The sequence below is a fragment of the Mycobacterium sp. RTGN4 genome (genome assembly GCF_033804635.1).
GTDB lineage: Bacteria > Actinomycetota > Actinomycetes > Mycobacteriales > Mycobacteriaceae > Mycobacterium.
Genome location: NZ_JAPZLB010000016.1, coordinates 55,620 through 110,942, shown reverse-complemented (window position 1 = coordinate 110,942; position 55,323 = coordinate 55,620). Strand labels below are relative to the sequence as shown.

General features: G+C 66.3%; 59 protein-coding genes, 1 tRNA gene and 1 other RNA gene (2 of these 61 running past the window's edge). 27 read left to right on the top strand and 34 right to left on the bottom strand.

Annotated features, from left to right (window positions below; genetic code table 11):
• The 14 genes from egtB to SLQ30_RS27350 form a co-directional block, all read right to left on the bottom strand.
• Positions 1-65: the 5' portion of an ergothioneine biosynthesis protein EgtB gene (gene egtB / locus SLQ30_RS27415; protein WP_319449944.1), read on the bottom strand. The gene continues 1,222 nt to the left of window position 1, outside the view; the window shows 65 of its 1,287 coding nt (coding positions 1-65); it begins with the start codon at positions 63-65; the stop codon falls past the left edge of the window.
• Positions 62-1,336 (bottom strand): ergothioneine biosynthesis glutamate--cysteine ligase EgtA, encoded by a 1,275-nt coding sequence (gene egtA / locus SLQ30_RS27410; protein WP_319449943.1) that lies wholly within the window; start codon positions 1,334-1,336, stop codon positions 62-64. The genes egtB and egtA overlap by 4 nt, the downstream gene beginning before the upstream one ends.
• A gap of 134 nt (positions 1,337-1,470) precedes the next feature.
• Complete coding sequence (locus SLQ30_RS27405; RefSeq protein ID WP_413468198.1) at positions 1,471-2,100, bottom strand: sensor domain-containing protein; 630 nt, start codon at positions 2,098-2,100, stop codon at positions 1,471-1,473.
• A gap of 146 nt (positions 2,101-2,246) precedes the next feature.
• A complete protein-coding gene (locus SLQ30_RS27400) occupies positions 2,247-2,759 on the bottom strand; it encodes a hypothetical protein (RefSeq protein WP_319449941.1) in 513 nt (170 codons plus the stop codon).
• A 192-nt stretch (positions 2,760-2,951) separates the two neighbouring features.
• On the bottom strand, positions 2,952-4,406 hold the full coding sequence (locus SLQ30_RS27395; RefSeq protein WP_319449940.1) for a catalase: 1,455 nt from the start codon (positions 4,404-4,406) through the stop codon (positions 2,952-2,954).
• 174 nt (positions 4,407-4,580) lie between these two features.
• A complete protein-coding gene (locus SLQ30_RS27390; protein WP_319449939.1) occupies positions 4,581-5,072 on the bottom strand; it encodes a hypothetical protein in 492 nt (163 codons plus the stop codon).
• A 143-nt stretch (positions 5,073-5,215) separates the two neighbouring features.
• Complete coding sequence (locus SLQ30_RS27385) at positions 5,216-5,656, bottom strand: hypothetical protein (RefSeq protein WP_319449938.1); 441 nt, start codon at positions 5,654-5,656, stop codon at positions 5,216-5,218.
• A 169-nt stretch (positions 5,657-5,825) separates the two neighbouring features.
• Positions 5,826-8,024 carry a catalase/peroxidase HPI gene (gene katG / locus SLQ30_RS27380; RefSeq protein ID WP_319449937.1) on the bottom strand — a complete coding sequence of 733 codons (2,199 nt, stop codon included), beginning with the start codon at positions 8,022-8,024 and terminating at the stop codon, positions 5,826-5,828.
• Between the two features lie 36 nt (positions 8,025-8,060).
• Complete coding sequence (locus SLQ30_RS27375; protein WP_319450002.1) at positions 8,061-8,477, bottom strand: Fur family transcriptional regulator; 417 nt, start codon at positions 8,475-8,477, stop codon at positions 8,061-8,063.
• A gap of 503 nt (positions 8,478-8,980) precedes the next feature.
• The gene (locus tag SLQ30_RS27370; RefSeq protein WP_319449936.1) at positions 8,981-9,112 is read right to left on the bottom strand and encodes a hypothetical protein; all 132 of its coding nucleotides are present in this window, start codon (positions 9,110-9,112) and stop codon (positions 8,981-8,983) included.
• 255 nt (positions 9,113-9,367) lie between these two features.
• Positions 9,368-9,568: a hypothetical protein gene (locus SLQ30_RS27365; protein WP_319449935.1), complete on the bottom strand. Its 201-nt coding sequence runs from the start codon at positions 9,566-9,568 to the stop codon at positions 9,368-9,370.
• A gap of 134 nt (positions 9,569-9,702) precedes the next feature.
• The gene (locus SLQ30_RS27360) at positions 9,703-10,812 is read right to left on the bottom strand and encodes a DUF4185 domain-containing protein (RefSeq protein ID WP_319450001.1); all 1,110 of its coding nucleotides are present in this window, start codon (positions 10,810-10,812) and stop codon (positions 9,703-9,705) included.
• A 74-nt stretch (positions 10,813-10,886) separates the two neighbouring features.
• Complete coding sequence (locus tag SLQ30_RS27355) at positions 10,887-11,921, bottom strand: aspartate-semialdehyde dehydrogenase (protein WP_319449934.1); 1,035 nt, start codon at positions 11,919-11,921, stop codon at positions 10,887-10,889.
• Positions 11,922-13,187: an aspartate kinase gene (locus SLQ30_RS27350; RefSeq protein ID WP_319449933.1), complete on the bottom strand. Its 1,266-nt coding sequence runs from the start codon at positions 13,185-13,187 to the stop codon at positions 11,922-11,924.
• Positions 13,188-13,288: 101 nt separating this feature from the next.
• Here SLQ30_RS27350 and SLQ30_RS27345 point away from each other — a divergent pair, with 101 nt between their 5' ends.
• Complete coding sequence (locus SLQ30_RS27345; RefSeq protein WP_319449932.1) at positions 13,289-13,882, top strand: nitroreductase family protein; 594 nt, start codon at positions 13,289-13,291, stop codon at positions 13,880-13,882.
• Here the strand turns inward: SLQ30_RS27345 and SLQ30_RS27340 are convergent.
• Positions 13,879-14,865, bottom strand: coding sequence for a linear amide C-N hydrolase (locus tag SLQ30_RS27340; RefSeq protein ID WP_319449931.1), 987 nt, complete (start codon positions 14,863-14,865; stop codon positions 13,879-13,881). The genes SLQ30_RS27345 and SLQ30_RS27340 overlap by 4 nt on opposite strands.
• A 39-nt stretch (positions 14,866-14,904) precedes the next feature.
• Positions 14,905-15,372: a hypothetical protein gene (locus SLQ30_RS27335; protein WP_319449930.1), complete on the bottom strand. Its 468-nt coding sequence runs from the start codon at positions 15,370-15,372 to the stop codon at positions 14,905-14,907.
• Between the two features lie 147 nt (positions 15,373-15,519).
• Between SLQ30_RS27335 and SLQ30_RS27330 the strand changes: the two genes are divergently transcribed.
• From SLQ30_RS27330 to SLQ30_RS27285, 10 genes are all read left to right on the top strand, one after another.
• A complete protein-coding gene (locus tag SLQ30_RS27330) occupies positions 15,520-16,773 on the top strand; it encodes an ammonium transporter (RefSeq protein ID WP_319449929.1) in 1,254 nt (417 codons plus the stop codon).
• Between the two features lie 104 nt (positions 16,774-16,877).
• Complete coding sequence (glnT, locus tag SLQ30_RS27325; RefSeq protein ID WP_319449928.1) at positions 16,878-18,188, top strand: type III glutamate--ammonia ligase; 1,311 nt, start codon at positions 16,878-16,880, stop codon at positions 18,186-18,188.
• 71 nt (positions 18,189-18,259) lie between these two features.
• Positions 18,260-19,150, top strand: coding sequence for a glutamine amidotransferase (locus tag SLQ30_RS27320; RefSeq protein WP_319449927.1), 891 nt, complete (start codon positions 18,260-18,262; stop codon positions 19,148-19,150).
• Positions 19,138-19,824, top strand: coding sequence for a protein glxC (locus tag SLQ30_RS27315; RefSeq protein ID WP_319449926.1), 687 nt, complete (start codon positions 19,138-19,140; stop codon positions 19,822-19,824). The genes SLQ30_RS27320 and SLQ30_RS27315 overlap by 13 nt, the downstream gene beginning before the upstream one ends.
• Complete coding sequence (locus tag SLQ30_RS27310) at positions 19,821-21,170, top strand: FMN-binding glutamate synthase family protein (protein WP_319450000.1); 1,350 nt, start codon at positions 19,821-19,823, stop codon at positions 21,168-21,170. The genes SLQ30_RS27315 and SLQ30_RS27310 overlap by 4 nt, the downstream gene beginning before the upstream one ends.
• Positions 21,167-22,363, top strand: a complete 1,197-nt coding sequence (locus tag SLQ30_RS27305) for an FAD-binding oxidoreductase (protein WP_319449925.1) — start codon at positions 21,167-21,169, stop codon at positions 22,361-22,363. Before SLQ30_RS27310 ends, SLQ30_RS27305 begins: the two co-directional genes overlap by 4 nt.
• Before the next feature lie 11 nt (positions 22,364-22,374).
• Positions 22,375-23,022, top strand: coding sequence for an XRE family transcriptional regulator (locus SLQ30_RS27300; protein WP_319449924.1), 648 nt, complete (start codon positions 22,375-22,377; stop codon positions 23,020-23,022).
• Positions 23,023-23,025: 3 nt separating this feature from the next.
• A complete protein-coding gene (locus SLQ30_RS27295) occupies positions 23,026-23,532 on the top strand; it encodes a hypothetical protein (protein WP_319449923.1) in 507 nt (168 codons plus the stop codon).
• 176 nt (positions 23,533-23,708) lie between these two features.
• The gene (gene leuA, locus SLQ30_RS27290) at positions 23,709-25,529 is read left to right on the top strand and encodes a 2-isopropylmalate synthase (protein ID WP_319449922.1); all 1,821 of its coding nucleotides are present in this window, start codon (positions 23,709-23,711) and stop codon (positions 25,527-25,529) included.
• 49 nt (positions 25,530-25,578) lie between these two features.
• Positions 25,579-25,965: an SHOCT domain-containing protein gene (locus tag SLQ30_RS27285; protein ID WP_319449921.1), complete on the top strand. Its 387-nt coding sequence runs from the start codon at positions 25,579-25,581 to the stop codon at positions 25,963-25,965.
• Positions 25,966-26,034: 69 nt separating this feature from the next.
• Here the strand turns inward: SLQ30_RS27285 and SLQ30_RS27280 are convergent, their stop codons facing one another.
• Positions 26,035-27,054: a DEDDh family exonuclease gene (locus SLQ30_RS27280; protein ID WP_319449920.1), complete on the bottom strand. Its 1,020-nt coding sequence runs from the start codon at positions 27,052-27,054 to the stop codon at positions 26,035-26,037.
• Between the two features lie 88 nt (positions 27,055-27,142).
• Between SLQ30_RS27280 and SLQ30_RS27275 the strand changes: the two genes are divergently transcribed.
• Both SLQ30_RS27275 and SLQ30_RS27270 read left to right on the top strand, forming a co-directional pair.
• Complete coding sequence (locus SLQ30_RS27275) at positions 27,143-28,435, top strand: Mur ligase family protein (protein WP_319449919.1); 1,293 nt, start codon at positions 27,143-27,145, stop codon at positions 28,433-28,435.
• Positions 28,428-29,144, top strand: a complete 717-nt coding sequence (locus SLQ30_RS27270; RefSeq protein WP_319449918.1) for a type 1 glutamine amidotransferase — start codon at positions 28,428-28,430, stop codon at positions 29,142-29,144. The genes SLQ30_RS27275 and SLQ30_RS27270 overlap by 8 nt, the downstream gene beginning before the upstream one ends.
• 38 nt (positions 29,145-29,182) lie before the next feature.
• On the opposite strand, the gene SLQ30_RS27265 is transcribed toward SLQ30_RS27270, so the two are convergent.
• From SLQ30_RS27265 to SLQ30_RS27250, 4 genes are all read right to left on the bottom strand, one after another.
• Positions 29,183-30,070, bottom strand: a complete 888-nt coding sequence (locus SLQ30_RS27265) for a hypothetical protein (protein ID WP_319449917.1) — start codon at positions 30,068-30,070, stop codon at positions 29,183-29,185.
• Between the two features lie 109 nt (positions 30,071-30,179).
• On the bottom strand, positions 30,180-30,578 hold the full coding sequence (locus tag SLQ30_RS27260) for a VCBS domain-containing protein (RefSeq protein WP_319449916.1): 399 nt from the start codon (positions 30,576-30,578) through the stop codon (positions 30,180-30,182).
• A 9-nt stretch (positions 30,579-30,587) separates the two neighbouring features.
• Entirely contained in the window at positions 30,588-31,199 is a 612-nt protein-coding gene (recR, locus tag SLQ30_RS27255; RefSeq protein WP_319449915.1) for a recombination mediator RecR, read from the bottom strand.
• Positions 31,200-31,210: 11 nt separating this feature from the next.
• The gene (locus tag SLQ30_RS27250; protein ID WP_319449914.1) at positions 31,211-31,546 is read right to left on the bottom strand and encodes a YbaB/EbfC family nucleoid-associated protein; all 336 of its coding nucleotides are present in this window, start codon (positions 31,544-31,546) and stop codon (positions 31,211-31,213) included.
• A gap of 134 nt (positions 31,547-31,680) precedes the next feature.
• Between SLQ30_RS27250 and SLQ30_RS27245 the strand changes: the two genes are divergently transcribed.
• Positions 31,681-32,406, top strand: coding sequence for an Rv3717 family N-acetylmuramoyl-L-alanine amidase (locus SLQ30_RS27245; protein ID WP_319449999.1), 726 nt, complete (start codon positions 31,681-31,683; stop codon positions 32,404-32,406).
• Here SLQ30_RS27245 and SLQ30_RS27240 read toward each other — a convergent pair.
• Positions 32,403-32,843: an SRPBCC family protein gene (locus tag SLQ30_RS27240; protein WP_319449913.1), complete on the bottom strand. Its 441-nt coding sequence runs from the start codon at positions 32,841-32,843 to the stop codon at positions 32,403-32,405. The genes SLQ30_RS27245 and SLQ30_RS27240 overlap by 4 nt on opposite strands.
• An 89-nt stretch (positions 32,844-32,932) precedes the next feature.
• Between SLQ30_RS27240 and SLQ30_RS27235 the strand changes: the two genes are divergently transcribed.
• Together SLQ30_RS27235 and SLQ30_RS27230 are read left to right on the top strand one after the other, a co-directional pair.
• A complete protein-coding gene (locus tag SLQ30_RS27235) occupies positions 32,933-34,348 on the top strand; it encodes an FAD-binding oxidoreductase (protein WP_319449912.1) in 1,416 nt (471 codons plus the stop codon).
• Positions 34,345-35,676, top strand: a complete 1,332-nt coding sequence (locus tag SLQ30_RS27230; protein WP_319449911.1) for a class I SAM-dependent methyltransferase — start codon at positions 34,345-34,347, stop codon at positions 35,674-35,676. Before SLQ30_RS27235 ends, SLQ30_RS27230 begins: the two co-directional genes overlap by 4 nt.
• On the opposite strand, the gene SLQ30_RS27225 is transcribed toward SLQ30_RS27230, so the two are convergent.
• The 3 genes from SLQ30_RS27225 to ffs form a co-directional block, all read right to left on the bottom strand.
• Positions 35,673-37,613 (bottom strand): DNA polymerase III subunits gamma/tau, encoded by a 1,941-nt coding sequence (locus SLQ30_RS27225; protein ID WP_319449910.1) that lies wholly within the window; start codon positions 37,611-37,613, stop codon positions 35,673-35,675. The genes SLQ30_RS27230 and SLQ30_RS27225 overlap by 4 nt on opposite strands.
• Positions 37,614-37,650: 37 nt before the next feature.
• The gene (locus tag SLQ30_RS27220) at positions 37,651-38,928 is read right to left on the bottom strand and encodes an aminotransferase class I/II-fold pyridoxal phosphate-dependent enzyme (RefSeq protein ID WP_319449909.1); all 1,278 of its coding nucleotides are present in this window, start codon (positions 38,926-38,928) and stop codon (positions 37,651-37,653) included.
• 26 nt (positions 38,929-38,954) lie between these two features.
• An RNA gene (gene ffs / locus SLQ30_RS27215) (signal recognition particle sRNA small type) lies at positions 38,955-39,049 on the bottom strand.
• 104 nt (positions 39,050-39,153) lie between these two features.
• Here ffs and SLQ30_RS27210 point away from each other — a divergent pair.
• From SLQ30_RS27210 to SLQ30_RS27195, 4 genes are all read left to right on the top strand, one after another.
• Positions 39,154-39,239, top strand: a tRNA-Ser gene (locus SLQ30_RS27210).
• A gap of 96 nt (positions 39,240-39,335) precedes the next feature.
• On the top strand, positions 39,336-40,091 hold the full coding sequence (locus SLQ30_RS27205; protein WP_319449908.1) for a hypothetical protein: 756 nt from the start codon (positions 39,336-39,338) through the stop codon (positions 40,089-40,091).
• 85 nt (positions 40,092-40,176) lie between these two features.
• A complete protein-coding gene (locus SLQ30_RS27200; RefSeq protein ID WP_319449907.1) occupies positions 40,177-41,193 on the top strand; it encodes a S1C family serine protease in 1,017 nt (338 codons plus the stop codon).
• 79 nt (positions 41,194-41,272) lie between these two features.
• The gene (locus tag SLQ30_RS27195; RefSeq protein WP_319449906.1) at positions 41,273-42,352 is read left to right on the top strand and encodes a dihydrodipicolinate reductase; all 1,080 of its coding nucleotides are present in this window, start codon (positions 41,273-41,275) and stop codon (positions 42,350-42,352) included.
• On the opposite strand, the gene SLQ30_RS27190 is transcribed toward SLQ30_RS27195, so the two are convergent.
• Positions 42,349-42,882, bottom strand: a complete 534-nt coding sequence (locus SLQ30_RS27190) for a hypothetical protein (protein ID WP_319449905.1) — start codon at positions 42,880-42,882, stop codon at positions 42,349-42,351. The genes SLQ30_RS27195 and SLQ30_RS27190 overlap by 4 nt on opposite strands.
• A 146-nt stretch (positions 42,883-43,028) precedes the next feature.
• Between SLQ30_RS27190 and SLQ30_RS27185 the strand changes: the two genes are divergently transcribed.
• Complete coding sequence (locus SLQ30_RS27185; RefSeq protein WP_319449904.1) at positions 43,029-43,358, top strand: hypothetical protein; 330 nt, start codon at positions 43,029-43,031, stop codon at positions 43,356-43,358.
• Positions 43,339-43,677 carry a hypothetical protein gene (locus SLQ30_RS27180; protein WP_319449903.1) on the top strand — a complete coding sequence of 113 codons (339 nt, stop codon included), beginning with the start codon at positions 43,339-43,341 and terminating at the stop codon, positions 43,675-43,677. The genes SLQ30_RS27185 and SLQ30_RS27180 overlap by 20 nt, the downstream gene beginning before the upstream one ends.
• A 73-nt stretch (positions 43,678-43,750) precedes the next feature.
• Here the strand turns inward: SLQ30_RS27180 and SLQ30_RS27175 are convergent, their stop codons facing one another.
• Positions 43,751-44,728, bottom strand: a complete 978-nt coding sequence (locus tag SLQ30_RS27175; protein ID WP_319449902.1) for a hypothetical protein — start codon at positions 44,726-44,728, stop codon at positions 43,751-43,753.
• Positions 44,729-44,808: 80 nt separating this feature from the next.
• Between SLQ30_RS27175 and SLQ30_RS27170 the strand changes: the two genes are divergently transcribed.
• Complete coding sequence (locus tag SLQ30_RS27170) at positions 44,809-45,327, top strand: O-acetyl-ADP-ribose deacetylase (RefSeq protein WP_319449901.1); 519 nt, start codon at positions 44,809-44,811, stop codon at positions 45,325-45,327.
• Between the two features lie 10 nt (positions 45,328-45,337).
• Here the strand turns inward: SLQ30_RS27170 and ligD are convergent, their stop codons facing one another.
• Positions 45,338-46,375: a non-homologous end-joining DNA ligase gene (ligD, locus tag SLQ30_RS27165; protein WP_319449900.1), complete on the bottom strand. Its 1,038-nt coding sequence runs from the start codon at positions 46,373-46,375 to the stop codon at positions 45,338-45,340.
• 1 nt (position 46,376) lies between these two features.
• Positions 46,377-47,429: an ATP-dependent DNA ligase gene (locus tag SLQ30_RS27160; RefSeq protein ID WP_319449998.1), complete on the bottom strand. Its 1,053-nt coding sequence runs from the start codon at positions 47,427-47,429 to the stop codon at positions 46,377-46,379.
• Between the two features lie 146 nt (positions 47,430-47,575).
• Between SLQ30_RS27160 and SLQ30_RS27155 the strand changes: the two genes are divergently transcribed.
• Positions 47,576-49,003 carry a histidine phosphatase family protein gene (locus SLQ30_RS27155; protein WP_319449899.1) on the top strand — a complete coding sequence of 476 codons (1,428 nt, stop codon included), beginning with the start codon at positions 47,576-47,578 and terminating at the stop codon, positions 49,001-49,003.
• Positions 49,004-49,137: 134 nt separating this feature from the next.
• Entirely contained in the window at positions 49,138-49,986 is an 849-nt protein-coding gene (locus SLQ30_RS27150; RefSeq protein ID WP_319449898.1) for an IclR family transcriptional regulator, read from the top strand.
• A 7-nt stretch (positions 49,987-49,993) separates the two neighbouring features.
• Here SLQ30_RS27150 and SLQ30_RS27145 read toward each other — a convergent pair whose 3' ends face one another.
• Positions 49,994-51,100, bottom strand: coding sequence for an acyl-CoA dehydrogenase family protein (locus SLQ30_RS27145; protein ID WP_319449897.1), 1,107 nt, complete (start codon positions 51,098-51,100; stop codon positions 49,994-49,996).
• A 57-nt stretch (positions 51,101-51,157) separates the two neighbouring features.
• Here SLQ30_RS27145 and SLQ30_RS27140 point away from each other — a divergent pair, with 57 nt between their 5' ends.
• The gene (locus tag SLQ30_RS27140; RefSeq protein ID WP_319449896.1) at positions 51,158-52,111 is read left to right on the top strand and encodes a hypothetical protein; all 954 of its coding nucleotides are present in this window, start codon (positions 51,158-51,160) and stop codon (positions 52,109-52,111) included.
• A gap of 1 nt (position 52,112) precedes the next feature.
• Here the strand turns inward: SLQ30_RS27140 and SLQ30_RS27135 are convergent, their stop codons facing one another.
• From SLQ30_RS27135 to SLQ30_RS27125, 3 genes are read right to left on the bottom strand one after another with little or no spacing between them, the layout of a single operon-like run.
• On the bottom strand, positions 52,113-52,451 hold the full coding sequence (locus SLQ30_RS27135) for a helix-turn-helix domain-containing protein (protein ID WP_319449895.1): 339 nt from the start codon (positions 52,449-52,451) through the stop codon (positions 52,113-52,115).
• 4 nt (positions 52,452-52,455) lie between these two features.
• A complete protein-coding gene (locus SLQ30_RS27130) occupies positions 52,456-53,349 on the bottom strand; it encodes an NmrA family NAD(P)-binding protein (RefSeq protein ID WP_319449894.1) in 894 nt (297 codons plus the stop codon).
• Between the two features lies 1 nt (position 53,350).
• Entirely contained in the window at positions 53,351-54,106 is a 756-nt protein-coding gene (locus SLQ30_RS27125; RefSeq protein ID WP_319449893.1) for an SDR family oxidoreductase, read from the bottom strand.
• Positions 54,107-54,212: 106 nt separating this feature from the next.
• Between SLQ30_RS27125 and SLQ30_RS27120 the strand changes: the two genes are divergently transcribed.
• Positions 54,213-55,286: an ATP-dependent DNA ligase gene (locus SLQ30_RS27120; protein ID WP_319449892.1), complete on the top strand. Its 1,074-nt coding sequence runs from the start codon at positions 54,213-54,215 to the stop codon at positions 55,284-55,286.
• On the opposite strand, the gene SLQ30_RS27115 is transcribed toward SLQ30_RS27120, so the two are convergent.
• Positions 55,241-55,323 carry the 3' portion of a diol dehydratase reactivase ATPase-like domain-containing protein gene (locus tag SLQ30_RS27115; protein WP_413468193.1) on the bottom strand. 1,645 nt of this gene lie beyond the right edge of the window, so 83 of the gene's 1,728 nt are visible here — the last part of the coding sequence; its start codon lies beyond the right edge, outside the window; its stop codon occupies positions 55,241-55,243. The genes SLQ30_RS27120 and SLQ30_RS27115 overlap by 46 nt on opposite strands.

Sequence of the window (55,323 nt, the reverse complement as noted above, 5' to 3'; positions counted from 1 at the left end):
ACAAGCCTCAGGGTGCGCTCGCGGGCACGCGTGAGTTCGCGCGCGAGCAGTTCACGAGTGCTCAAGAGCCGCCACCCGCCGCTTCGTTTACCGCAGAGGCCAATCCGTGCTCAACGACGAGATCGGAGAAGTCGTCGGCCGGGCTGCGACCTTGCTCGACCTGATCGACCAGGCGGGTCATGGCATCGCTCAGTTCGGCAGGCGCGAGATCCGCAGCGGCCCGAACGCACGTTATGGCCGCCGCGTGCAGCCTGCGGTCCGCAAGCCCGCTGCGGGCGGCACGATCCCATTCGGTTGCGACGGATTCGGTTGCCTCCGTGGCAATTTCGGCCGCGCGCGGGTTGTCGAGCAGCGTGACGAGCGTGAACACGATGGCCGGCCACACGGCGTCGGGCACGCTGTCGAGGTACCGGATCTCGAGGAAGCCGCGCGGCCGCACCGGCGGAAACAGCGTGGTGAGGTGATAGTCCAGATCAGCCTGTGTCGGGCGGCGTCCTCCGAGCAGGGTCCGGCCGTCGGCCCAGTCGACGAAGGGCACCCAGTCACTCACCGGAACGGCCTCCGGCTCGTGGACCAGCATCACGGGTGCCCGCAAGGCGTAGCGCGACCAGTCATTGGCCGGGTCGTCCCCGTCGGCACCGAGGATGGGGCCGCAGCGGGCCGAGTCGAGTTGGCTCCACACGCGCTGCCGCGTGCTGCGCCAACCGGCGAACTTTCCGTGGAGCAGCGGCGAATTGGCCGAGATCGCGATCATCGTCGGCCCCAGCGCGTGGGCCAATCTGACGCGAGCCGCCCATCCGTCCCGCGGGCCGGCGTCGACGTTGACCTGAACCGAGGCGGTGGACGTCATCATGGCCGCGCCCGCATCCGCGGTACCGCTGGCTTCGAAGAACTGCTCCATGGCCCGGTACCGCGCGCCGGGGTTGATGCGCTTGGCGGGTCGCAAGGGGTCGGCCCCAAGCAGCACCAGGCCGAGCCCATGCTGGGTGAAGGCGCTGCTCAGCATCGCGCGGTCGAGGCGCATGGCCGCGATGGCGGAGCCGGGCCCGTCGCATGGTGGTCCGGACAGTTCCACGGCGCCGCCAGGTTCCACGGTGATGGCGCTTCCGCCCGGCAACGGGCCGACGGTGGCGATGACGTCGGTGAGGCGCTCCCAGGTGGGCCGAGCCATCGGATCGGCGAGGTCGAAGCAATGCGCCTCGATCTCGAGGCCGACCTGGCCGACGGGACCGTCGGTGAGGCATTCGTCTGCCATGCGAAGCGCAGCATCGGAGGCGCTCGAGAGTTCGGTGGTGTCCGGATCGAGTCCGTGCAGCCCTGATGCGGCGGTGGTCATGTCAACCATCCCCTCTCGGGTTCGGACGTGGCTTCACCCGCAATGTCGCCATCCCTCCTATCCTCCAGAGGGCACCGACAAATTCCACGATTCCCCCGTCACACCTTCTGCTGTGTGCCAAGGGTCCGCGTCCGTTACTGACCCAGAGTGTTCTGCATCGCCCCAGCCAGCACGTTCACCGCAGGTCCGCCGTTTCCAGGCTGACAGACTTTCGCTTGTAGCAGAACGTTCTCGCGCAGCCTGGTTTGTACGAAGCACCGCCGGTCTGTACCCGCTTCTTGCTTCACCCACACCGCGTCGGTCGCCGTCGCAGGCGCCCCCGAGAACGACCACACCTCGGTCGCGAAGTCGTCCAAGTGCATGGTGGTGGTCTGGCCTGCGCAGCCCACGGTGCGGTCGACGACGCGGTGAAACGCCCGAGTGGCCGCGTCGTTGGTGGCGAAGACCCCGACGGCCTGTTTGACCAGGTTGGTGTCGTCGTTCGGTGCCCGCTGCGCGGAAGCACCGTTGAACGACGCAAGGTCGGGATCGGCGTAGACGTCGGGCAACCCGATGTCGGCCCAGTTGTTGCATTCCGGAGCGTCGACCCAGAACGCCTGGAACGGCGCGGTGAACGTCGACTCCGAGGTCATCGGGGCGCCGACAATGTTGCCGACCGACCCCTTTCCGAGCACGGCGTAGGACACCACGCCGGGATCAGACGGGCGCGCCATCGCCGGGGCGGCAAGCGCTACTGCGGCCCACACCACGGCAACACCCGCCATCGGAAGCCGCACGAACTAAACCTTGGCCGAGAGCTTGACGTCGATGTTGCCGCGGGTGGCCTTGCGGCCACCGCCCGTCGCCGTGGATTCCGCGGTGTAGACGACGTCGATGCTCATGCCATCGATCATGCCAGTTGGACTGCGACTCAGAACACCGTCAGCGTGCAGTAGGTGCGCGGAGGCGACGGGTACGGCCACGCGTACTGCCCGACACCGGAATTGCAGGCCTGTTGGTCGCGTACGTCGAGCCGTTGCGTGACTTGCACCAGCAGACCCTTTTGGCTGCGGTCGGTGCATTCCGCCCGCTGCACCACGCCGATGGGTAGGTCGAGCACGTAGCAGTGCTCGGCCACCAGGTTGGGCACCAGGCACAGGCGGGCGGTCGAAGGATCTGCGAATTGCGCTGGGAGATGCTGATATTCATTGCTCGGGCAAGCGTCTGATCCGTTGGCGATGGCACCGACGGTGTAGCTCGGGTCGGCGGTGCACGGGCCTCTGTTTGCCCGCAGGGTATCGGGGGCGGTCGAGGGGATCACGACGCACTCGCCAACTGAGAACACGTTGGCCCCGGCGCGTTCGGCAGGCTCGGTGCGCGTTCCGCACGCGCTGACCACGGCGATCGTCATCGCCATCACGGCAATGAGCACCCGACGTGTCATGGGTAGGGACACTGTCACGAATCGGGCGGCAACGCCACATGTTTCCCAAAGTTCTCAATAGTCCCACAGACCACACGTGAATCACCGCAATGTGATTCGCGTGGCGTGTCGCGACCGCCGTCGTGCTCGCGAGTTCTACACCAGCGTCGTCATTCCCCCGCCGCCACGACTCTGGTGTAGAACTCGCGAAAGTCAAGAACCCTGCCCGGCCCGCACGCCCTCCTCGACCTTCTTGCCCAGCTCGGCGTCCACGTTGGTCCAGTACTCGAACACCCGCGACAGCACCGGTTCCTTCACCCCATCGGATACATGCCCAATGATGTTGGACGCCAACCGCTCTCGGGCCGCGTCGTCGAACACCTCCCGAACCAGCGTGCCGGCCTGACCCCAATCGTCGTCCGAGGGCCGCAACGTGTACGCGGAACGGACCATGTCACCGTCGGAGGCCCAGTGCGCCTCGGCGACGCGCTTGGGGTCGTCGGCCACCGGGCCGCCCATCGAGTTCGGCGCGTACACAGGGTCAGGGGCAAGCCGGATTCGCATCGGCCCGTCCTTCGCGTAGGCGTTGACCTCGACCTTCGGCTCGTTGACCGGGATCTGCTTGTAGTTGACGCCGAGCCTCGCGCGGTGCGCATCGGAGTAGGCGAAGCCGCGGGCCAACAGCATCTTGTCCGGGGACAACCCGGTGCCGGGCACGATGTTGTTCGGCTCGAAGGCTGCCTGCTCGATCTGCGCGTGGTAGTCGACGACGTTGCGGTTCAGCGTCATCGTGCCGACGTCGATCAGCGGGTAGTCGGCGTGCGGCCACACCTTGGTCAGGTCGAACGGATTGAAGCGGTACGTCTTGGCGTCCTCGAACGGCATGATCTGCATCTTCAGCGTCCAGATCGGGTGATTGCCCGCCTCGATCGCGTCGAACAGATCCCGTTGGTGGTAGTCGCCGTCCTCGCCTGCGAGCCGGTCCGCGTCCTCCTGCGTCAGGTTTTCGACGCCCTGATCGGACTTGAAGTGGTACTTCACCCAGACCAACTCGTCGGCCGCGTTGATCCAGCTGTAGGTGTGGCTGGAGTACCCGTTCATGTGTCGCCACGACTTCGGGATGCCGCGGTCGCCCATCAGATAGGTGACCTGGTGTGCTGACTCGGGCACCAGCGTCCAGAAGTCCCACTGCATGTTGTGGTCGCGAAGGTTGTTGGCCGCCATCCGTTTCTGGCTGCGAATGAAGTTCTGGAACTTCATCGCATCCCGCACGAAGAACACCGGCGTGTTGTTGCCGACCATGTCGAAGTTGCCCTCCGACGTATAGAACTTCAGCGCGAAGCCGCGCGGATCGCGCCAGGTGTCTGGGCTGCCGCGCTCGCCTGCCACGGTGGAGAAGCGGGCGACCATGTCCGTCTTGGTACCCGGCTGGAACACCGCGGCCTTCGTGTACTTGCTGACGTCGTTGGTCACCTCGAAAGTGCCAAACGCGCCACCGCCCTTGGCATGCGGCTGCCGCTCCGGAATCCGCTCGCGGTTGAAGTTGGCCATCTGCTCGATCAGGTAGTGGTCGTGCAGCAGAATCGGGCCGTCGGGTCCGACGGTCAGCGAGTGCTCGACGGTGGGCACCGGCGCACCGGCGTCCGTCGTCGCAATCTTCTCGGTCATTGACATCTCCTTGTCGTGGTGGGCTGTCCACGTCCTCAAGGCACGGCGCTCGGCGCATGGCGCGGCGACGGACTGTGCCCCCAAGCGGGTACCCGGCCACGGGCCCGACAAACAGCGCGCCCCTCGGCTCTGGGAGCCAAGGGGCGCGCGTGTGGTGTCTAGATCAAGTGACGGTCAGCGACCTGGTTGTGTCGGAGCACTGTTGGGCCCTTGATCGGAGCCACCGGGTCCGCCCGGGCCGAACCCGCCATGTCCGCCTGGGCCGCCAAACCCGCCGGGTCCACCGAATCCACCGGGTCCACCGAATCCACCGGGTCCGCCGGGGAATCCGCCAGGCCAACCGGGCCCAGGCCTGCCCTGGAATCCGCCAGGACCCCCTTGGTCCCCTCCGTGGTGGTGCCACTCGCTCTGGCCTCCGCCGCCGTGATGGCCGTGATGGCCACCGCCGTGACCCGCAGCGAGCCCGATGAAGAAACCGCTGAAGAAGATGGCACCGACGATGAAGACGCTGCCCGCGACGATGCCGATCCATGCGGCTACTTTGTTGAGTCGGCCGGGCCGACGTTCGACTACGGTCGGCACTGCCGCCGTTGCGACGGGCGCAGCGTGTGGTGCGACGGGATCGATGGGCCCGGTTTCGGGTTCAGACTGCGGTGTTTCACTCATGTCATCCATAGTGCGCGGCCCGCTGAGGCATTGGTGATGAACCGGCTATGAATCGCCTATGAAACGACTGCCACGGCAAAACTGCAGGGAGCTCGCGTAATTCGCGTGCTCCCCGCAGCTTCGACGGGCCCGGCGTGCGGACCCTAGTTGACCGAGCGCTCCGGCACGTTCTTTGTCGGGAGCGCGACCGGCGGCTTCTTGGGCAGCTTGCTCGAGATGATGTGCTCGTTGCCGTCCGGGTCCTGCCAGTGGCACTGTTCGATACCCGCGGCCGGGATGACCGCGTTCCAGCCTTGCGTGACGACGCAGGCCTGCGCGAACGCCGTGGCGCCGTTGGCGTTGACGGCGGGCGCGCCGATCGGGCTCTTCTTGATCCACTCGTTGCCCGTGTTGGGGTCCTGCCAATGGCACTCTTCGATGCCTGCGGTGACGACTGTTGCGACCCAGCCGTGCGTGGTGGTGCAGGCCTGCGCGAAAGTCATCGGCGCGGCTTGTGCGGCGGGGGCTGCGAGGATGCCGAGCGCGGCGGCGCCCGCTCCGAGCGCCAGAGTGGCGGCGGTGATACGACGGGTGGTGGTGCTCATGGTGTGCTCCTTGGGTAGGTCGCGACGTCGTGTCGCGTTCACCAGCTAGGAGCGACGGGCCACCCGGGTTCCCTCACTTTTTCGGCCATGAATCTTTTTGGGCACGGACTTCCGCCGAACGCACGACACCCCGCGAGCCAAAGCTCGCGGGGTGTCGCAGCGGTCCTACTTAGACGTCAAATCGATCAGCGTCGGACACCTTGACCCACGCCGCGACGAAGTCCTTGACGAACTTCTCCTTGGAGTCGTCCTCGGCGTACACCTCGGCCAGCGCCCGCAACTGCGAGTTCGAGCCGAACAGCAGGTCGACCCGGCTGGCGGTGTACTTCTCCGCCCCGCTGGCCCGGTCGGTGCCGACATAGGTGCCGTCATCGGCCGACGACGGTGCCCACTTGGTACCCGCGTCAGTCAGGTTGACGAAGAAGTCGTTCGTCAGCTGACCCGGCTTGTCGGTGAGCACACCCAGCTTGGTGCCGCCGTGGTTGACGTCCAGCACGCGAAGGCCGCCGATCAGCACGGCCAGCTCCGGCCCGGACAGACCCAGCAGGTTCGCCCGGTCGATCAACCGGTACTCCGGGGGCAGCGAGTCGCCCTTGCCTGCGTAGTTGCGGAAGCCGTCGACCTTGGGCTCCAGGTACGCGAACGAGTCGACGTCGGTCTGCTCCTGGGTGGCGTCGCCACGACCTGAGGTGAACGGCACCTCGACGTCGAATCCGGCTGCCTTGGCTGCCTTCTCGATGCCCACGTTGCCTGCCAGCACGACCAGGTCGGCGAAGGACACCTTGGTGCCGGAGGACGCCTGGATCCGTTCTAGCTTGGCGATCACCTGTGCCAGCTCGTCGGGTTCGTTGACCTCCCAGCCGAGCTGAGGCTGCAGCCGGATGCGGCCGCCATTGGCACCGCCGCGCAGGTCGCTGGAGCGGAACGACGAGGCCGCCTTCCATGCGGTCGAAACCAGTTGCTGCACAGTCAGACCGGACTCGGCGATGGCCGCCTTGAGGGTCGTGACTTCAGCATCCGACAGCGGTGTGCCCGCCGGGATGATGTCCTGCCACAGCCAGGTCTGCTTGGGCACCAGCGGCCCGAGGTAACGCACGACGGGCCCCAGGTCACGGTGCAGCAGCTTGAACCAGGCCTTGGCGTACTCCTCGGCCAGCTCCTCCGGGTGATCCAGCCAGCGGCGGGTGATCGGCCCGTAGATCGGGTCCACCCGCAGCGCCAGGTCGCTGGTCAGCATCGACGGGTGGGTCTTGCCCGTGCCTTGGGCCTGCGGCACCGAGTTGGCCCAGCCCCCGTCCTTGGGCTTCCACTGGTTGGCGCCCTGAGGGCTCTTGGTCAGCTCCCACTCGTTGCCGTAGAGGATCTCCAGGAACGAGTTGTCCCACTTGGTGGGCGTGTGGGTCCAGGTCACCTCGAGACCGCTGCTGACGGTCTCGTTGCCGACGCCAGGATTACTCCAGCCCAGGCCCAGCTGCTCCAGCGGGGCTGCTTCAGGCTCCACCCCGTTCTCGATGTCAGTGGCACCGTGCGTCTTGCCGAAGGTGTGGCCACCCACGATCAGCGCGGCGGTCTCGATGTCGTTCATCGCCATCCGGCCGAACGTCTCGCGGATGTCGATGGCGGAGCCCGCCGGATCCGGCTGACCTTCGGGGCCTTCGGGATTGACGTAGATCAGACCCATATGGCTTGCGCCGAGCGGGTTCTCCAGCTTGGTGCGGTCACCGCCGGAACCGGCGTACCGATCCTGGGAGCCCAGCCACTCGTGCTCGGCGCCCCAGTAGATGTCCTCCTCGGGCTCCCAGAAGTCGGGGCGGCCGAAGGCGAAACCGGCGGTCTTGAACCCCATCTGCTCCTGGGCCCGGTTGCCTGCGTAGACGATCAGGTCGGACCACGAGATCTTCTTGCCGTACTTCTTCTTGAGCGGCCACAGCAGGCGGCGCGCCTTGTCCAGGCTGACGTTGTCGGGCCAGCTGTTCAGCGGGGCGAAGCGCTGCATACCGCGCCCGCCGCCACCGCGGCCATCCTCCACCCGGTAGGTGCCTGCGGCGTGCCACGACATCCGGACGAACAGCGGACCGTAATGGCCGAAGTCGGCGGGCCACCAGTCCTGCGAATCGGTCAGCAGCGCATCGAAATCGCGCTCGAAGGCCTCGAAATCGAGCGACTTGACGGCCTCGCGGTAGTCGTAGCCCTCGTCGGTCGGGTCGATGGCCGGAGGGTTCTTCTGCAAGATCTTGAGGTTGACCGCATTGGGCCACCAGTCACGGTTACTGCCACCCTCGACGGGCGGCTTGATGGCGATCGGGCAACCGCCTTCGAGCGGCTCCGTCTGAGCCGCTCCGATTGGGGGGCTCGTTTCCTCAGACACTGTATTTCCTTTCGGGAGTGGTGAATCGGGCTGTGATCACGGGCGTGATCCCGAAATGTGTGACGTCGAGCAGTCGGGGCACAAGCCCCAGTAGATGACTTCGGCCTCGTCGATCGTGAAACCGTTGTCGTCGGACGCGACCAGGCAAGGGGCATCACCGACGGCGCAGTCGACGTCGGCGATGACACCACACGCCCGGCACACGACGTGGTGGTGGTTGTCTGCGACCCGGGACTCATAGCGAGCCACGGAACCGGAAGGCTGGATTCGTCGCACCAGGCCGGCCGCGGTCAACGCATTGAGCGAGTCGTAGACCGTCTGGTGTGACACTTCGGGGTGGTCGCGCCGCACGGCGCGGATGAGCGAATCCGTGTCGGCATGGGGATGCGAATAGACCGCGCTCAGCACGGCCATCCGCGGACGGGTGACGCGGAGTGCGGCATCGGCCAACATCTGCCGAAAGTCCCCGTCCTGACCCACGTCCCTGAGGTTAGCCCCTTTCTGGAATGAGTCAAGAAAAAACTTCGCGACGATTTGAGCGCTGGCCCCATGCAGTCGTTCGGCCCGCCACCGAACACGATGGCGGGCCGAACTCGAGTGAAGTGTGGTCAGTGGGCGGGCGCCCGCTTCAGGAGCACCATGCCTGCTCGGTGGACGGAGCGAAGGGAAACCGACGAAGTCTCATCAGAACCCAATGCGGGCGAGCAGTCGTTCGAAACCGTCCACGAATCTCATCCCGGGCGGGGCTGGAACTTGGCTGCGTGGCGATTCGGCATCTGGCCCGACGCGGCGTCCCCCTGGAGGGCCTCACGCGCCGTTGCAGTGCACGGCACAACAATCGCGCTACGTTCAAATCTCTTGGCCGCAGCGAGAATAGCGCCGGCGGCGGCAACAGCGCGAGCGACGAGGCCAACAGCCTCAAGAGTCAGATGCTGACTCTTGAGCAGCGTCAGCATTCAACCGCGCGCGAGTTTCTCCACCCTCGGATCGACCGGGCGACCCGTCTTTTCACTGGCCGCTACGGCCGCCTTGGCGGCCTCCTTGCGTACGGCCTCGCTGCGCTGCTCTTGCCGGCTGCTCGTTGCCATCGCAGTCCTCCTACTCGAGCTCGCCCAGTGCTACATGCTCTGCCATTACCTGCACGATGTCGGAATCGTCCTTAGTCGCCAGTCTAGAGCCAACCAACGTGCCGAGCACTTTCCAGCCGAGCCCGGCTTCGGCGTCATTGACGCTGAAGGTGCGCTCGAAAGCCCACGTTGTACGCCGCCGACGATCAACGTCACCCAAGCTTGCGCAGGCATCAAGCTAAAGAGCCCAAGCAGCACGACGCCTGCCCCACCGCACTAAAGGTTGCGGACATTGCGCACCAATTGCTTGACCTCGGCGTCATTGGGGATCGCACCCATACCGACGATCTGGTCCTTAATGCTTTGGATCGCGTCTTCCTCGGAACCGCCCAACGACACCTGTACGCCCGCGGAGAACTGCTCCTCCAGCTGGCGTTGCAGTTCGCTCATGCCATCCTTGTTGACCTTGAAGTCCATGCGACGTCTCCTAGGGCTATTGGAGTTCTAGGACTGCGAATGCTAGGCATTGGGTCCGACATACCGGCCGCGCTGCGTCTGGACTTGAACCGAAGCTCGCTGACCGGACCCGGACGCCGCAAAAACCCTGCTGGCTATGGCTTGAACGGGTTCACCGCATATTGAATGACGCGATACGGAGCATTGTCGGCCCGCGGCAACGTATTCCACTGACTTATGAAGACGCGCAACTCGTCAAGCGTCGATCCCGGCGAAAGGTAACCCCCGTACGGTTGGGCCAACCGGTTGTCTTCGGGCGGCGGCAACTCGTCGGGTTGCGCGGGCCAGTCCGTCGCGAACACCACCGTCGTCACCGGCGCCGTGCCGAGCTTCGTCGGGTCGTCGGCGACGCGCACTTCCATGTTCCCGGTGGTTCCGTTGAAATAACTCAGCACCGTCTTGCCGTCGATCTGGCGCACACTCATTTCCCCGACCTGATCCGGCCACAGGGGTGTCGGTGCCTTGTTCCAGCCGCCTCCCGGCACCCCGGACCAGCCCTGCCAGCTGGATCGGTCGGTGAACTTCTGCGGCGTGACCCGATACAGGTCCACGGGCGCGCTGCGGTCGAAGTTGTTGGCCACGATGTAGACCCAACCGCTGGGTGAGTCGACGGTGGGGATGGGGTCGTAGTACCCGCTGATCTGAGACTGCCGCCCGCCCGCGTAGGCCGCGGGACGTTCGGACTTGGGCACCGTCGGCCAATTACCTTGGTAGGACACAGCCTTCACCAGCCGCGACGACGCAGGCACCAGGTCCTTGGTAGTGGTCACCAACATGTAGTTCTCGCGGTTGATCGCGATGATGCCCGCGGGCAACTGCGACGAGGCGGGTGGCGTCGGGTCGGCCAGCAGCGGCTTGTCGGTGCCCATGACGCCGTCGTACCGCACGCCGGTTGGCTCGTCCACGGAGTCCGTGTCGACGTGCAACGCGATCGGCGAGAAGTGCGGGCCGAATGCCACGCCCTGCCCCGCGAAGCTGTCGCCACAGACTTGCAGCAGGCCGCTGGGGAACTCCATGAATTCACAGAGATCCGTGGCACCAACCCCGTAATCCCTTGTCGGCGTGCCAGTTCCGGCGATCGGACCGATCCGCATCGCCGCACCCAGCGGCAACGGCGGCAACACCGGTTGCGGTATGGGGGCGGGCGGATCGGCGCGGGCGACGGCCACGGGCAGCAGCACGACACCGAGCAGCACCGCCACCACCCGCCGAACGTGGGTTACCGCCACGCCGAACCACCGATCCGCATGACACAAGTCGACACTCGGCGGCCTGAGGCTCAGAGTTGGGCGGCGAGTAGCTCGGCGATCTGAATCGTGTTGAGCGCCGCGCCCTTTCGCAGGTTGTCACCAGAGACGAACAAGGCCAGCCCACGCCCGTCGGGCACGCCCGGGTCCTGCCGGATCCGGCCGACCAGCGAATCGTCGATGCCCGCGGCGGCCAGCGGCGTCGGCACGTCGACGAGCACCACGCCGGGGGCGCCATCGAGAAGTTCTCGGGCCCGGTCAGGCGAGATGGGCCTGGCGAATTCGGCGTTGATGGACAGCGAGTGTCCGGTGTACACCGGCACCCGCACACACGTTCCGCTGACGAGCAGCTCGGGGATGCCGAGGATCTTGCGGCTCTCGTTGCGCAGCTTCTGGTCTTCGTCGGTCTCGCCGGAGCCGTCGTCAACCAGCGAACCGGCCAGCGGCACCACGTTGAACGCGATGGGTGCGACGTACTTGTTGGGCGCCGGGAACGTCAGTGCGGACCCGTCGTGCACCAGCTGCTCGCTGTCCTCGACGACCGCGCGGGCCTGCCCGAACAGCTCCTCGACACCGGCGAGCCCGCTGCCCGAAACCGCTTGGTACGTCGAGGCGATCATCCGGGTCAGCTGCGCCTCGTCGTGCAGCACCTTGAGGACCGGCATCGCGGCCATGGTGGTGCAGTTGGGGTTGGCGATGATGCCCTTGGGACGAACACCTGCGTCTCGCTCGAAGTTGACCTCCGACACGACCAGTGGCACGTCGGGATCCTTGCGCCACGCGGACGAGTTGTCGATGACGACGGCTCCTGCCGCGGCAAACCTCGGCGCTTGAACGCGCGACATGGTGGCACCCGCGGAGAACAACGCGATGTCCAGACCAGCCGGGTCGGCGGTCTCGGCGTCCTCGACCTCGATTTCCTGACCGCGGAACGGCAACTTCTTGCCCTGCGAACGCGCCGAGGCGAAGAACCGCACCGACGTCGCGGGAAAGTCGCGTTCCTCCAGCAGCTTCCGCATCACCTGGCCGACCTGTCCGGTCGCGCCGACTACACCTACATTGACCATTTAAATGCCCGTTCCCGCGTAAACCATCGCTTCCTCGTCGCCGCCCAACCCGAAGGCCTCGTGCAGGGCCATGACGGCCTTGTCCAACTCAGTGTCCTTGACGAGCACCGAGATTCGGATCTCCGAGGTCGAGATGAGGTCGATGTTCACCCCGACGCGGGCGAGCGCCTCACAGAAGGTGGCGGTGACGCCGGGGTGGCTGCGCATGCCTGCGCCGATCAATGACACCTTGCCGATGTGATCGTCGTAAAGCACTGCACTGAAGCCGATCTCGGCTTGCAGGGAAGCCAGCTTCTCCACTGCGCCTGGTCCGCTCTCCCGCGAGCAGGTGAACGTGATGTCGGTCTTGCCGTCCTCGATCTTGGAGATGTTCTGCAGCACCATGTCGATGTTGACGTCCGCATCGGCGACGGCGCGAAACACCCTGGCGGCGTAGCCCGGAACGTCGGGCAACCCGACGACGGTGACCTTCGCCTCGCCGCGGTCGTGAGCGACTCCGGTGAGGATGGCGTCTTCCATGGGAATGTCCTCCATCGATCCTTTGACGAGCGTGCCAGGCTTGTCGGAATACGACGACCGGACGTGTATCGGAACGTCGTAGCGGCGAGCGTATTCCACGCACCGCAGCATCAGCACCTTGGCGCCGGCCGCCGCCATCTCGAGCATCTCCTCGAAGCTGACGGTGTCCAGGTGGCGCGCGTTGGGCACGATGCGGGGGTCCGCAGTGAAGACGCCGTCGACGTCGGTGTAGATCTCGCAGACGTCGGCGTTCAGTGCGGCGGCCAGCGCTACTGCAGTGGTGTCCGAACCTCCGCGGCCCAGCGTGGTGACGTCCTTGCTGTCCTGGCTGACGCCCTGGAAGCCGGCGACCAACACGATCAGCCCTTCGTCCAGCGCGGCTCGCAGCCGTCCCGGCGTGACGTCGATGATCTTGGCGTTGCCATGCGTGCCGGTGGTGATGACGCCCGCCTGCGATCCGGTGAACGACCGCGCCTGCGCACCCAGGGTGTGGATGGCCATCGCGACCAGGGCGTTGGAGATGCGCTCACCGGAGGTCAGCAGCATGTCCATCTCGCGGGCAGGCGGCGCCGGACTTACCTGACGGGCGAGGTCGAGCAGATCGTCGGTGGTGTCACCCATCGCAGAAACCACGACGACGACGTCGTTGCCCGCCTTCTTGGTGTCGACGATGCGCTCGGCGACGCGGCGGATCCGGTCGGCGTCAGACACCGAAGATCCGCCGTACTTCTGCACGACGAGCGCCACTGTTCGCCTTTCTGAGCCCAATTTTGGACGGCCTGGAGTTCCCACCAAGGATAAGGGGTCTGCGCACGCGGTTTTTCCTCACGTCCGTAGCGTGGATCACCATGCATGACGACCGGTCGGCCGACACGTCCGTGCCGATCCACCCCCACCTTGCGGCGCGTTGGAGCCCACGCGTGTTCGACCCCGACGCGGTGGTGACCGGCGCGCAGCTCATGGCGCTGTTGGAGGCGGCGCGTTGGGCTGCGACCTGGGGAAACCGCCAGCCCGTCCGTTTCGTGGTCGGATTCCGGGGCGACGACACCTTCAATGCGCTGGCCGAGACGCTGAAGCGAGGCAACGCCTACGCCCAGGCCGCGGGCGCCCTGATCCTGGTGTGCGCCGACGAGGGGCCCGACGAGAGGACGGCGCTCTATTCGGCCGTCGACGCGGGAGCCGCCATCGCACAGCTGACCGTCGAGGCGGTGTCGCGTGAACTGGTCGTGCACCCGATGGCAGGCTTCCAACCCGACGCGGCGCGGGAGGCGTTCGACATCCCCGAGGGCGTGCGCCCGTTGGCCGTGGTCGCGGTCGGCACGCTTGGCGACTACGCGTCCGCCGACCAGAAGCTCATCGAGCGCGATGCGACGGCGCGTGAGCGGCTGCCGTTGAAGGACGTCGCATACACCGGCCGGTGGGGACGGTCTGCCACCTTCTAAGCCGGAATGCCCAGGAACGAGAACGGCTCGGCCTTCTCGAACTTCGAACTGGCGTCGCCGGCGTAGATGGTCTCCTCCCCCTTGCCGAGGCTGAGCTTCAAGACCGGGGCGCCCTCGGCGAAGTCGATGTTCTTCAATTCCACCCAGAACGTGTTGGGCGACAACGCCGACTCGAAGAAGTAACGGCGATCCTTGTGGTCTATGACCGTGCGCCAGCGCGTGGTCGAGATGTTCGGCTCGTCGGCCGTCGTGATCCCGTAGGGCACGGACGCGTTGCGCACGACGCTGAACACCGACGCGGTCGCCAGCAGCGGGTCGTCGGTCTTGGGAACCGCGTTCACGTAGAACGACGCGCGCACGAACCGGTCGGCAGCGCGGTTGGTGCCGGGGAGCATCACGGTTCCGCCGATCTCCTCCCAGTACTCCGTGATCGCGAGCTGCTTCGAGAAGACCGGCGAGTTCGTCATCACCTGGTACTGCCTGCCGTGGTGGATCACCTGCTGCCCGCCGATGTACTCGACGATGGCGCTGTCGCCGGACGGATCCGACATCGCCAGGTGCAGCGTCGCGAGCCGTTCTTCGCCAGGGACCTCGAGGCTGGCCACCCGCAGCGGCGTCGCGGTCAAGGCGGATACCGCCTCGGCGACCGACGCGAAGTTGTCCAGCACGTACTGGCCCCAAATCGCGATCGAGACGGCAGGCCCGCCGGCGGTGTCGGACGGATACTCCGATTCCGCCAGCCACAGCAGGTTGACGGCCAGCCCGGCCTCGTTGAGTCCGTCGGTGGTGCAGATGTCGTAGCCCGTCGCGACGACGCTCCCGTACTTGGCGGTCCACTCGACGGACTCCGGGCCGGCCTGCCCGTTGCGCTTCACACCCTTGGGCAGGGCATAGAGATTGGTCCCGAGCTCCAGTTTCCAGTCCATCGAACGACCGGTGACGACGCGATCATCGGTTCCGAGGTAGACCACCCGTGTGCACACGCGGTCAGGGTACCGAGCGCGTCGCCCCGGGAGCCGGAGTCACGACGAGCACGTCGTCGCCAGCTGTTTGACCCGCGCTTCGAACTCGTCGTTGAACGCGGCGACCGCCATCGCCGCCGGGGGCGGCGCGGCCCCGGGAGCGGTGTGCGCGCTCTGAGCGTCGAAGTCGATCCGGGCTCGGACGAGTCGATCCGCGGTGTGCGCCACCTCGGTCGCCTGGCCTGCAAGCTCGGGCGAGGTGACCTTGGCCGCCCGATCGGCGAGCCCGTCCGCCCAGGCTTGGTAGTCGAGTGCGCTGGGCTCGGTCGCCGCCTCATGGGACCTGGGTGCGGGGACGTGAGTTTTGGCGTTCATGGCGTCGATCTGAGTCTTGTTGAACGACAGCAGTTCTTGCACGGGAGCGCATTGCGCTGAGGACGGCCCGCGGAAGAACAGCCACCAGACCCCGGCTGCTACGACGATGGCCACCAACACCACCACGGTCGTCAGTGGCCGCACTCGTTTCACGCCTAGATGCTGACACAGTCGATTCGATCGTCGGGCGTCGGCGCTGTTTACATCACAGCAACCTCGCAATCCTGTCTACGTAACAGAAACATTGGTTACTGCCAGTGATCGGTCCCAAGGGGGACCGCACCACTCCAGGAGTTGTTGATGGATACAGGAACCACGGCATTCATGCTGTGTTGCATCATTGGCCTCACGCTGATGATTCCCGGGCTTGCGCTGTTCTACGGCGGCATGGTCTCGGTCAAGAGCTCGACCAACATGATGATGATGACGTTCGGCGCGGCGGCGCTCGTCGGCGTGTTGTGGGTGCTGTTCGGCTTCTCGATGACATTCGGCACCTCGCACGGCGGCTTCGTCGGCAGCATCACCGAGTTCGCGGGGATGAAGGACCTGCTGGAGACGCAGACCACCATCGCAGGCCTGCAAGTCAGTCTGTTCGCTCTGTTCCAGGCCTTGTTCGCGGCCATCACCGTCGCCCTGGTCTCGGGTGCGGCGGCCGACCGGATGAAGTTCAGCGCGTGGATGGTCTTCGCGGGCCTCTGGGCGGTGCTGGTGTACTTCCCCGTCGCGCACTGGGTGTTCGCCTTCAACGGCGTCGTGACGCCCGACGCGGTCGGCGGCTGGATCGCCAACAACCTGAAGGCGGTCGACTTCGCAGGTGGCACCGCGGTTCACATCAACGCAGGCGCCGCCGCCCTCGCCGTCGCGATCGTGCTCGGCAAGTCCGCGAGTTGGGGCACGCTGCGCAAGCCGCACAACGTGCCGCTGACGCTGCTGGGCGCGGGCCTGCTGTGGGCCGGTTGGTATGCATTCAACGGCGGCTCGGCGCTGGCCGCGGGTAACTCCGCGGCCATCGTCATGGTCACGACGTTCGTGGCGACCTGTGCCGCCACCCTGGCCTGGCTGGCGGTCGAGAAGCTCAAGGACGGACACGTCACCGGTGTCGGCGCCGCGGCCGGGGCCATCACCGGCCTGGTCGCCATCACCCCGGCGTGTGGTGCGGTCACCCCCGTCGGCGCCATCATCCTTGGCCTGATCGCCGGTGCGATCTGCCCGTTCGCAGTGGGGCTCAAGTCGAAGTTCGGCTACGACGACTCGCTCGACGTCGTCGGCGTGCACCTCGTCGGCGGTGTCATCGGCACCTTGCTGATCGGCTTCCTCGCCAGCGAGGGCATGCCGAGCAAGGTCAACGGGCTCTTCTACGGCGGCGGCTTCGACCAGCTGTGGCGCCAGGCCGTGGCCGCAGGCGCAGTGATGGTCTATTCGTTCACGATCGCGCTCATCATCGCCTTCGCCATCAAGAAGACGATGGGCATCCGAGTGGCCGCCGAGGACGAGGAGACGGGTATCGACGCCAAGCTGCACCGCGACGCGGCGTACGAACTCCAGCCTGCCTAAGACCAACCCCGATCGGCGCGCTTCGCCCCGCGCCGGTCGGGGTTGCTCGCGCTGCGACGAGTTTCCCCCTGTGATACTTTGATTCCCAATAGGAGACAGGACACATGGCCCCCACCAAACTCGCGGACCTCGCACACGATGCCGAAACACGGTTCATCCTTGCGCTTTTCGTCGATCTGCGGGGCAAGCCCTGCGCCAAACTGGTGCCGGTCGAAGCCATCGACTTGCTTGCGACAGACGGCGTCGGCTTCGCCGGATACGCCGTCGGCGCCATCGGGCAGGAGCCCAAGGACCCGGACATCATGGCGCTCCCCGACCCTGCCTCCTTCACCCCGATCCCCTTCATCAAGGAGGGGTTGGCGATCGTGCATTGCGATCCGCACGTCGAGGGAAAGCCGTGGCCGTACGCGCCGCGGGTCATCCTCAAGTCGCTGATCCAGCGCGCCGCAGACGCCGGCTTCGAACCCTGGGTCGGCGCGGAGGTCGAGTACTTCCTGCTGACCCGAAACCCCGACGGCAGCCTCGCCACGGCCGACACCGACGACACCGCCGCGCAGCCCTGTTACGACGCCCGCGGGGTTACCCGGATGTACGACCACCTGACCACCGTCTCGTCGGCGATGAACTCACTCGGCTGGTCCAACTACGCCAACGACCACGAGGACGGCAACGGGCAGTTCGAGCAGAACTTCCAGTTCGCCGACGCGCTCACCACCGCCGACCGCGTGATCACGCTGCGCTACCTGTTGTCGATGATCGCCGCCGAGCGCGGCATGATCGCGACGTTCATGCCCAAGCCGTTCGCCGACCGCACCGGAAGCGGTCTGCACCTGCACCTCTCGTTGACCAGCGGCGGCCAACCCGTCTTCCCCGACGGTTCCGACGAACGTGGCCTTGGTCTTTCGCCAACCGCGTATTCGTTCATCGGCGGCATCCTCGATCACGCCTCCGCATTGCAGGCGGTCGTCGGCCCAACGGTCAACTCGTACAAGCGAACCGGCGCGCTGACCACCACGTCCGGCGCGTCCTGGGCGCCTAGGCAACCCACCTATGGTGGCAACGACCGGACGCACTACATCCGCGTGCCCGACGACCAACGCGTCGAGCTGCGCGGCGGGGACGGATCGGCCAACCCCTACCTCGCGATCGCCGCGGCGTTGGGCGCGGGCATCGACGGCATCAAACGCAGCGTCGATCCAGGCGCACTGGGCGCCGCCGCCGACCGTGCTGCGCTGCCACCGACGCTGCTCCATGCGGTCGACGAGCTCGAGGGCGACCAGGTGATCACCGGGGTGCTCGACGCCGAAGGCGACGGAGTGGCGGGCTACTACGCCAACCTCAAGCGCGACGAATTCTTCACCTACCACAGCACGGTCAGCCCGTGGGAAGTCGAGCAGTACCTGACCGCCTTTTAGCGATTTGTGGAGTTTCAGTCGCGCTCAGCGCTCCTCAAACACCGCAAATCAACGAGGAAAGGAGCCAAGCGATGTGCGGCATCGTGGGATTGCACTTGCGCACACCCGAGCTGTATCCACGGCTCGGCGAACTGCTCACCGGCATGCTCTGCGAGATGTCCAACCGCGGGAGCGATTCGGCAGGTGTCGCGGTGTACGGCGACCCGGTGTGGACGCCGCCGGGGCGCGGATGCGTATCGCTGCTGTCCATCGACGACGATCCCGAAACCATCAGCAGGTCAATCGGTTCCACGTTCGAAGTCGACGTCGCCACGATCGGTGACATCAAGCTGGTGACCGCAGACATCGCCTCGGAAGACCTGTTGGCCGCGGCCAGGACCGCCTACCCAGGCGCGCTGGTAGCCGGATTCGGATCCGAGCTGGCCGTACTCAAGGGGGTCGGAGACCCCGCGACGCTGACCGAGTCGTGGGGGCTGGCCAAGGCTCAGGGCTGGCAAGGCGTCGGGCACACCAGGATGGCCACCGAATCGGCGGTGACGCCGTCTGGCGCCCACCCGTATGCCGTCGGGCCCGAACAGTGTCTGGTGCACAACGGCTCCTTCGCCAACCACGCCACCATCCGACGTGAATTACAAGCCGGCGGTGTGCGATTCGACAGTGAGAACGACACCGAGGTCGGCGCTCGCTTCGTAGCGAGCCGACTGGCCGAGGGCCGCGACGTGGAGACCGCATTGAAGGAGCTATGCGCCACCTTTGATGGCTTCTACACCCTGCTGGTGTCCAACCGGGATTCGTTCGCCGTGGTGCGCGACGCGATCGCCTGCAAGCCCGCCGTCATCGCCGAGACCGCCGACTGGGTCGCGATGGGCAGCGAGTACCGCGCGCTGGCGGGGCTGCCCGGCGTCGAGCGGGCTGCTATCTGGGAACCGGAGCCGGAGGTGGTCTACGCATGGCGGCGTTGACGAGCTACGACCTCGACGTCACGCCGCTGCGCGAGGTCAGTGCGGCCCTGCACGCGCCGAACCTCAACGGCGAGTTCGTGATCGACCATCCCGCGGGTGGGCACAATGTCGCCGTCGGACTGGACGCTCCGGTGAAGGTCACGATCGCCGGGCACGTCGGCTACTACGCCGCGGGCATGAACCAGCAGGCCGAGATCGTCATCGACGGCAACGCGGGCACCGGCGTCGCAGAGAACATGATGAGCGGCGTCGTGTGGGTCAAGGGCAACGCGTCCCAGTCCGCAGGCGCTACCGCCCACGGCGGACTGCTGGTCATCGAAGGGAGTGCCGCGGCCCGGTGTGGCATCTCGATGAAGGGTGTCGACATCGTCGTCGGCGGCGACATCGGGCACATGAGCGCCTTCATGGCTCAGGCCGGGTGCCTCGTCGTGCGCGGCAATGCGGGTGACGCACTTGGCGACTCGCTCTACGAGGCCAAGATCTACGTGCGCGGGGACGTGGCGTCGCTTGGCGCGGACTGCGTCGCCAAGGAAATGCGTGCCGAACATCATGAGGAACTCGGACGGCTGCTCAAGGCCGCAGGTTTCGGGGAGGACGACACCGCCTCGTACACACGGTACGGGTCGGCTCGGCAGCTCTATCACTTCCACGTCGACAATGCAGGAAGCTACTGATGATTACGGCAGATGACCGCGCCCGCTTGGGCCTTCGCGAGTCCGCGACGTTCGACCGAGCCACCATCGCCGCGATCCAACGGGCGGCCGAAACCGGTATCTACGACATCCGTGGCTGGGGCGCCAAGCGGCCGCTCCCCCACTTCGACGATCTCCTGTTCCTTGGCGCGTCGATGTCCCGGTACCCGTTGGAGGGCTACCGCGAACGTTGCGACACCGATGTGGTGCTCGGTGCCAGAAACGCCAAACATCCGCTGCACCTTGATATTCCGGTAACCATCGCGGGCATGTCGTTCGGTGCGCTGTCGGGACCCGCGAAGGAGGCGCTGGGCCGCGGCGCGAGTGCGGTGGGCACATCGACCACCACCGGCGACGGCGGCATGACCCCCGAAGAGCGCGGCCAGAGCAAGTACCTGGTGTACCAGTATCTTCCGTCGCGGTACGGGATGAACCCCGACGACCTTCGCAAGGCCGACGCCATCGAGGTGGTGCTTGGCCAGGGCGCCAAACCCGGCGGTGGCGGAATGCTGTTGGGCCAGAAGATCTCCGAACGCGTCGCCGGAATGCGCACCTTGCCGCAAGGCATCGACCAGCGCTCGGCGTGTCGGCATCCGGATTGGACAGGGCCCGACGATCTCACCATCAAGATCAACGAGCTGCGCGAGTTGACGGACTGGGCGAAGCCGATCTACGTCAAGGTCGGCGCGACCAGAACGTACTACGACGTCAAGCTGGCCGTGCATGCCGGCGCCGACGTGGTGGTGGTCGACGGCATGCAGGGCGGCACCGCCGCCACCCAGGAAGTGTTCATCGAACACGTCGGAATCCCGACGCTGGCCGCCGTTCCCCAGGCAGTCCAGGCGCTCGCCGAACTGGGCGTGCACCGCAGCGGGGCGGCCGGGAAGAGCGAAGTCCAGCTGATCGTGTCGGGCGGCATCCGCAACGGAGCCGACGTGGCGAAGGCGCTCGCGTTGGGCGCAGACGCCGTCGCGATCGGCACGGCCGCACTCATCGCGTTGGGTGATAACCACCCGCGCCATGCCGCCGAGTACGAAAAGCTTGGCAGCGCAGCAGGTTTCTTCGACGACTTCCAGGACGGCACCGACCCCGCGGGCATCAGCACGCAGGATCCCGAGCTGGCCGCCCGGTTCGATCCTGTCGAGGGCGGCAGGCGGCTGGCCAACTATCTGCGGGTGTTGACTATGGAGGCCCAGACCATCGCGCGGGCCTGCGGCAAGTCGCACGTGCGCCACCTCGAGCCCGAGGACCTGGTCGCCGTCACCATCGAGGCGGCCGCGATGGCGCGGGTGCCGTTGGCGGGGACCGACTGGATCCCTGGGTCGTGAGCGCGACGGCGGACGTCGTCATCGTCGGCGGCGGTATCGAAGGTGCGGCGACGGCGTGGGCGCTGGCCGAGCGCGGTGTCACCGACGTGCTCGTCGTCGAACGCAATACCGTCGGCTCGGGGATGACGGGCAAGTCCTCCGGAATCGTGCGGTGCCACTACGGGGTGAGCTCGCTGGCCGCGATGGCCACCGTCGGACTCGAGGTGTTCGAGCATGCCGAGACACTGTTCGGCCACGACATCGGCTTCCGGCAGCAGGGTTACGTCGTGGGCGTCGGCGAACCGAACGTCGAATCGCTGCGCAAGAGCCTGGCCGCCCAGCGCGCGGTCGGGGTGCAGACCGAGGAGCTCGACGCCGTCGAGGCGGCCAGAATGTGGCCGTTCGCGGACCTTTCGCCGTTCGCCGCCTTCGCATTCGAGCCACGCGGCGGGTTCGGCGACGCGTACCAGACCGCGCAGGCACTCGCGGTCGCGGCGCGAGCTGCCGGGGTGCGCGTCCGGCAGGGCACCGCAATGACGGAGCTGCTGCTCGACGGCGACCGGGCGACGGGTGTGCGGCTGTCTGACGGCACCGAGGTAGCCGCAGGCACGGTCGTCGTCGCCACGGGCGTGTGGACAAGACCTCTACTGGCGCCCTACGGCATCGATGTGCCGATTCGCGTGGTGCGCGAGCAGCTGGTGATGGTCGCTCCCGGAGTGCCGAAGGAGGCCATCAGCGGGCTGCCCGTCTTTTCCGATCTCGTTTCCCTGCAATACATTCGACCGGAGCCGAACGGTGAAGTGCTGTTCGGCAACAGCGACCTCTCCCACGTTCAGGACGCCGATCCCGACGACTACCTCAACCGGGCCACCGACGAATTCGTCGACGTCACCGTCGACCGGGTGAGCACGCGCTTCCCCGGCTTCGCCGACGCCGCGATCACGGGCAGCTACGCGGGCTGTTACGACGTGACGCCGGACTGGAATCCGGTGATATCGCTCACCCAGCTCGACGGGCTCGTCGTGGCCGCGGGCTTCAGCGGGCACGGCTTCAAGATCGCCCCCGCGGTAGGCAAGTTGGTCGCCGACCTGGTGGTCGACGGGCGCAGCTCCGATCCACGGATCCCGGAGACCGACTTCCGGCTCTCGCGGTTCGCCGAGGGCGAGCTGCTCAAGACGCCGTATCCGTACGTCGGTGCGGGCGAAATGCGCTAGACAGGATTCCGATGAGCGACATCCCGCTGCTTCGCAACGAATCCGGCACCGCCCGCGACCGCGACCCGCGTGAACCCGTGGACGACGCAGAGCTCGAGGCCGCCATCGGGCGCAACGTCCGCCAACTCCGCCAACAGCAAGGCCTCACCGTCGCAGACATGGCGGAGCGCGTCGGCATCTCCAAGGCCATGATGAGCAAGATCGAGAACGCTCAGACGTCCTGCAGCCTGGCGACGCTCGCGCTGCTCGCGAAGGGTTTCGACGTTCCGGTGACCAGCCTCTTCCGCGGCGCCGACGTCGAGCGACCCGCAGCCTTCGTCAAGGAGGGCACGGGCGCGCAGATCGTCCGCAACGGCACCAAGGAAGGTCACGAGTACCAACTCCTCGGCTCCCTCCGCGGCGAGCACAAGAGGCTCGAATGTCTGCACGTCACCTTGTCGGCCACGAGCGCCACCTACCCGCTCTTTCAGCATCCGGGCACGGAGTTCATCTACATGCTCGAGGGTGTGATGGACTACGGCCACAGCCGGTCGGTGTACCGCATGCATCCCGGCGATTCGCTACAGCTCGACGGCGAGGGCGCCCATGGCCCAGTCGATCTCGTCCAGGTACCGATCCGCTTCCTTTCGGTGATCGCCTTCCCCGATTCGCAGGTGTAGCCGATGACCGATTCGCAGCTCACGATCGGCCAGTGGTCCTTCAGCGTGAAGGAAGGCGACCACTACACCGATGTCGGCCTGGTCATCGTCGGACTCCCCGATCACGGCGCATTCGACATCGCTGCCGACGTCGGTGAAGGGTGGAGTCGCATCGGGGGGTTCGCCTCTCATCAGGCGGCTGTCGCTGCGGCCGAGCTGATCGCCCGCCTCGCGTCCTCGCGTGAACACGCACGCCTCGGCGGAGACACCGCGGGCTCGGGTCTCGGCGGCGACCACCCCGGCGTCGAATGGGTCACGTCGCTCGGCGAGCACGACGAGCGACCGTTCACCGAGCGGCTCAGCGCACACGGCGTGGCGCGGCTGTGGGTGGCCCCGAGCATCGACGGCTCGGCTTTCGCCGTGATCGACCCAAGCATCCCGGACGGCGTGCTCGGCCAATTGGAGTCCGAGCAGGCGGCCGACGTCCTGGTTTGGATGATCGACATGGTCATCACCGCAGGCCGGGCCTAGTCTGATCGGGGTTTTGGACCCGGGCCATCGCGGAGTACAGTGACCAACGTGCAGCGGTTGCTCCTCCTCGGATGCCGCGGCGGGGTCTGATCTAGACCGGCCTCCCGTCGCGGGGGTTCGTGTTGCGCCGGTCGACCTTTCCAAAGGTCCCACTTAGACAGTCCGGAGCAGGAACCATGAACAACCCCACCACCCCAGTCGCACCTTCGATCGACGCCTATACGTCGGCGCGCACCATCAACACACCATCCGGTGATCCCAACGTCGGCCAGCCCGCATGGAACACGCAGCGCGCGACGTCCATGCCGGTGAGCAGGTACCGACCCTTCGCCGCAGAAGTAGAACCCGTCACGGTGCCCGACCGCACTTGGCCGGACAAGGTCGTCGAAACCGCACCAATGTGGTGCGCTGTCGACCTGCGCGATGGCAACCAGGCCCTGATCGACCCGATGAGCCCGGAACGCAAGCGGCGCATGTTCGATCTGCTGGTCCGCATGGGCTACAAGGAGATCGAGGTCGGCTTCCCGTCGGCGAGCCAGACCGACTTCGACTTCGTCCGCGAGATCATCACCGAGGGCGCGATCCCCGACGACGTGACCATTCAGGTGCTGACGCAGTGCAGGCCCGAATTGATCGAGCGGACGTTCGAGGCGTGTGCCGGCGCACCGAAGGCGATCGTCCACTTCTACAACTCGACGTCAATCCTGCAGCGCCGCGTGGTGTTCCGCGCCGATCGCGAGGCCGTCAAGGCCATCGCCACCGACGGCGCCAAGATGTGCGTGGCCGAAGCCGCGAAACACCCTGGCACGCAATGGCGTTTCGAGTACTCGCCGGAGTCCTACACGGGCACCGAACTGGAGTACGCGAAGGAGGTGTGCGACGCCGTCGCGGACATCATTGAGCCGACGCCGGAGCGGCCGCTGATCGTCAACCTGCCCGCCACCGTGGAGATGGCCACCCCGAACGTCTACGCCGACTCCATCGAATGGATGAGCCGCAACCTGGCCCGCCGGGACTCGATCATCCTCAGCCTGCATCCGCACAACGACCGCGGAACAGCGGTCGCCGCAGCAGAATTGGGCTATCAGGCCGGCGCCGACCGCATCGAAGGCTGCCTGTTCGGCAACGGCGAGCGGACGGGCAACGTCTGCATCGTGACGCTGGGCTTGAACCTGTTCAGCCGCGGCGTCGACCCGCAGATCGACTTTTCCAACATCGACGAGATCCGCCGCACCGTCGAGTACTGCAATCAGCTGCCCGTGCACGAAAGGCATCCGTACGGCGGCGATCTGGTGTACACCGCGTTCTCCGGCAGCCATCAGGACGCCATCAACAAGGGGCTGGATGCGATGAAGGTGAGCGCCGACGACGCGGATGCGGACGTCGACGACATCCTCTGGCAGGTGCCGTACCTGCCGATCGACCCGAAGGACGTCGGCCGCACGTATGAGGCCGTGATCCGGGTGAACTCGCAGTCCGGCAAGGGCGGGGTGGCCTACATCATGAAGGCCGACCACGGCCTGGCCCTGCCCCGACGGCTGCAGATCGAGTTCAGCCAGGCGATCCAGAAGATCACCGACGGCGAGGGCGGCGAGGTGTCGCCCAAGGAGATGTGGGATGTCTTCGCCGACGAATACCTGGGCCCCATCCGGCCGTTGGAGCGCATCCGGCAGAAGGTCGACGCGGCCGAGGTGGACGGCGGCACCGACACCATCACCGCGGTGGTGAAGGTCGACGGCGTCGAGCGGGAGATCGTCGGTACGGGCAATGGTCCGCTCGCCGCATTCGTCGATGCAATTGCCTCGGTCGGCTTCGCCGTCTCGGTGCTCGACTATTCGGAGCACGCGATGTCGTCTGGCGAAGAGGCGCAGGCCGCGGCCTACGTGGAGGCGTCGGTCGACGGAAAGACGGTGTGGGGCGTCGGCATTGCTACATCCATCACCACGGCGTCGCTTCGCGCCGTAGTCTCAGCCGTGAATCGCGCAGCCCGCCGCTAAACTGACGGCGGCGTCAAATGACGCGTATTCATACGTTTAAGGAGTAGACGTGAACTGGGGCTCGACGTGGGATTTCCTCTGGCACTTCCTGATCATCTTTGCGTGGATCGCGTACTTGCTGGTGCTATTCCAGATCCTGACGGACCTGTTCTGGCGTGACCACAAGACCTCGGGCTTCGTGAAGGCGATCTGGGTCATCTTCCTGTTCCTGATTCCGTGGTTCACGGCGCTGGTCTACCTGATCTTCCGCGGGCAGGGCATGTCCGTGCGGGCGCACGAAGCCGCCGTTGCGGCCAAGCAGCAGACCGACGACTACATCAAGCAGGCGGCCGGACGGTCACCTGCCGAGGAGATCGCACACGCCAAGGAACTGCTCGACGCGGGCACCATCTCGCAGGGCGAATACGACTCGCTGAAGGCCAAGGCACTCAGCTAGTTTCGGCTTCACATGAGTTGATCAGCCCGGCCGGGTCTCCCGCGCCGGGCTGATCTGCTGTGGAGCGGCCTAGAAGAGCGTGAACTGGTCGCCGGAGAGCGTGGGATCCGTGAACTGCTCGAGGTCCTTGCCCCCGAGCACGTGATCGAGCAGTCGCATGAACTCAGCGTCCTCGACCAACGGAATGCCCATCTCCGTGGCCTGATAGCCCTTGCCCTGTTCTGGCGTCGGCTCGTTGCAGAGCACCAGCGAGGTCTGCTGGTCGACGGCCTCGGAGTAGGACATGCCTGCGTGCAGGATCCGCTCGATGAGTTCCTCGTAGGTGTGGGCCACCTCCGCGGACAGCGCCACCCGCATGCCCTGTACCAGCGGCCGACCGGCGACGAACCCGCCGGGATTCTCGTATTCGCAGGGCATCCGCGCCGCCACCGTCTTCAACGGCCGGAGCTCTTCGTGGGTGATCTGACCGTTGGGCCAGCTACGCCTGGTCACGGGCCGCACCGGCAGCCACGCCCTGCGCTCGTGCGCGCCTGCCAGCGAAGGCTTCAGGATCTGCGCCAGCACCAGAGCATCGTCGAGCGCGTCGTGAGGCCGCATCTGAGTGACACCCCAGTGCGAGGCGAGCGTCTCGAGCCGCAGGTTGTCGACACCGAGATTCAGCCTGCGCGACAGTTCCACCGTGCACATGGCGCTGTCGATCGGGAGCTCGGCACCGACCAGTTCGGCCTCGGCGGTCAGGAACGAGTAGTCGAAGGCGACGTTGTGGGCCACCAGCGTGCGCCCACGCAATACCTCGACGAGTTGGTGGACGATGTCGGCGAACGTCGGCTGCCCCTCCAGCATCTCCGTCGTCAGCCCGTGAACGTGAGTGGGCCCTGGATCGACCCCCGGATCGAGCAGGCTGGAGAAGCTGCCTTCGACGTTGCCGTCGTCGCCGACCGCTAATGCGGCCACGCTGACGATGCGGGCCTGCCCTGGACGGAAGCCCGTCGTCTCGACGTCCACGACCGCCCAGCCGGCACCGGGCTCAGTGGCTGGCCGGCCCCAGGAGCCGCCCGGCCGGCGAGATTCCGCTCCAGATTGGCTCACATTTCGAGGATGGCACGCTCCCCCGACAAGCCCGTACCAGTGACGCCGCGTGTCGCCCACCTTCTTTTTCCCTCTTAGACTGCCGGGAATGGTCACCCACGGACGGCAGGAGCGCAGCGACCGGGGAATCTCGGTACGAGGGCGGATCGCGCTCGGCGCCGGAGCCGCAGCGCGCTGGGCGTCGCGGGTCACCGGCCGGGGCGCGGGCGCCATGATCGGCGGGCTGGTCGCCATGACGCTCGACAAATCGATCCTCGGGCAGCTGGGCACGGGCAGGCGATCCGTCGTCGTCACCGGCACGAACGGCAAGTCAACCACCACCAGGATGACCGCGGCCGCGCTCGCGACCCTGGGCCCCGTCGCCACCAACGCCGAGGGCGCGAACATGGATGCCGGGTTGGTGGCCGCGCTGGCTGGGGCGCGCGATGCCTCACTGGCCGCACTCGAGGTCGACGAAATGCACGTGCCGCACGTCTTGGATGCCGTGGAAGCCGCCGTCGTCGTATTGCTCAACCTGTCGCGCGACCAGTTGGACCGCGTCGGTGAGATCAACCACATCGAACGCACGCTGCGCCGCGGGCTGGCGCGGCACCCGGACGCCGTCGTAGTGGCCAACTGTGACGACGTGCTGATGACGTCGGCCGCCTACGACTGCCCGCACGTGGTGTGGGTGGCAGCAGGTGGCGGCTGGACGAGCGACTCGATCAGCTGCCCCCGCAGCGGCGAGCTCATCGTCCGTGATGGAACCCATTGGTACTCAACGGGAACCCCGTCCGATGCCGGGCCCGGGGGCCCTCCGGCCTTCAAACGGCCCAGCCCGCAATGGTGGTTCGACGATTCACACGTCTACGGACCCGACGGGCTCGCGCTGCCGATGACGTTGGCCCTGCCCGGCGCCGTCAACCGCGGCAACGCCACCCAGGCCATCGCCGCGGCCGTCGCGCTCGGGGTCGATCCGGCCGCCGCGGTCGCCGCCGTGGGCACCGTCGACGAGGTGGCGGGCCGCTACCGGACCGTGCGCATCGGCGCCCACACCGCCCGCATCCTGCTCGCGAAGAATCCGGCAGGCTGGCAGGAAGCGCTCTCGATGGTCGACAAGCACGGCGCGGGCGTCGTGATCGCGGTCAACGGACAGGTACCCGACGGCGAGGACCTGTCGTGGCTGTGGGACGTGCGCTTCGAGCACTTCGACGACACGGCGGTGGTGGCCGCCGGTGAGCGCGGTACCGACCTGGCCGTGCGCCTGGGCTACGCGGGCGTCGGCCACACCCTTGTCCACGACACCGTCAAGGCCATCGCGTCCTGCCCGCCTGGACACGTCGAGGTGATCGCCAACTACACCGCGTTCCTGCAACTCAATCGGCGGCTTCCCAATGTCTGAGTCCACTGTTCGTATCGGGCTGGTGCTGCCCGACGTCATGGGCACCTACGGCGATGGCGGCAATTCGGTGGTGCTGGCACAGCGCTTGCGGTTGCGCGGCATCGACTCAGAGCTCGTCGAGATCACGCTTGCCGATCCGGTGCCCGACTCACTCGACCTGTACACCCTTGGCGGCGCCGAGGACTACGCGCAGCGCCTGGCCACCAAGCACCTGATCCAGTACCCCGGCCTACAACGTGCGGCCGAACGTGGCGCGCCGGTGCTGGCGATCTGCGCGGCGATCCAGGTGCTCGGGCACTGGTACGAGACGTCGTCGGGTGAGCGCGTCGACGGCGTCGGGATGCTCGACGTGACGACGTCGCCGCAGCCGAAGCGGACCATCGGCGAGGTGGTGTCGCAACCGCTGATCCCCGGCCTCGACCAGCGTCTCACCGGATTCGAAAACCACCGCGGCGGAACGCTTCTCGGCTCGTCAGCCGAACCGCTGGCGCGCGTCGTCACCGGCGCGGGCAACCGTGACGGCGACGGCTTCGACGGCGCCGTGCAGGGCAGCGTCGTCGCGACCTATCTGCATGGCCCCTGCCTGGCCCGCAACCCACAGCTGGCCGACCTGCTGCTGTCACGCGTCGTCGGCGACCTTGCTCCGCTGGAGCTGCCTGAGGTCGAGCTCTTGCGGCGCGAACGGCTCGCCGCCCCGCGTCGGGCCTAGCTTCCTGCCCGTCGAGATTCCCCTCGTCGAGATCAACGTTATGCAGCCAAAGTGCGAGTGAAGCGCTGCAGTTCGTTGATTTCAATGCGGCACCCGCGGCTGATCAACGCAGCCTCAACCCTTGCGAGCACCTCGGAGGGTCGGTCCTCGGCGATCACCCGGATGATGATCCATCCCAATTCCTCAAGCATCCGAATTCGCGCGATGTCCTTCACGTACTGGCGGCGATCCTTCCGGTGATGGTCTCCGTCGTATTCCACTGCGACCTTGAACTCGTCCCATCCCATGTCGAGGAACGCCACTGGCCACGTCCCGTCCACGACCGGTATTTGAGTTTGCGGTTTCGGCATTCCCGCATCGATGAGCCAGAGCCGAACCCGACTCTCGCGTGGCGACTCGGCTCCTCCGTCAACCAGGGGCAGCAGCTCCCGTAGCTGTCGAATGCCTCTGATTCTCGGGTACCGGTCAGCCAATTCGCCGACCGCGTCAATCGAGAACCGCTGAGTCCACATCATGGCGTCAAGCCGAGCCAGCGCTTCGTGGCGGGTCGAACGGCGACCCAAATCGAAGGCGGTACGCACGCGAGTGGTCACGGGTAACCCGGCTGCGCGTGTGATTTCGTCGTCGGCGATGCGATCGAGGCGCGGGATGAGCCCTGGCTGTGGCCGGCACTTCACGCCCATGAGTTCGATCGGTGCTCCTGGATCCAGCCAGGGCGTGTGATGCAGTGCCGACGCCGCCACACCGGCGATCACGCCGCGCCGACCGGACGCCAACCAAGCCGCGATAGCTCGATCGCGCAACGAAAGCTCGGCTCCCTTCGGCGCGTACACACCGCGGTACACCGCCGTATACCAGCGGTGCAATTGATGGCGGGTCACACGGCCTGCCGCGAGTTCCTCGCTGCCGATGAATATCTCAGTCATGCCCGAGATGCTGCATCCGCCCACCGACAACCTCACGAAATCCACGTTTTGCAGAGAAAGTGCGACCACGCGTCTGCAAAAAGCGGATCTCGGCGCAAACCCGAAAGGGCTACAGCCCCAGGTCGCGCAAGAACTCCGGCTTGTACGCCTCGAGGATCACGTAACTGGGGTCCGGCGCGGGCGTCTCCTTCGCGTCGTCGGTGACCTCTTCGCCATCGGTCGGATCGACCCACTCCTGCTTGCCCGCGTCCCAGCGGCTCACGGTGAACTCGGCGTCTAGGTGGTCACCGGCGACGAGCTCCCGGACGGTCCGCTCGGCCTCCTGCGCATCGTCAAGGGTGTGCGTGTACAGCTGAATCCAGTTGCCATCGCGCGTCACCGTCACCCGGCCACCCAGCCGCTTGCGCGCCTCGTCGTCCACGTCGAGTGAGCGCAAGCGCTTCCAGAACGACAGATGATGCTCGTCGCTTCCGAGCTCGACTTCGACTTTGAACTCTTCGTCGGACATGGCGCCAACCTAAACCATGGCCCGGCGGCCGGACAGCGCGCGGCCCAGCGTGAGCTCGTCGGCGAACTCCAGGTCCCCACCCATCGGCAGGCCAGAGGCGATCCTCGAGACGGTCAGCCCGGGGATGTCGCGCAGCATGCGCACCAGGTAGGTGGCGGTGGCCTCGCCCTCGGTGTTGGGGTCGGTGGCGATGATGACCTCTGCGACGTCGACACCGTCGACGCGCTCGCCAATCCGGTTGAGCAGCTCACGGATTCGCAACTGATCCGGGCCAATGCCCGACAGCGGATCCAGTGCGCCACCCAGCACGTGGTAGCGGCCGCGGAACTCCCGCGTGCGCTCGACGGCCTGCACATCCTTGGGCTCTTCGACCACGCACACCAGCGAGGCGTCCCGCCGCGAGTCCATGCAGATGCGGCACCGCTCGTCGTCGGAGACGTTGCCGCACACCGCGCAGAAGGTCACGCCGTCGCGCACCTTGCCCAACACCGCGGTCAACCGGTCGATGTCGGGCGGCTCGACCGACAGCAGATGAAACGCAATGCGCTGCGCGCTCTTCGGGCCGATTCCAGGCAGCTTGCCGAGTTCGTCGATGAGGTCCTGGACGGGTCCTTCAAACATTGCCGTCCACGTCAGGAGATTCCGGGTATGCCCAGGTTGCCCAGGCCGCTGGCCAGCGGTCCGAGTCGCGACTGCGCGAGGATCGCCACCTGTCGCGAAGCATCCGAAAGCGCGCCGACGATGAGGTCCTGCAGCGTCTCCACGTCGTCGGGGTCGACCACCTTGGGATCGATGGCGACGGCAACGATGTCGCCACTGCCCTTCACGGTCACCTGGACCAGTCCGCCACCGGCCTGACCGTGCACCTCGGAGTTGGCGAGCGACTCTTGGGCTTCCATCAACTGCTGCTGCACCTGTTGTGCCTGCGCGAGGATCGCGGACATGTCGGGTGTTTGACCGGGTTGCATGTCAGTCCCCTTGCATTCTGGTCTCGACTTGATCAAGCTCGTCCGCACACGGCGGTTTGGAGCCCAAGCCTAGTCGTCGGCGGAGCTAGCGTGGCGCCGTGCACGTACCAACTTGCCTGCGTGTCGGCGCTGGGATGGCCGTCAGCCTGCTCATTGCCGCATCCGTCGCATCAGCCCCGGCCACCGCCGCCCCCGTGAGCATCGCGGGGATGATCGTCTTCCTCGACCCCGGTCACAACGGCGCCAACGACGCGTCGCTGACCAAGCAGGTCCCGACGGGTCGCGGCGGGACGAAGGACTGCCAGACCAGCGGTACGACGTCCAATGACGGCTATCCCGAGCACTCGTTCAACTGGGAGACGGTGTTGCGCATCCGCCAGGAGTTGACCGCGCTTGGGGTCCGCACGGCGATGTCCCGCGGGGACGACACCAGCGTCGCTGCGTGCGTCGATCAACGCGCCGAGGTGGCCAACTCGCTCAAACCCGACGCGATCGTGTCGATTCACGCCGACGGCGGCCCTGCGTCGGGCCGTGGCTTCCACGTCAACTACTCGTCACCGGCGCTGAACCAGGTGCAGGCCGGGCCGTCAGTGCAGTTCGCCCAGATCATGCGTGACCAGATGCAGGCCTCCGGGCTGGTCCCCGCCACCTACATCGGCCAGAACGGGCTGTACCCGCGCGCCGATCTGACCGGGCTGAACCTGGCTCAGTACCCGGCGGTGCTGGTCGAATGCGGCAACATGAAGAACGCGGCCGACGCGGCGCTGCTCGAGTCACCCGAGGGGCGCCAGAAGTACGCCGACGCCGTCGTGAAGGGCATCGCGGGCTTCCTCGGCACCAGGCCTGCGCGGACCGCCTAGCTTGCCTCGAGCTGCGTCTTGAGGTTTTCCAGCACCTCGCCCTGAATCTTGCGCAACCCCAGCGGGGCGAACGTCTTCTCGAAGAAGCCGCCGACTCCGCCCGCGCCCTGCCACGACGTCTTCACCGTGACGGTCGATCCGGTGCCTGCGGGCGCGACGGTCCAGTTGGTGACCATCGTCGAGTTGGCGTCCTTCTCGATGACGGTCTTGCCTGCCACGTCGACGGAGGCCTTGACCTCACGCACGCGGGACTTGGTGGCCTGCAACTTCCAGGTGGCGACGGTTCCGGCGCCCTGGCCGCCCTCGAGTACCTGGTAGCCGCTGTACTGGGAGGAGAGAATCTTCGGTCGCACGGTCTGGTAGTCCGCGACGGCCGCGAGCACCGCGTCGGGTTCGGCGTTTATCAAGACGGTGCTGGACGCGCTGACCTGTCCCATCGGGAAGAACTCCTAGCTTGAGGAAATTTCGGGTGTGATCCCGGCTCGGTGCGGTCGCATCGACTGCGACCGGGGACTAGCGTATATGTGTGTCTGTTCTTGCGACCGACGCACAGGCTGCGCATGCTGTGGCCGTCGACCGACTCCTTGCGAGCTACCGCGCCATCCCACAGGGCGCGACGGTTCGGCTCGCCAAACCCACGTCCAATCTGTTCCGTGCGCGCGCCAAGGCCAGCGGCAAGGGGCTGGACACCACGGGTTTGACGGGCGTCATCTCCGTGGACCAGGAAGCGCGCACCGCTGACGTCGCGGGGATGTGTACCTACGAGGACCTCGTCGCCGCCACGCTGCCGTACGGCTTGTCGCCGCTTGTGGTGCCCCAGCTGAAGACCATCACGTTGGGCGGCGCGGTCACTGGCCTCGGCATCGAGTCGGCGTCGTTCCGCAACGGACTGCCACACGAGTCGGTGCTGGAGTTGGACATCCTCACCGGCGCAGGCGAAGTCGTCACCGCGTCGCGTGATCAGCACGCCGACCTGTTCCGGGCCTTCCCCAATTCCTATGGCACACTTGGTTATTCAGTGCGTCTGAAGATCGAGCTCGAACCGGTCAAGCCGTTCGTGGCGCTCACGCACCTGCGGTTCCACGACGTAGCCGAGCTGGTGGCGGCCATGGACCGGATCATCGAGACCGGGGGCCACGACGGCGTTCCGGTCGATTACCTCGACGGCGTCGTGTTCAGCGCCGACGAGAGCTACCTGTGCCTCGGCGTGCAGACCGCGACACCTGGACCGGTCAGCGACTACACCGGTCAGCACATCTACTACCGGTCGATCCAGCACGCGCACGGTGCGAAGGACGACCGGCTCACCATCCACGACTACCTGTGGCGCTGGGACACCGACTGGTTCTGGTGCTCGCGGGCCTTCGGCGCGCAAAACCCGACCGTGCGGCGGTTCTGGCCACGGCGGTACCGCCGCAGCAGCTTCTACTGGAAACTCGTCGGCTACGACCAACGGTTCGACATCGCGAATCGGATCGAGAAGCGCAACGGGCGCCCACCGCTGGAACGGGTGGTACAGGACATCGAGGTGCCGATCGGGCGCACCACCGAATTCGTGGAGTGGTTCCTGGAGAACGTCCCGATCGAGCCGATCTGGTTGTGTCCGCTGCGGCTGCGCGACGACGCGGGCTGGCCGCTGTATCCCATTGCGGGGCACCAGACGTACGTCAACGTAGGCTTCTGGTCCGCCGTCCCGGTCGGACCTTCCGGCGGGCAGGAGCGCAGCGACCCGGGGATGATCGAGGAAGGGCACACGAACCGGCTGATCGAGCACACGGTCAGCGAGCTCGACGGACACAAGTCGCTGTACTCGGACGCGTACTACTCGCGCGACGAGTTCGAAGAGCTCTATGGAGGGGAAACCTACAAGACGGTCAAGAAGAGTTACGACCCTGATTCACGGTTACTTGATCTGTATGCGAAGGCGGTACAAAGGCGATGACTACATATAAAGAAAATTCTGCCAGCGCCAGGGACAATGCCTCGACAGAGCATCGTCTGACCTTGGCCGAGATCCTCGAGATCTTCACCGCCGGTGACGAATTGCCGCTCAAGTTCACTGCCTACGACGGCAGCTCCGCCGGCCCTGACGACGCCGAGCTCGGGCTCGATCTGCTGACCCCACGCGGGACCACCTACCTGGCCACCGCACCTGGCGAGCTCGGGCTGGCGCGCGCATACGTGTCCGGTGATCTCGACATGTTCGGCGTCCACCCCGGCGACCCGTACGAGCTGCTGCGGGCGCTCTCCGAGAAGCTCGACTTCAAGCGTCCGCCCGCGCGGGTGCTGGCCAACATCGTGCGGGCGATCGGCATCGAGCACCTCAAGCCGATCGCCCCGCCGCCGCAAGAGGCTCAGCCGCGTTGGCGTCGCATCGTGGAAGGCCTCCGGCACAGCAAGATTCGCGATGCCGAGGCCATCCATCACCACTACGACGTGTCGAACACGTTCTACGAGTGGGTGCTCGGCCCTTCGATGACCTACACGTGCGCGGCATACACCGATGCCGACGCCTCGTTGGAGGACGCCCAGGAGAACAAGTACCGCCTGGTGTTCGAGAAACTGCGCCTCAAGCCGGGCGACCGACTGCTCGACGTTGGCTGCGGGTGGGGCGGCATGGTGCGCTACGCCGCGCGGCAAGGTGTGAAGACCATCGGCGTCACCCTGTCGAAGGAGCAGGCCGCTTGGGCGCAGCGCGCGATCGAAGAACAGGGGTTGTCCGAGCTGGCCGAGGTGCGCCACAGCGACTACCGCGACGTGCGCGAGTCCGGGTTCGACGCGGTGTCGTCCATCGGGCTGACCGAGCACATCGGGGTTGCGAACTACCCGGCCTACTTCCGCTTCCTCAAGTCGAAGATGCGTACCGGCGCACTGCTTCTGAACCACTGCATCACTCGGCCCGAGAACCGCGGCGCATCCGCTGCCGGCGGATTCATCGACCGCTACGTGTTCCCCGACGGGGAGCTCACCGGTTCGGGCCGCATCATCACCGAGGCCCAGGACGTCGGACTCGAGGTGGTGCACGAAGAGAATCTGCGACACCACTACGCGTTGACGTTGCGCGACTGGTGCCGCAACCTCGTCGAGCACTGGGACGAGGCGGTCGAGGAAGTCGGGCTACCCACCGCCAAGGTGTGGGGCCTGTACATGGCCGGCTCCCGGGTGGGCTTCGAAACGAATGTCGTTCAGCTGCACCAGGTGCTGGCTGTCAAACTCGACCGCAAGGGCGGCGACGGCGGGCTGCCGTTGCGGCCGTGGTGGACGGCCTAACCCTCGATCTTGCGGGCGCCGAGCTCGCTCTGAAGTAGTTCGAGCGCCGCTTCCTCGGGATCGCGCCGCGGTGCGGCGTCCGGGCTGGCGGCCGCTTCGGCAAGCATGCTCTCCTCTTCGGCCTGGGGATCTTCGACCGCCTGCGGCTGCGCGTCGGGCGCCCCCACTTCGTAGCGCACCCGCAACTGCAGGCCCAGCGCGTCCCTCAGCGCATCCTGGACGAAGTCCAGGTTCTGTTGCTCACCAAGCCTTTTCGCAAGGTTGGCACCTTCGTGCAACAGCACCAGCGTGGTGCCGTCTACCGAGCTCACCATCGCACCGGCCAGCATCGCCGACATCGTGCGGCTGCGTTCGCGCACCTTGTCCATGACCGTCGTCCACTGCCGACGGATGGCGGCGGCGTCCGGAATCGCGGTAGCTGCTGGCACGGCCACGGCCACGGGCTCCGGCGCGGGCGCGGGGACGTCGGGTTTCGGGGCGGACGGTGGCGCAGGCTCCTGGGCTGGTGCCTCGGGTTTGGGCGGCTGCGGCTTGGGCATTGGCGGTGCTGGTTCCGGGGTGGCCGCTGCGGGAGCCGGAGGTGGCTCCGGCGCTTGAGCTTTCGCGGTGAGCCGTTCCACGATCTTCGGCGGTGGAGGAAGCGTTGCCGCCACGGGTGGCGTCGGCTCCGCCACTGGCGCCGGTTCGACCGCGGGCTGCGCAGCGGCGGCCTTGCGGACGTATTGCTTGGCAGAGTTGGCAACCGGGCTCACGCTCGGATCGGCCACGTCCGTCGGGGTACCCATGGACAGCCGCGTCTCGATGCGCTCGACCCGTTGCAGCAGAGCGGATTCCGTGTCGCTGGCCGACGGCAGCAGCAGCCGTGCGCACACCACTTCGAGCAGCAACCGCGGTGCGGTGGCTCCGCGCATCTCGCCGAGCCCCGCGTGTACGACTTCGGCGTAACGCGTCAACGTCGCAGTGCCCACCCGGGAAGCCTGGTCTCGCATCCGCTCGAGCACGTCGCCGGGCGCGTCGACCACACCGCGGGCCGCCGCATCTGGCACGGCCTGAATCACGATGAGGTCGCGGAACCGCTCCAGCAGGTCGATCGCGAACCGCCGCGGGTCGTGCCCGGCGTCGATGACCGCCTCGACGGCGCCGAACATTGCGGCCGCATCCCCGGCCGCCAGCGCGTCGACGGCGTCGTCGATGAGTTCGAGGTCGGTGGCCCCGAGCAAGGACAGCGCCCGGGAGTACGCCACGTGGCCGCCCTCGGAGCCCGCGAGCAGTTGGTCCAGCACCGAGAGGGTGTCACGCGGGGACCCGCCGCCTGCCCGAATCACCAGCGGGTAGACGGTCTCGTCGACGACCACACCCTCTTCCGCGCAGATGCGCTCCAAGAGTCCACGCATGGTCTTGGGGGCCAATAAGCGGAAGGGGTAGTGGTGCGTCCGCGAACGGATGGTCGGCAGCACCTTCTCCGGCTCGGTGGTGGCGAACACGAAGATCAGGTGATCCGGTGGCTCCTCGACGATCTTGAGCAGCGCGTTGAAACCTGCCGTGGTTACCATGTGCGCTTCGTCGATGATGAAGATGCGATAGCGCGACTGCGCGGGTGCGTAGAACGCCCGGTCCCGTAGCTCGCGGGTGTCGTCCACGCCACCGTGGCTGGCGGCGTCGAGTTCGGTGACGTCGACGCTGCCGCCGCCGTTGGGTGCCAACGCGACACAGGAATCGCACACGCCGCATGGGGTCGGAGTGGGACCCTGCTCGCAGTTCAGCGAGCGCGCCATGATGCGCGCCGACGACGTCTTGCCGCAGCCCCGCGGACCGGAGAACAGGTACGCGTGATTGATCCGCCCCGACGTCAGCGCCGTCGACAGCGGCTCGGTGACGTGCTCCTGGCCGACCACTTCGGCGAACGAGGCGGGTCGGTACTTGCGGTAGAGGGCCACGACAGCAGGCTACCGAGGCCCGGTGACGCGCGGCGGGCTAGTCACGCTCGAGCAGCGACTCGGTGGCCGCCAGCAGTGCGCACGTCGCAAGGCCGTCGATCGCCTCACGCAGGTCGGACACCGGCGGGAACGACGGTGCAATGCGGATGTTCTTGTCCTCCGGGTCTTTTCGATACGGGAACGACGCGCCCGCCTCAGTCACGGCGATACCCGCGTCCTTGGCCAACGCGACGGTGCGCCGCGCAGTGCCGGGCCAGACGTCGAGGCTGACGAAGTAGCCGCCCTTCGGATCGGTCCACGATCCGATCTTCGAGTCTCCGAGCCGGTCCTCGAGGATCTCGGCGACCAACGCGAACTTCGGGGCCAGCAGCGCCTGGTGGCGTTGCATCTGAAGGCGCACCCCGTCCGCGTCCTTGAGGAACCGAAGGTGTCGCAGTTGGTTGACCTTGTCTGGCCCGATCGACTTCTTGCCCGCATGCTGCAGGTACCAGGCAATGTTTCCCAGCGAGCCGCCGAAGAAGCTGACACCAGCGCCTGCGAACGTGATCTTCGACGTCGAGGCGAAGACGTACGGGCGGTTCGGGTGGCCGGCCTTGGCGGCCAGCCCGACCACGTCGATCTGACGGACGAACTCGTGCGTCAGCGTGTGCACCAGATACGCGTTGTCCCAGAACAGTCGGAAATCACTTGCCGCGGTGCGCATCTGCACGAGTCGGCGGACGTTCTCCCAGGAGTAGGTGGCGCCCGTTGGATTGGAGAACACCGGCACGCACCACATGCCCTTGATGGCCGGGTCTGCAGCGACGAGTTCCTCGATGAGGTCGACGTCGGGGCCGTCCTCCCGCATCGGCACGTTGATCATCTCGATGCCGTAGCTCTCGCAGATCGCGAAGTGGCGGTCGTACCCGGGCGCGGGGCAGAGGAACTTCACCTCGGGTTCGTCGCGCCAGGGTCGTGGTGAGTCCACGGCCCCGTGCAGCAGTCCGAACACCACCAGGTCGTGCATGAACTCCAGGCTGGCGTTGTTGCCCGCGATCAGGTTGGGCACCGGAATGCCGAGCAGCTCGCCGAAGATCGCCCGCAATTCGGGCAACCCGTGGAGACCTCCGTAGTTCCGGGTGTCGGTGCCGTGGCCGTCGCGGTACTCGTTTCCTGGCAGCGCCAGCAGACCGTTGGACAGATCGAGCTGGGCGGACGACGGCTTGCCGCGCGTGAGGTCGAGGCTGAGCTTCTTGGCTTGCAGATCGGCGTAGTTGCGGCGCTGCTGTTCGTGCTGCGCGCGCAGTTCGTCACGGCCGAGGGACTGAAACGACACGGCAGGCCTTTCACTAGGCCGTGAATACAAGGGGACCCCGCGCACCCGCCAGAGCCCATTGACCCTTGCTGCCTTCCGGCCCTGGGGGAGTTCACAGGATAGACGCCGCGCGGGGTCCGAGGCTGAGTGTAGTACGGCTGTTTCGGAGGGTAGGAGCGGAGCGACCGGATGGCAGCGCTCTGCGGCTGGTGGGGCGTCCAAGGCTGGTCGGCTACCATTGCCCGCGGAGGATTCGCCTAGTGGCCTATGGCGCTCGCCTGGAACGCGGGTTGGGTTAATAGCCCTCAGGGGTTCAAATCCCCTATCCTCCGCCCTCGGTTCGGGGTGCGACTGGTTCAACGACCTGGTCGCACTCCGAACACCGAGGGAACGTCCCATCGAGGGACCAACCGGACTCAAGGAGGAGTATGCGGCGCTGGATCGCGATCGCCTGGCACGCAACTTTCTTGGTGCTGGGTGCGGTGCTCTACTTCTTCTTCGTACTGCCGCGGTGGTTCGAACTGACGGGGGCCTGGACTCCGGCGCTCGGCAGGCCGATGCGCGTTGTCGACGGGCTGCTCATCGGCCTCGCCGCACTTCCAGTCGTGTTCACCTTGCTGCGCACCCGCAAGCCGGAGTTCGGTACTCCGCAGCTGGCGTTGTCGCTGCGGCTGTGGTCGATCGTGCTTCACGTGCTCGCTGGCGTGCTCATCGTCGGCGGTGCCGTCGCCGAGATTTGGCTGAGCCTCGACAGCGCTGGGCAGTGGTTGTTCGGCATCTACGGTGCCGCAGCTGCGATGGCGGTGTTGGGCGCGCTCGGCTTCTACCTCGCGTTCGTGGCCGAACTGCCGCCGCCACCGCCCAAACCCATCAAGCTCAAGTCGAAGACCACCCGTCGCGGACGCGGCAAGTCGGAGGACGAGGACGACGTCGCCACCGAAGCCGAAGAGTCCGACGACTCCGCGGCCGAGCCACTCGAATCACCGCAGGAGCCCGACTCCGTGGCCGAGGACGAGCCGTCGACGGAAGCCGATACGGAGACGAAGTCCGAGTCTGAAGCCGATACGGAGACGAAGTCCGAGTCCGATGACGAGTCCGAGGGAAAGCTGCGAAACCGCCGCCCAGGTGGGAAGACGGCATCGCGTTTCCGGCGCAAGAGCGGCGGCGTCGCGCTCGACGAGTAACGCCAGCGGTTATTTTTTCGACAGTTGGGGCAATCACCCGTCAGAATTAGGGGATAGCGCTCCAGCTAGCCGCGGAAGGTCGTGCATGCGCCGGATTCACTACTGGTGGCGAACCACCATCGTTTTCGCCGTTTGCTCGACATTCGCGGTGGTCACGCCCGCGCCTTCGTCGGCCGCGCCCGCCGACATGACCGGAGCAATTGGGCAAGTCGCCCCTGCCGTGGCGCGGATCGACACCACGATCAACTACCAGCACGCAATCGGCGCCGGAACCGGCGTCGTGCTGGATCCCGGCGGTGCCGTGCTGACGAACTTCCACGTCGTGCAAGGCGCCGACAGCATCAGGGCCACGGTGGCGGGACAGTCGTACCCAGCCGATCTCGTCGGGTACGACCGTGTGCACGACGTCGCGGTGCTCCAACTGCGAGGCGCAGGCGGCCTGCCGGTGGGCCCGATCGGCGACTCCTCACGGCTGGCGGAGGGTGACCCCGTCGTCGCACTCGGGAACGCCAGTGGATCGGACAGCCCGCTTACCCAGGAGGCCGGCGAGGTGGTCGGTTTCGGGCGCACCATCTCCGCCAAGGACGAACTGACCGGAAGCGCCAACCAGATGACCGGGCTCATCGAGTTCGCGGCCCCTGTGCGCGCGGGCGACTCCGGCGGCCCGTTGGTCAACGGCGCAGGCCAGGTCGTTGGCATGACCACAGCCGCGACGCTCAACTTCCGGATGGGTCCTGGCGGCAAGGGCTTTGCCATCCCGATCAACGACGCGATGGCGGTGGCGGGCCAGATCCGGTCCGGGGCACCCACCGACTCCGTCCACATCGGGCCGCCCACGCTGCTCGGCGTCGGCGTGAGCACCAGGGACCAGCAGGAGGGGCTGCCCGGCGTCATCATTCACGAGGTCCTGCGCGGTGGTCCGGCTCAGCAGGCCGGTTTACTGGACGGCGACGTGCTCGTCAGCATCGATGGCGTTCAGCTGAATTCGGCTACGTCGCTGACGAGGGTGCTCGACCGCCACTACCCCGGCGACGTCGTGGACCTTGTGTGGATCGACCGCGACGGCCAACAGCACAACGGCAAGGCCCCGCTCTCGTCTTGAGTTCGGTGTCTTGGGTTCGATGGCTTGAGTTCGATGAAAAGGGCCGGGCAAGCGGAGCGCGCTCCCCTATGCTGAGCGAGTGCCAAACACCTCTACCTATCGCGTTGTCCAGTGGACGACGGGCAATGTCGGCAAGAGCTCGGTCGCGGCCATCGCCCGCAATCCAACCCTTGAACTGGTCGGCTGTTACGCCTGGTCAGACGACAAGGTCGGCCAGGACGTCGGCGTCCTTTCCGGCATCGAACCGCTCGGTGTCGCAGCCACCAACGACGTGGATGCACTGCTGGCGCTGAAGCCCGACGTCGTCGTCTACAACCCGATGTGGATCGACGTCGACGAACTCGTCCGCATCCTGGCGGCGGGCATCAACGTCGTCGCCACCGCATCGTTCATCACCGGCCACAACCAGGGTGCGGGCCGGGAAAAGATCGCCGAGGCCTGCAAGACCGGCGGCTCGACGATGTTCGGCTCCGGCATCAGCCCGGGATACGTCAACCAGTTGTCGGTGGTGGCGGCTGGCATCTGCGACCGGGTCGACAAGATCACCGTCAACGAGGCCGCCGACACCACGTTCTACGATTCGCCCGCCACCGAGAAGCCCGTCGGCTTCGGCCAGCCCATCGATCACCCCGACCTGCAGGCGATGACCGCCCACGGCACCGGAGTGTTCGGCGAGGCGGTGCGCATGGTCGCCGACGCGCTCGGCATCGAACTCGACGAGGTGCGCTGCGACGCCGAATACGCCCAGACGACAGCGGATCTCGATCTTGGTTCGTGGACCATCCCCGCGGGCTGCGTGGCCGGCGTGCACGCCAGCTGGAAGGGCATCGTTAGATCGGAGTCGGGAGATGCCGATACCCGCGTCGAGATCTCCGTGCTGTGGAAGAAGGGCCAGACGCTCGAGCCGGACTGGCCGATCGAGCAGGACGGCTGGGTCATCGAGGTCGCGGGCCGTCCCACGGTCACGATGAAGGTCGGCTTCCTGCCGCCACCCGACTTCGAGGCGACCACGATGGAGGAGTTCATGGTGCTCGGACACATCATGACCGCGACGCCGCCACTGAACGCCATCCCCGCCGTCGTCGCGGCCGCCCCCGGCATCGTCACCTACAACGACCTGCCGCTGATCCTGCCGCGCGGAGTGGTGCCGACGAGCTAGTTCGCCGGCGACTGCTGCTGATCCTGGATCAGCTGCGGATCGCTCTGCTCGGCTTGGTAGATGTCTTGGTTGGCTTGCGCCTGAGCTTCTTCGTTCTGCTGTTCGGCCGCCTGAGCAGACTCTTCTGCCTCTTGTTCGTTCAAGGCATCCTGCTGTTGTTGCTGCTCCTCGTCCTGCCGTAGCTGGTCGTCCTGCTCCTCCTCTTCTTGCTGCGCCAGTTCTTCGCTGTCGTCGTCGTCGGAGTCGTCGTCGGGCACGACGTCATCGGCGCCGTCGTCCGGCGCCGCCGCAGGTGGAGTCGCAGGTGGCGGGGCTGGCGGAGTGGGCGGCGCGTTCGGGGGGATCCGCTTAAGGGGCAGGTCGCCCGACGCGATCGTCGTCTCGGTGTGAACGGGTGTGAGCACGTGCACGAACCCGAACATGGCGATGACGGCTGCGGCCGCGACGACCGTCTGCAGCACACGCCAGCGCCAACTCACTTCAGCGGCAGGGCGTGTGCTGCCACCGCGCTCTTGGCTCTTGGTCTCCATGTGACGATCGTCACGCTCACTTATGGGTTACCGCATTGATCTTGATAAGCCTGTGCTGTGAATCGGGCGTCCGTTCGCGACGATAGGCTGGCTGGCGTGGCCGAGCTGACCCGCGGCAAGGGCGTACCGGCGTGAACGGAGAAGGAGTGCCACCAACCGTCGACTCCCGACGCCTAGACGTCCGGGTCTGGTCCATAGCAACACGATCATCGCCCGTCGTCATTCAATTCGTCCTCGGTGTGTTGCTCGTCGCGACATGGCTTTTGGGGCGATGGTCGCTCTTTAGCGGTGCCGCCGACGCCCCACGCGCCGAAGTGCTCGCCGCGACCGGCATCGCGGTCGTCCTCTCGGTCGGTGTCGCCGCGGCGCTGTTCCGCCGAGATTCGTCAATGGCGCGGGGCATCGGCCTCAGTACTGCAGCGTCGGCCGCCGTCGTCCTGATCGGAGCAATCCCGTATGCCTGCTGGCTCCTCTGACAATCAACTCAGCCTCTCCGCCGACCAGCCGCAGCATGACGAAAGCCGTTACGGCCGAGTCGGTTTCGCTGCGGCATTCATCAACATCCTTCTGCTTGAGTTCCTCACCGCGGTCTTCATGCTCGCCTGGTACATGCTGCCGTTCATATTGCTGCCGGTACTCACCGTCAACGCACTCCTTGCATACGGCCTGACGCGAGGACGTGGCGCAGTCGCTCAAGTCGGGCGCGGCATGCTCATTGGCTGCATTTCAGCGCCGCTCACCATCCTTATCGTGATCCCCGCGTGGTTCATCGCCCATGCCTTCGGGCTCGTCTGACGAGGAGCGCGGGTCTTATTCGTGAGTACCGCGCAGACTCTCCACATCGCCACCAACGGGGTATCCGAGCGGGTCACCACGTCCCGTCGGTGACCACTTCGGGTTTGACCCCACCAAGTGTGATCACGGTGCCCAAGTCGACAGGAACAAACGGATCCTCCTCGGCACCAAGCTTTTTGCCGACAGTCTCAACCTGCGTCAAGATCTCCGATGGGGCGAGGTCACGGGCGTCCGCGCTGTAGAAGTCGAACCAGGGCAGACCGGCACGCACGTAGGCGTCGCGATCAACCGGCGTGGGAGGCGGCACCTCTCCGGTGATGGCCGTCCACTGCGCGGCCGAACACAAGTGAACGAACACCCGCCGGGAACCGCTCTGGTCGTAGTCGGCAAGCGGCCGGTCATCGGCGTACACCTCTTGGCGCATCCGGCCGCCGGCCCCCAGCCCCATGCTCGCTTCCATCGGCGCGGGCTGGATGGACCCCAGCGAATCCTCACAGCACACCGGGAGCACCTCCTGTGCGGCGCGCCACTTCGCGAGCGCGCGCGGGGTCAGCCCGACGGCCCGTAGTTGGACTCCGCCATGGGTCTCCTGGCCGGTGACCTGCCCTTCGACCGTGGCGCCCGAACCGAGCGGCACGGCAACGAACTGGCGGATGAATCCGTCGCCAGCGTTGATGCCGTCCAGCCACGGCTGATCGGGCAGCGCAACGTAATTCTGCGGGTCACCAACGAGGTGCTCGATCCAGGGCAGGCCGCTGACCGCACAGACTTTGCCTACGCCGACCTGCAGAGCAGCAGGTTCGGAAGCATTGAACGACAACCACATTGCCTCGCGCTGATAGATCGGCAGCATGACGCCGCCCCGAGACAGCCACTCGCTTGGTGCGGTGTCGGGGTAGTCCGCGACCCTGCGCAGCGGAAACCGGCCCAGACCGGGTGGCAGTGGATGCAGCCCCGTCTCGGGGATCCGCAATGTCCGCTGAAACTCCACCGTCACCGGACCCAGCACCAGCTGGTCCCTGACGATCTCTACCGGCGCCGTGCCCGTCATGACTACCTCATCTCTGTTTACTGCCGCTATGAATAGCACCGGGCACCGACAGAAGCCCCGATGCGGGGGATACTGTCCGCATGCCGGAGATCATTGCTGAACTCGGTGACATTACGAAGCAGCAGGTCGACGCAATCGTCAACGCCGCGAACAACGCCATGCGCGGAGGCGGTGGTGTGGACGGAGCAATTCATCGCGCTGGCGGTCCGGACATCTTGCGCGACTGCATTGATCGTTTTCCCGACGGCCTGGCCACCGGCGATGCTGGCTGGACCACCGCGGGACAACTACCGGCGCGGTGGGTGATTCATACCGTCGGGCCCAACTACAAAGCAGGACAACGAGATCGATCCCTGCTCGAATCCTGTTACCGCAGGGCGATGCAGGTCGCGGACGAACTCGGTGCTCGCACCGTCGCGTTTCCGTTAATCAGTGCAGGAATCTACGGCTGGCCCTTACGCGATGCGATCGACGTCGCGGTTGAGACGGTCTCCACGGTGGAGACCGGGGTGGCGATAGTGTCGCTCGTGGCTCTGGACGACCAGGCGCATAACGAAATTCTGGCGGCGCTAGCAGCCTACCGAGGGCCGATGAAATAGCTGGGCCGGACTAAGCCCTATTGCCATCATCGTCCCAGTGCTCCGCGACCTTCTTGCTCGGCTGCACCCGTGGAGGCTCGCCTGGCATCTTCGGGTAGCTTGGCGGATACGGCAGATCACCAAGCCCACGCTCCTCGTCGGCGGCGACCAACTCGAGCAGTGAATCCAGCGATTGTGCAACTGAATCGATTGCAGCCCAGGGATCTTCGCGCTTGGCCACCAGGTCGGGCACCGTGGCGATCGTGTAGTCATCCGGGTCGGCGGTGGCCAACTCGGCCCAAGCCAAGGGCGTGGACACCGTCGCGATCGGAGTGCGTCGCACGGAGTACGCCGACGCGAACGTCCGGTCGCGAGCGTTCTGGTTGTAGTCGATGAACATCCGCTCGCCGCGCTCCTCCTTCCACCACGAGGTCGTGACCGCGTCGGGTGCCCGGCGTTCGACCTCGCGCGCCAGCGCGATGCCTGCCCGCCGCACCGCGACGAAGTCCCAGTCCGGCTTGATGCGAATGAAGACGTGCACGCCGCGCCCACCCGAGGTCTTGGGATAGCCGACGAGGCCAAGCTCGTCGAGTACCGGCTTGAGCACGTCGACGGCGATCGTGGCGGCGTCGTGAAAGTCGGTGCCCGGCTGCGGGTCTAGGTCGATACGAAGCTCGTCGGGGTGTTCGGTGTCGGGACACCGCACCTGCCACGGGTGCATCGTGATGGTGCCCATCTGCGCCGCCCAGATGATCGCCGACGGATGCGTCACCTTCAGCGCGTCGGCGGTCCGGCCCGACGGGAACGTCACCGTGCACGTCTCGAGGTAGTCGGGATGCTTTTGCGGAACGCGCTTCTGGTAGATCTCCTCACCATCGATGCCGTCCGGAAAACGTTGCAGGTGAACCGGCCGGTCCTTCAACAGCGCCACCATCGGATCGGCCACCGCCACGTAATAGTCGACGACGTTGCGTTTGGTGTAGCCCGGCTTCGGGAAGTACACCTTGTCGGGGCTGGTCAGTCGGACTGCGACGCCGTCGACATCAAGTTCCTCTGCGGGACTGGCCATTTCAGGACTCCAATACGTCGAAAAGGTCGTAGTTCAGCGGGGTGTCCAACTGGGCGAAGGTGCAGCTCGTCGGTTCGCGGTCCGGACGCCAGCGCACGAACTTCACCGCATGCCGGAAACGTCGGCCGTGAACGGTGTTGCCCTCCATCTGGTCGTAGGCCACCTCGGCGACGCGTTCTGGCCGCACGGGTATCCAGCGCTTGTCGGCTGCGGAGTTCCACCTGCTCGGCTCGCCGTCGTTGACCTGGTCGCCCTCTCGCAGCGGTTCGAGGTCGGCGAGCAGCTTGATCCGATCCTTGACGCTGAACGACGCTGCGCCGCCGACCATCTGGACTTCCCCGTCATCGCGGTACAGCCCGAGCAGGATCGAGCCGACCCCCTCGCCGCTCTTGTGGATGCGGTATCCGATCGCCACGCAGTCCGCGTCGCGGGCATGCTTCACCTTGATCATCTCCCGCTTGCCGGGCAGATAGTGTCCGTCGAGCCGTTTGGCGATGACGCCGTCGAGCCCGGCGCCCTCGAACGTGGTCAGCCAGTGGGCGCCCAACTCGGCGTCTTCGGTGGTGCGGGTGACGTGGCACCAGTGCTTTTCGTGGACCAAATCCGACAACGCGACGCGGCGTACCCGAAAGGGCTCGTCGAGCAGCGAGCGGTCCGAGGTGGCCAGCGCGTCGAATCCGATGAAGTGCGCTGGTGTCTGCTCGGCCAGCATCCGCACTCGACTCTCAGCGGGGTGGATGCGCTGACTCAACGACTCCCAGTCCAGTCGGATCCGTCCGTCGAGCTCCCGCGGGACGACGACCTCGCCATCAAGGACACAGCGCACGGTGAGCTCGTCACGCAACGCGTCGAGAAGTTCCGGGAAGTAGCGCCCCAAGTCCTTGCCGCTGCGCGACTGCAGCATCAGTTCGTCGCCGTCGCGGAACACCAGGGCCCGGAACCCGTCCCATTTGGGCTCGTACGACCAGACCCCGGATTCGTCGGGCACCTTGGTGGCCGCCTTGGCCAGCATCGGGTCGACCGGCGGCTGCACAGGTAAGTCCACGGTTTCCATACTCACGTAGACACTCGAGCCCCGGCAATGTCATCGCACCAGTCATCTGGGAGCTGAGGTCTCGGTGACCGGGATTCACGCTTGCCGACAATTCACTGTGAGTTCACCGTGGGCTGTCCGCACCACCGAAGATGAGGAAGTGTTCAGTGAACGATGGTTCTGAGCGCGAGCCAATAGCCAGTCCACCAACCCGACCCGAGCGTCGGCGTAAACCCGTGATGTGGCGGTACTTCGGTGTCGCCCTGACGTCGATCTTGCTCCTCATCGGAGCGGCAATTCCGGCCAGCGCCGCGGAGTTGATGCGGGTGACGTTCATCCGTCACGGCGAGTCGTACGGCAATGCCTCGGGGCTGATCGACACGTCGACACCCGGTCCCGTGCTTACCCCGAAGGGTGAGCAGCAAGCCCGCGACGTCGCCGCCCTGCTGGGCGACAACAACTACGACGCCATCTACGCGTCGACGATGGTGCGGACCCAGCTCACAGCCGCGCCGATGTCGCAATACCTGGGACTGCCGATCCAGGTATTGCCCGGGCTTCAGGAGATCGAGGCCGGCGTCTTCGAGGGCACACCGGAGGCCAACGCCGCGGGTGGGTACGGCCTGTATCCGATCGGGTGGGCGCTCCCGGGCGTCATCCCGCAGATCCCGTTCAACAAGAGTTCGGTGATGCCGGGCACGAACGGACTCAACGGGTATGTGTTCGACGCCAGGGTCGACGGTGCGCTGCAGACCATGTACGACAACGGCGACCGGAACCCGGTCGTGTTCTCGCACGGCGGCACCATCATGTTCTGGACGATGATGAACGTGCAGAACCTCACCCCGCTACAGAAGCTCCAGCTGCTGCAGACGGCACAGTTGGACAACACCGATTACGTCGTCATCGAGGGCAACCCCGAGGACGGCTGGAACCTGGTGAACTGGAACGGTCAGCAGTTCTCCCCCGAGCCCACGCTCGGGGCCGAGGTGAAACTCCAGTACCGGACGTTGAGCCGGCAGCTCGCGGCTAGCATGAAGGAGGTCACCGATGCGTTCGCCACGCGGGACATCACCCAGATCGCGACCGCGATCAACCGGGGCGTTGCCGACGCAGCCTTCTCGTTCACCAAGTTCAACCGCGCGGTGAACGCGAAGGTCATCCACGAAGTGGATGAGGCGCTTTCGCCTGCTGCACCGGAATCGGCCGATACTTCGTCGCTCAGGTCAACCACCGACAACTCGGCTGCCGATCCCGTAGCCGCCGACGTCACTCCGACGGTCAAAACGACCGCCGAGACCGTGAAGCGGCTGAAGGCCCCGAAGCTGGCTGCAGTGGAGGCGAACGTGGCGTCCAACGGCGCCACCGATCTGAAGGACGGCAACAGGGCGGTGCCGGGTAAGCCCGATACCCGCACTGCCCGGCCGGGACATCGTCTGCTGGACGCCATCAAGGATGTCAGCGACAAGGTCACGACCTCCATCAACAAGCTGGGTGAGCTCGGCAAGAAGAAGAAGGAGCCTGCCGGGACTAAAAGCGAAACCGCCGGTGCCGGTAGCGGCGACAGCGGCAGTCAGCAGAACGACGCTGCCTGACGTAGCGATGCGCGTTAGCCGCTGAACACGGTCGGCCCCTTCCCCGCGGAAGGGGCCGACTGCATCCGTTTGGCCACCGTTGCCGCGGCCAGATGAGATCGTGTCGGTGGCTCGAAAGCTTTCCGGAGGTGGTCTTGAACGGCAGCGCGTCCGACGCGCCGACGTCGATGGTGGCCCGGGTGGCGCTGATCATGAATTCGTTCGATCGCGTCGGCAAGCTTCTACACCTAGACCAGGTGGTCACCCGCACCGGATTACCACGCTCGTCGGCTCATCGCATACTCACCCAGCTCCATTCGGCTGGACTGCTGCAACACCGGCCCGACGGATACTGCCTGGCGGCCTCGCCCCTGCCGGTGACCCGCATGCTCGATCACTCAGTGCTACGCGGCGTGGCATCCCCCGTACTCGAACGGCTCCATGCCGACACCTCACTGGTGGTGCATCTCGGCGTGCTGCTCGGGGCGGACGTCGTTTACCTCGACAAAGTTTCGGGCGGTAGTGGTGTTGCGGTGCCGACGCGTGTCGCTGGCCGCACGCCGGCACACGCCAGTGCATTGGGCAAGGCGATGCTTGCCCAGCTTCCCGCCGAGGAAGTGGACGCGATACTCGTCGACCCGCTTCGCAAATGCACTCCGGCGACGATCGCCGACCTGCCCACCTTGCATCAGGCGATGGCACGGATCAGGTCCCGACATGGGCTCGCCTACGACGACCAGGAGCTCGCCGTCGGCCTGTCCAGCGTCGCCGCCCCGATCCGCATTGCAGACGACGGGTTGGCGGGACTCTCACTCACCGGCGCGGTGCCTGCACAGCGGCTGCAACGCATGGCGCCGTTCCTCACGCGCGCGGCGAAGGGCATCGCCGAGCGCATCGGCAGCACCTCGTCCGCATCGGTGGGTGATCAGGTCGAAACCCCAACAATCACCGACGACATGCTGTCCAGGGTGCTTCGTACGCTGTCCTCCGATGACTGGGTGTGACCGAAACTCACCAGATGAGGTCGTCGACTTCGAGGCCCAGCGCGAACCGGCCCACCACCGACAGCACCTGCTCGACATTGCTGGAGACATGCATCGAGGCGGTCTGGACGTCGCGCCAAATACGTTCCAGTACTTCGTCTTCGACGTCATGGACCGGGCTCCCCACGATCGTGCGGATGGCCCGTACGGCACGCTCGGAGGCCATCACCTGGTCCCGACGCGTCCGCAGCACCAACTCAGCGTCCGGATGGCCGCCCGCACGAACGCACTCCATGAGCGCTGCCACGTTGCGCCGGATCTGGAGCACCGATAGCTCGACATCGGTGCGGGCCATGGCCAGCGTGCTCAGCGCCGGCTCCGCCCCTGGACGCCGTGTCTCCAGCAAGTGTTGGGCTGCGCCGAGCAGCGGTATGGTTCCGGCCAGCGTGTACAGCGTCGGTTGCGGAAGCCGGTCAAGCGCAGGCACGCTGCCGTCCAGCGTGAGGTTGAGCCAGCTGAAGGCGCGGTGTTCGGGCACGAACGCCCCGGAGACGACGACATCGTCGGCGCCAATTCCACGCAGTCCCAATCCATTCCAGTTCGACTCGATGACATAGTCGGTCTGCGGCACGAGAACCGCCATGAAGTCCTGGGCGGAGCCGTCTGATCCGACACGCAATGTTGCGGCGCTCAGCCATGTCGCGTGGTGGGCGCCGGTGCACCTGCTCCACCGACCGGACAGCCAGAATCCGCCGTCCACACGCTCCAGCCGTCCGGTCGGAGCGTACGACGAGCACAGCAGAGCCCGAGGATCCGAACCCCAGATTTCCTCCAGTACACGCTGATCGCGCACCGACAATCCCCAGTTGTTCACCCCGAGCCAGCCGGCCAACCAGCCGGTGGACATGCAGGCCGACGAGAGCTCACGGGTGGCCGTCAGGTAGTCGTCCGGCTCGGCCTCCAGACCCCCAAACGCCTTGGGCTGCAACAGCGAAAAGTAGCCCGCGTCGTGCAGATTCGAGATGACCTGTGGGTCCACCGCGCCGTTTCGATCGACGTCTGGCGCGGCCGCCGCAATGGCGGGTAGCAGGGATCGGACCGAGCTCAGCACGGACTGCGACCTGCGCTCGCTCATCGCTGGGGGCTCCGTGCCATGATCATGGGAACCATTATCGCTGTCCGTGGAGGTGGTATGGCGGAATTGACTGACCTGGCGCTGAGCGAGATTGTCGATGCGGTCACGGCTAAATCAGTTGCGGCGCCCCATCATTCGGTAGCAGTTCGAGCACTTCAACCGGCTCGATACGGCGGGCTGGCCCTGCGCGACGACGAGTTCATTTCGTTGGTCTGCGAGCTGGCCGCGCGGGACGCGTCACATGGTTGGCTTACCGCAACGTTCAACGCAGCCTCCTACGAAGTTGCAGGACTGCCGGACAGTACGGCCGACGAGGTGTGGAACGCAGACCCACATGCGCTGGTCGCAACCAGCTATCGCGCCGAGGGAGCATTCATTCGTGACCGTCGGCTGACCGGGCGTTGGGAGTCCGTCGTCGGCGCCGAATACGCTGATTGGCTGCTGCTGTCTGCGGACAACGGCGGCGCCTGTCGCGTCCTAGTGCCGCGCAGCGGGGTACGCGTCGATCCCGTCCGCCGCCTGACAGGCCTCAGCGCCGCAGGCAGCAGCGACGTGACGGCCTCCGAACTAATTGTGGATGAGCGACACATCTTCAGAAACCATCGCGACCGCATAGCCGTGATCGCGGGAGCGGGCATCGCAGCCGCCGTCGTGGGATCGGCCGACGGCGTCTGGCGCAAACACGTCGACCAGGTGCGCGCACGGCTCGCCATCTCGTACGGCGGGGAACAGGTCACTGACGAGGCATCTGCGCAGGTGGCCAGGGCGGCATCTGACGTCGACGCCGCCAAGCTTCAGATCACCACCTCTTGCGAGCTTCCTGCCGCGACATGGGCCTTTCAGCAAGCCATCGCGCGAGCGCGCGACTCAGCCGACCGGCTATTGGGGAGCAGCAGGCATGCCCTGGACGCGTCAGACCCGGTGACCTCGCAATGGAAGGATGTGCACGCAGGCTGTCGGCTGGCCGTTCACCACCTCGATGGGTTGGGGTTCGGCGGCTCGACTCCCTAACTCAGTCGGCCGGCGCGGCGTGCCGCTCTCCCCACAGCCGCAACTCGCGGAGCACTGGAGCCAGGTCCCGGCCTGCGGCGGTCAGCACGTATTCGTCGCGCGGCGGATGCTCGCTGTAGCGGCGCCGTTCGATGAGCCCCGAATCTTCGAGACCGCGAAGCCGTGCGGTCAGGCTGGCCCTGGGTGCGCCGGTGTTGACGCAGATGTCGTTGAACTTGGTGACCCCAAAACTGAGCTCGCGCAAGGCAAGCAGTGCCCACTTGTCCCCGACGAGCTGTAGCGCATCGGCTATCGGGCACACCCGAGGCCCCGTGCCGTCGAGTACATATTCTGAACTCACGCTTTCAGTCTAGCGATCCGTCGCGCTCGAACACCGCACGATTGTCCGCGGTGAACTGCTCGACGGTGGTCGCCGGGGTTCCACTGATCACCTCGACGAGGTTGTTCGTGCCCGAGAAGACCCCGTCGCGATAGTCCTGCGCCACGTGCGACAGGTGCTGAATCAGAAAGGGGCTGCGAGCCCGCGCTTCGAGCGCCGCGGCGAACGCCGCGATCTCGACGGGCTCGTACCGGACCGGGATGCCGAGCGTCGCGCTCATCTTCTTGGCGATCGCGTCGTGGTTGAGTTCGACGGGCCCGTAGAGCGGATAACTCTGGCGGTCGTGCGGCGCTGGGTTGGTCAAAATCGCGGCGATCACTCTGGCCTGGTCGGCAGCGACGATGGGCCCATGCCTGCCGTCGGCAAACGGCAGTCGCAGTACCACTTCACCGTTTTCGCGCGACGAGAACGTGGTGAGCCACTCGGCGAAGAACGTCGGTTTCAGGTGAGTGGTGATCAGCGCAGTGCGGTCCAGCAGCCGCTCACCCAGCCAGTGCTGCTGAGCGGCATGGCTTTTCGCCTCACGACGGGCCGATATCTGGGACATGTTGACGACCGCGCGCACCCCGGCCTCGCTGGCAGCCTGAGCGAAGATCGTCGTCGCCTCAAGTAGTCGACCAGGGTCGATCGGGTAGCAGAAATAGCCGGCGCTGACACCAGCCATCGCCGAACTGACCGCGGCGAAATCGAGCAGATCGGCCACGACGACCTCTGCCCCGAGGTCGGCCAGCAGGCGTGACCTCTCGTCGTCGGCGTGTACCAAAGCCCTTACGGGTAAGCCCTTTTCCCGCAGCAACCGCACCGTGTGCGCGCCCGTCTTCCCGGTGGCACCGGTGATCAGGTACAAGTCCTGGCTCATGTCAGGCGCCCACGGTGAATGGCACGTCGTCCGCTGCTTGGCGACGGGCGGCCAGCACGTGCGTGGACTCGGCACCGAGCGGAATTCGCAAGGGCAGGTGCGACACTTCGGCGGCGTCGGCGACTCCGCGTGCGACGTCCTCTGGTGTCATCGGGACGCCGCGGTCGGCGCCACCATTGAGCAGTGCCGCATAGGGATCGTCAGCCAGCGTGTACGTCGTGACGTCGTCGAGGGCACCCGAACTCACCCGGCCGGGCTCAAGCAGCGCGGCCTGCAGCCCGAACGGCGCCACCTCGATCGCGAGGGCTTCGACCAACGCCTCCAACGCCCACTTCGTCGCCGCATACGCCGCACCCGGCGGCAACACGATGCGCCCGACCACACTGGACATGAAGAGCAGCCGGCCGGATCCCCTGGCGCGCATGCCGGGCAGCACGGCCTGCGCCACGCGCAGTGCTCCCACGGTGTTCTGGTCGAAGATGCGCGCGAACTCCTCTGGCGGTGTGGCCTCGACGGCGGCGTAGAAGATGACGCCCGCATTGGAGACCAGCACGTCGACGTCGCCGGCCTGGGCCACGGCGTTGGTGATGCTCTCCGGATCCGTCACGTCGAGCGCCAGCCGCTGGTCGACGTCCAGGTCCATGAGGGTCTGCGGATTGCGCGCGGTGGCTATTACCCGATGCCCGCGACCTGCGAACTCCTTCGCGATCGCCCGGCCAATACCCTTCGATGCGCCCGTGATCAGAACCGATGACATGAGGACCTTCCGATTGTTAGTTCATTATTTGAACTCGCTGCCCTGCCCACCGTAACACAGTGAGTTCAGAAATTGCACTCACGATGATGCGGACCACAATGGACGCGTGCAGTTGCCCGTCATGCCTCCGGTCTCGCCGATGCTGTCCAAATCCGTCACGTCGATACCGCCGGACGCGTCCTATGAACCCAAATGGGATGGCTTCCGATCGATCTGCTTTCGGGACGGCGACGACGTGGAGTTCGGCAGCCGCAACGAACGACCGATGACGCGGTACTTCCCCGAGCTCGTCACGGCGGCCACCACGGAGTTGCCCGACCGTTGCGTGATCGACGGCGAGATCGTGCTCGCCGGAGCGCACGGCCTGAATTTCGAAGCGCTGCAACAACGCATCCACCCCGCCGACTCCCGGGTGCGGATGCTCGCCGAGCAGACGCCCGCCTCGTTCATCGCGTTCGACCTGCTTGCGCTCGGCGACGACGACATGACCGGCCGGCCCTTCGCCGAACGCCGCACCGCACTTGTGCAGGCGCTGGCCGGCTGCGGCCCGACCTTCCACGTCACACCTGCCACCACCGATCAGGCCACCGCGCAGCGCTGGTTCTCCGAGTTCGAGGGCGCCGGGCTGGACGGCGTGATCGCCAAGCCGTTGACGGTCACGTACCAACCGGACAAGCGCGTGATGTTCAAGATCAAGCACCAGCGCACCGCGGACTGCGTCGTGGCCGGCTATCGGCTGCACAAGTCGGGCGACGACGCCGTCGGCTCGCTGCTGCTCGGGCTCTATACCGACGACGGATCGCTCGCGTCCGTCGGCGTCATCGGGGCTTTCCCGATGGCGCGACGCCGAGAGCTGCTCACCGAATTGCAGCCACTGGTCACCACTTTCGATGGTCATCCATGGAACTGGGCGGCCCACATGACCGGCGAGCGCACGCCGCGGCGCAACGAGGGCTCGCGTTGGAACGCCGGCAAGGACCTGTCGTTCGTGCCGCTGCGGCCCGAGTTGGTCGTCGAGGTGCGCTACGACCACATGGAGGGAGCGCGCTTCCGGCACACGGCCCAGTTCAATCGTTGGCGGCCCGACCGCGAACCTCGTTCGTGCACCTACGCCCAACTCGAGCAGCCGGTGACCTACCGACTCGGCGACATCGTGCCGGGGCTCGGTTCGCCCGCGTAGAGGTGAACCAGGCCCGACGCCACCGCGAACCGCGGAC

What these genes read in the sequence shown, in the direction of transcription:
- SLQ30_RS27345 (WP_319449932.1), top strand. Translation starts at nt 13,289, where the DNA reads ATGCATGACGACCGGTCGGCCGACACGTCCGTGCCGATCCACCCCCAC.
- SLQ30_RS27355 (WP_319449934.1), bottom strand. Translation starts at nt 11,921, where the DNA reads ATGGTCAATGTAGGTGTAGTCGGCGCGACCGGACAGGTCGGCCAGGTG.
- SLQ30_RS27330 (WP_319449929.1), top strand. Translation starts at nt 15,520, where the DNA reads ATGGATACAGGAACCACGGCATTCATGCTGTGTTGCATCATTGGCCTC.
- ligD (WP_319449900.1), bottom strand. Translation starts at nt 46,375, where the DNA reads ATGGCCAGTCCCGCAGAGGAACTTGATGTCGACGGCGTCGCAGTCCGA.
- SLQ30_RS27375 (WP_319450002.1), bottom strand. Translation starts at nt 8,477, where the DNA reads ATGTTGGCCGATGCCGCACTCCGCGTCACCCGTCCGCGGATGGCCGTG.
- SLQ30_RS27300 (WP_319449924.1), top strand. Translation starts at nt 22,375, where the DNA reads ATGAGCGACATCCCGCTGCTTCGCAACGAATCCGGCACCGCCCGCGAC.
- SLQ30_RS27270 (WP_319449918.1), top strand. Translation starts at nt 28,428, where the DNA reads ATGTCTGAGTCCACTGTTCGTATCGGGCTGGTGCTGCCCGACGTCATG.
- SLQ30_RS27245 (WP_319449999.1), top strand. Translation starts at nt 31,681, where the DNA reads ATGGCCGTCAGCCTGCTCATTGCCGCATCCGTCGCATCAGCCCCGGCC.
- SLQ30_RS27315 (WP_319449926.1), top strand. Translation starts at nt 19,138, where the DNA reads ATGGCGGCGTTGACGAGCTACGACCTCGACGTCACGCCGCTGCGCGAG.
- SLQ30_RS27370 (WP_319449936.1), bottom strand. Translation starts at nt 9,112, where the DNA reads ATGGCAACGAGCAGCCGGCAAGAGCAGCGCAGCGAGGCCGTACGCAAG.
- SLQ30_RS27260 (WP_319449916.1), bottom strand. Translation starts at nt 30,578, where the DNA reads ATGTCCGACGAAGAGTTCAAAGTCGAAGTCGAGCTCGGAAGCGACGAG.
- SLQ30_RS27240 (WP_319449913.1), bottom strand. Translation starts at nt 32,843, where the DNA reads ATGGGACAGGTCAGCGCGTCCAGCACCGTCTTGATAAACGCCGAACCC.
- glnT (WP_319449928.1), top strand. Translation starts at nt 16,878, where the DNA reads ATGGCCCCCACCAAACTCGCGGACCTCGCACACGATGCCGAAACACGG.
- leuA (WP_319449922.1), top strand. Translation starts at nt 23,709, where the DNA reads ATGAACAACCCCACCACCCCAGTCGCACCTTCGATCGACGCCTATACG.
- SLQ30_RS27180 (WP_319449903.1), top strand. Translation starts at nt 43,339, where the DNA reads ATGCCTGCTGGCTCCTCTGACAATCAACTCAGCCTCTCCGCCGACCAG.
- SLQ30_RS27390 (WP_319449939.1), bottom strand. Translation starts at nt 5,072, where the DNA reads ATGAGTGAAACACCGCAGTCTGAACCCGAAACCGGGCCCATCGATCCC.
- egtA (WP_319449943.1), bottom strand. Translation starts at nt 1,336, where the DNA reads ATGACCACCGCCGCATCAGGGCTGCACGGACTCGATCCGGACACCACC.
- SLQ30_RS27400 (WP_319449941.1), bottom strand. Translation starts at nt 2,759, where the DNA reads ATGACACGTCGGGTGCTCATTGCCGTGATGGCGATGACGATCGCCGTG.
- SLQ30_RS27295 (WP_319449923.1), top strand. Translation starts at nt 23,026, where the DNA reads ATGACCGATTCGCAGCTCACGATCGGCCAGTGGTCCTTCAGCGTGAAG.
- SLQ30_RS27250 (WP_319449914.1), bottom strand. Translation starts at nt 31,546, where the DNA reads ATGCAACCCGGTCAAACACCCGACATGTCCGCGATCCTCGCGCAGGCA.
- SLQ30_RS27200 (WP_319449907.1), top strand. Translation starts at nt 40,177, where the DNA reads ATGCGCCGGATTCACTACTGGTGGCGAACCACCATCGTTTTCGCCGTT.
- SLQ30_RS27190 (WP_319449905.1), bottom strand. Translation starts at nt 42,882, where the DNA reads ATGGAGACCAAGAGCCAAGAGCGCGGTGGCAGCACACGCCCTGCCGCT.
- recR (WP_319449915.1), bottom strand. Translation starts at nt 31,199, where the DNA reads ATGTTTGAAGGACCCGTCCAGGACCTCATCGACGAACTCGGCAAGCTG.
- SLQ30_RS27385 (WP_319449938.1), bottom strand. Translation starts at nt 5,656, where the DNA reads ATGAGCACCACCACCCGTCGTATCACCGCCGCCACTCTGGCGCTCGGA.
- SLQ30_RS27365 (WP_319449935.1), bottom strand. Translation starts at nt 9,568, where the DNA reads ATGGACTTCAAGGTCAACAAGGATGGCATGAGCGAACTGCAACGCCAG.
- SLQ30_RS27130 (WP_319449894.1), bottom strand. Translation starts at nt 53,349, where the DNA reads ATGAGCCAGGACTTGTACCTGATCACCGGTGCCACCGGGAAGACGGGC.
- SLQ30_RS27395 (WP_319449940.1), bottom strand. Translation starts at nt 4,406, where the DNA reads ATGACCGAGAAGATTGCGACGACGGACGCCGGTGCGCCGGTGCCCACC.
- SLQ30_RS27205 (WP_319449908.1), top strand. Translation starts at nt 39,336, where the DNA reads ATGCGGCGCTGGATCGCGATCGCCTGGCACGCAACTTTCTTGGTGCTG.
- SLQ30_RS27405 (WP_413468198.1), bottom strand. Translation starts at nt 2,100, where the DNA reads ATGGCGGGTGTTGCCGTGGTGTGGGCCGCAGTAGCGCTTGCCGCCCCG.
- SLQ30_RS27320 (WP_319449927.1), top strand. Translation starts at nt 18,260, where the DNA reads ATGTGCGGCATCGTGGGATTGCACTTGCGCACACCCGAGCTGTATCCA.
- SLQ30_RS27125 (WP_319449893.1), bottom strand. Translation starts at nt 54,106, where the DNA reads ATGTCATCGGTTCTGATCACGGGCGCATCGAAGGGTATTGGCCGGGCG.
- SLQ30_RS27145 (WP_319449897.1), bottom strand. Translation starts at nt 51,100, where the DNA reads ATGAGCGAGCGCAGGTCGCAGTCCGTGCTGAGCTCGGTCCGATCCCTG.
- SLQ30_RS27170 (WP_319449901.1), top strand. Translation starts at nt 44,809, where the DNA reads ATGCCGGAGATCATTGCTGAACTCGGTGACATTACGAAGCAGCAGGTC.
- SLQ30_RS27265 (WP_319449917.1), bottom strand. Translation starts at nt 30,070, where the DNA reads ATGACTGAGATATTCATCGGCAGCGAGGAACTCGCGGCAGGCCGTGTG.
- SLQ30_RS27230 (WP_319449911.1), top strand. Translation starts at nt 34,345, where the DNA reads ATGACTACATATAAAGAAAATTCTGCCAGCGCCAGGGACAATGCCTCG.
- SLQ30_RS27175 (WP_319449902.1), bottom strand. Translation starts at nt 44,728, where the DNA reads ATGACGGGCACGGCGCCGGTAGAGATCGTCAGGGACCAGCTGGTGCTG.
- SLQ30_RS27160 (WP_319449998.1), bottom strand. Translation starts at nt 47,429, where the DNA reads ATGGAAACCGTGGACTTACCTGTGCAGCCGCCGGTCGACCCGATGCTG.
- SLQ30_RS27140 (WP_319449896.1), top strand. Translation starts at nt 51,158, where the DNA reads ATGGCGGAATTGACTGACCTGGCGCTGAGCGAGATTGTCGATGCGGTC.
- SLQ30_RS27275 (WP_319449919.1), top strand. Translation starts at nt 27,143, where the DNA reads ATGGTCACCCACGGACGGCAGGAGCGCAGCGACCGGGGAATCTCGGTA.